The organism is Bacillus sp. SH5-2 (assembly GCF_008368905.1).
Classification (GTDB): Bacteria; Bacillota; Bacilli; order Bacillales; family Bacillaceae_G; genus Bacillus_A; species Bacillus_A luti.
In genome coordinates this window covers 1-41,856 of sequence record NZ_QOSD01000041.1, presented here as the reverse complement: position 1 = coordinate 41,856, position 41,856 = coordinate 1, and the positions used below count along the sequence as shown (strand labels likewise).

The following is a 41,856-nucleotide window of genomic DNA, read 5'->3' as shown; positions in this document are numbered from 1 at the left end:
TTTACAAAGGGTACAGATTAATTTGAGAGTGATCTCTTTTTTGTTAAATAAATTACTTTAAAGAGGGAACTAAATATTAGTGATTAGAAAAACAGAATATACAGCACTGGCAGTAATTCCAGGGGTAATATAAAGGGATATAGCGTCTCCCCTCGAAACGGGGTTTCCAGCTGTAATGCTAGTCCAGGTTACAGTAGCTGGACCTACTGCTGGAGTAGGATTAAATACTTGAATTTGTCCCGATCCAGTATCCGTCGGTTTAATTGAAAATACCATAGTTCCAGTAATTTTGTCAGTAGTAGTTAAGGTAATAGTAGATAGAATGTAACTAGAGATAGGGGCAGTGAGGTTTGTGGGGACATCCCTGCAAATATCAATCGTATAAACAGCAGCAGGTAAGTTATTTACATTTATTGACGCAGTAAAGCCAACTATACTACCGGATCCAGCAGTGACATATGGAATAACATTAGAGTCAATTCCAGGAGAGCCCGCTATACGTTGAAAACCAGTATTTGTTCCTTGAAAAACAATACTTTTGGCGGAAGCACTACCCGCAGAGCCAGTGGGTCCAGTGCTCCCAGTGGGTCCATTGCTCCCAGAAGGTCCGGTGATGCCAGTGGGTCCATTGCTCCCAGTGGTCCAGTGCTCCCAGAAGGCCCAGTGCTCCCAGTGGGTCCATTGCTCCCAGAAGGTCCGGTGATGCCAGTGGGTCCAGTGCTCCCAGTGGGTCCATTGCTCCCAGAAGGCCCAGTGCTCCCAGTGGGTCCAGTGCTCCCAGAAGGTCCACTTTCCACTAATACGATATAATCTGGAGATATATTTGGAAAACCTTGAGGTGCATCTTTTTTTACAACATAGCCGCTGCCCGTATAAGTGACAACTTGTCCTTTTTTATAGTTGGGAGCGGCTGCTAGACTAAAGGTGGTAGTACTTTGTAAACCGGCACCGGAAGGTCCTGTAGCCCCTGTAGGCCCAGTTCTATTGGTAGCACCAGTACTACCAATAGAACTGCCGTTTCGTCTGCCGTCGCAACTAAAGCAATTACGTTGATACATGTACGTTCTCCTTTCTACATTTTGAAAATCTAGTTTTAAAAATGGAACTACTATATATATTAGGAATTCTATGTTTTTGTGTGGTTGATCGTATTGTGTATATAGATTTCAAAAATAGGGAGGAGAATTGAATCTTTTTAGAGGAACCATTTTTCTTGCGGAAGCAAAGTAATATTGATATCAAAATTCGCATTAAATCAATCATATATCAATTTTTCTTTCACTAAATATTTAGAGACAGAGTGTGATACAGCCCCCTTTATCACATGTGTTAGTCTTAATTTTTGTATACAATGATTTAGAAAAATAGTGGTACAATATATGAAGGATACGAGAAGAGAGGATGAAGATTAGAGTATGTACGTTACTGTAACAGAAGCAGCATATAAAAAAATTATGGATACGATTCCAAATGAAGCAAAATATATAAAGTTATTTTACGATAATGAAGGTTGCGGTTGTGTAATGAGCGGAATTATCGATTTAGTAGCTGTAGCAGAAAAAGATGAGCGCGATGTGGATATCGAATCTAGCGCAATGAATTTTATCGCAGATCGCACAAAACTTGTATTTATGGATGATAAGTTAACAGTCGATTGGCATGAAGGTGGAGGAACTTTTCAGCTGAAAAGCCCGAGCCAGTTTTATAATCCAAATATGAAGTTACATGTTCGAGTGTAGTAAAGGAAAGGTGGTTCCAAAATGTATTTTGGAACCACCTTTTTTTATTGGATAAGTCGCTGTTATTGTCATTTTTTGTTGATAAGTCGATATATTTAAAAAATCGCCGATATAATTTGAGTTGCGCTGATATATTTGGAAAATCGCTGATATAATTTGAGTTGCGCTGATATATCCGAAAAATCGCTAATATAATTTCATGTACCAAAGAAAGGGTCTCCATACAATACAAAGGTTTTTTCACATAATGAAATGTACACGTGATTGAATTTTCTGTATAATCGTATTTGCGGAGGGGATACGCATGAGAAAATGGGGAATGGAGTTATTAATTTTAAGTGTCGTTATTATTTGGGGGATTAACTTTACGATTGCGAAATATGGACTTTTAGAATTTACAGCAATTGAGTTTACTGCACTTCGGATGATATCGGCGGCACCGCTTATGTTACTTCTTGCACTTTTTATTGAAAAGTCGGTTTATATGGAGCGAAAGGATATACCTAGATTAATTATCGTTAGCGTTGTAGGTATTGTACTGTATCAAACGTTATTTATGGAAACTGTCAAATATACATCCGCTACAAATGCCTCTTTACTCATTTCTATTTCACCTATTTTTACAACTGTATTTGCGATTTTCTTAAAACAAGAAAAGTTTTCTTCTCGAAAGCTTATCGGTTCTATCATTGCCTTTTGTGGTGCAGCCTTAGTTTTAGTAGCAGGGAATTCACTTGCTAGTTCTTTTTACGGGAATGGGATTGGACTCATTACATCAATATGCTGGGGGCTTTATCCTGTTTTAGCAAGTCCATTAATTAAAAAATATTCAGCACTACGTGTTACCGCATGGTCAGCACTAGTTGGCGCGATTCCACTCTTACTTTTAAGTGGACCATACGTATTTATAATGCCATTTCACATTACACATGGAATGACACTATTTGCTTTACTATATTCTATTTTCTTTGTAACAGTGTTCGGTTTAGTTATGTGGTATGTTGGAGTTCAAAAAATTGGGGCGTCACATACGATGGTATATATGTATATAACGCCGTTTGTAGCTGTTTTATTTGCAGCAGTATGGGCAAATGAATATGTATCGTTTCAACAAATAATCGGTGGAATTATTATTTTCTTCGGTTTATGGTTTGTGAAATCCGAGAAAGTAAAAGTTCACTCTACTGTGGGAGAACCTATATCAAAATAGGAAAACAGATCACCTATGATCTGCTTTCCTATTTTTTTATTTTTGGTAAGAAGACGAGAAATAAGATAGCAGTAATAAGTGGAATTAAGTTTAAAAATGGAATACGGAAGAGTGTGATAAGAATAATACCCGGAAGAAGGACACCGAGGACAGCGTAGAAAATACTATGGTTTTTCGTGTACCAATACAATGAAAGTCCAATAAGTGCAGGGACAATGAGGTGGATGAGAGCCATTAAAAAATAAATCATTAGACGCCCCCTTTATTTGTGTACTTATTACATCATATCCGTATGTTCATAGATTGATATCACTTTTTTCATAAATGGACGAAAAATGTTTGGAAAAACGTCACAAATTATGAGAATATGATGTTTGAAATCTTGTATAATATTATTTCCTAAAAACATTCAAACAACATAAACATTGTGTTTATGTTGTTTTTTAATTTGAGTGAAATGGGTTTAAGTAGTATGGACTTGAAAGAAGTTTTTTGTTGGATAGATGAAAATTACTGAACAAGAGGAGAACAGCATGATTAGTATGTCATTAAGGTCGTTTAAAATTCAATCGTATTATCTATTAGGTATTCTTTTGCTAGGCTGGATGGTAACACCGTTTTCAGCACATTTTTTAGGTGCAGGAATTGGACTTATCGTAAGTATGTATTGTGTTTGGCTTTTAGGGAGACGAATTGAGAAGCTTGGAGATAGTATCGTAAAGAAAACGAAAGCACCGACGCTCGGTATGTTTAATCGTTTTGCCGCTGCTATTTTGGGCGCTATTATTATGTACGAAATTGAGCACCATATGGTGATGTGGGCATTTGCAGTAGGGATTATGGGCGGTTATTTCTTAATCGTTGTTAATTTAGGATACTATAGTATGAAAGATGAGAAAGAATTAACGAAGAACTAAAAAGGTAAAAAGATAAAAAGATAAAAAGATAAAAAGCCTCTGTTTAGATGGAATAGAGGATCCAGCGATGGGGAGTATAACAGGAAGCGTAACGTTGCATAAAATACAGGTTTCAGCTTCCAATAAGTTAACATGAAATCACGGATTAGTAGGACTCTTAGGTTCTTTAAAAAGGTTGGATATAATACAACAAACTATTCCGGTAATTAGAATAATATATTTTATTGTTTCACTTGTATGCTCAAATAAATTAATGTTAAGCATTACAAGTCCCCAAAACATTTGGATCGCTCCATAACTGAATAAAATTTTTCCTGTATGAGAAAAATTTTTCATATGCCTCACCCTTTCCTATATATGTAAATCATATCATAGGAAACTAAAAATAAATAACTATAAAGTGAAATTTCTGTAAATTAATAAACTAAGTCACAGATGAAGAGATCAACGTTTCATTTTATATAAGATATAGAAAGAAGCTTACGCAAAAAACGTAAGCTTCTTTTTTATGTAAGTGTGTGTAACCGCTAAGCCGCATTGGGTTTTGTCGGTGAGTACGCGAAACTTTACGGTTACACGACACTTATTCATATGAGTAAAAGGGTGATTCCAACAGAAAGTTTTAATTTAAGCGATTGGACCGCCTAAGTTAATAATGTCTTCAGAAACGCTTTCGAACTTTTTGAAGTTCTCTTTGAATTCATTTGCAAGCTCGATTGCTTTTGCTTTGTAAGCAGCTTTATCAGCCCAAGTTTGTTCAGGCATTAACACTTCGTCAGGTACACCTGGTACGTGAAGTGGAACTTCAAGACCGAAGATGTCATGTTTAGCTGTTTCAGTTTTCGCAAGTTCGCCGCTTAATGCTGCTTGAATCATTGCACGAGTGTAACCTAAGTTCATACGCTTACCAACGCCGTATTCGCCACCAGTCCAGCCAGTGTTTACTAAGAATACTTTTGCGTCATGTTTCTCGATTTTTTCACCAAGCATTTCAGCATAGCGAGATGCATCAAGTGGTAAGAATGGTGAACCGAAGCAAGTTGAGAATGTAGCTTGCGGAGATGTAACGCCGCGCTCTGTTCCTGCTAGTTTACTAGTGTAACCACTTAAGAAATGGTACATAGCTTGTTCTTTTGATAACTTACTGATTGGAGGCAATACGCCAGATGCATCAGCAGTTAAGAAGATGATTGTATTTGGATGTCCTGCAACACTTGGCAGTACGATATTGTCAATCGCATGCATAGGGTATGCAGCACGTGTATTTTCTGTTAAAGTAGTATCGTTGTAGTCTGCGATACGAGTTTGGTTATTAATGATAACGTTTTCTAAAACAGATCCAAATTTGATTGCATCGAAAATTTGTGGCTCTTTCTCGTGAGAAAGGTTTACACATTTCGCATAGCAACCGCCTTCAATATTGAATACACCGTTATCAGACCATCCATGCTCGTCGTCACCGATTAATTTACGGTTTGGATCAGCAGACAATGTTGTTTTACCTGTTCCAGATAATCCGAAGAATAGTGCCACGTCGCCTTCTTCACCTACGTTTGCAGAGCAATGCATAGAAAGGATATCTTGTTCAGGTAGTAAGAAGTTCATAATAGAGAAAATTGATTTTTTCATTTCTCCAGCGTATTCTGTACCACCGATCAGTACGATACGTTTTTCGAATGAAACCATAATGAATGCTTCAGAATTTGTGCCGTCAATTGCTGGGTCTGCTTTGAAGTTCGGTGCAGAAACAATTGTGAACTCTGATTCATGAGTCGTTAATTCCTCTTCAGTTGGACGAATAAATAATTGGTGTACGAATAAATTATGCCATGCGTATTCGTTAACAACTTGAATTGGTAGGCGATAGTTGCGATCAGCGCCTGCAAATCCTTTGAAGATGAATAACTCTTCTTTTTCTTTTAAGTACTCTAAAACTTTCGTATATAATTTATTAAAATGTTCTTCAGAAATCGGTTGGTTCACAGCTCCCCAAGCAATTTTGTCAGCAACCGATGCTTCTTTCACAATAAATTTATCTTTAGGAGAACGTCCTGTATATTTTCCTGTTGAAGCAGAAACGGCACCAGTCGAAGTTAATTTCCCTTCATTTCGCATTAATACTTTTTCCACTAATTGCGGAACACTTAGTTGAATCTGTGCATTGCTTCCGTTCAATAATTCGTGTAAACCAATTTGGACATTCACAGTACTCATATTTATATACCATCCTTTTCATTTAATGAAATATTTCTCGTAATCCCCATCAAGAGTATAACACAATTATATAAATAATGTATACTATTTCTTTATTTTTGTTTGTGTGAATGTATTAATTCCTTATTAATATTCCATTCTTTCTGTATTGAGAAAAACTTTCAGGAAAATGTGAATATTAATTGACAAATGAATATCATTTCTTTAGTATAGGTTGGGACGGATACTCTCTTATCCCGAGCTGGCGGAGGGACAGGCCCGATGAAGCCCAGCAACCTCATCTGTATTGGTAAATACAGGTGAATAGGTGCTAAAACCTGTGCGAGGCTACAGGTCTCGAACGATAAGAGCGAAGGGCAAAAAGCAGTATGCAAGTAGCAAATTAAACCTTTCCTCTATGTAAAGTGGGAAAGGTTTTTCTGTATGCTTGTGTGGGAGAATAAATGTATGTCGCAGTTTGTGGCAAATTAAGGATGAGTTCCGTACAATATATACAATTACTGTAGGGAGGTTTACCACATGACAAAAAAACGTCATCTGTTCACATCTGAGTCTGTAACTGAAGGACATCCAGATAAAATTTGTGACCAAATTTCTGATTCAATTTTAGATGCGATCTTATCAAAAGACGCAAATGCACGTGTAGCTTGTGAAACAACTGTAACAACTGGTTTAGTATTGGTAGCGGGGGAAATTACGACTTCTACTTACGTAGACATTCCGAAAATCGTTCGTGAAACAATTCAAGGCATTGGTTACACTCGTGCAAAATACGGATTCGATGCAGAAACTTGTGCAGTTTTAACATCTATCGATGAGCAATCTGCTGACATCGCTATGGGTGTTGACCAAGCGCTAGAAGCACGCGAAGGTCAAATGACTGACGCTGAGATTGAGGCAATTGGTGCAGGAGACCAAGGTTTAATGTTTGGTTTCGCATGTAATGAAACACAAGAATTAATGCCACTTCCAATCTCGCTTGCTCACAAATTAGCTCGCCGTTTAACTGAAGTACGTAAAGATGATACATTATCATACTTACGTCCGGATGGAAAAACGCAAGTTACAGTTGAGTATGATGAAAATGGTAAACCAGTACGTGTTGATACTATCGTAATTTCTACACAACATCACCCAGATGTTACATGGGAAGAAATCGATCGCGACTTAAAAGAGCACGTAATTAAAGCTGTAGTACCAGCAGAATTAATGGATGGAGAAACGAAATTCTTCATTAACCCAACTGGCCGCTTCGTAATTGGTGGACCACAAGGTGATGCTGGTTTAACAGGACGTAAAATCATCGTTGATACTTACGGTGGATACGCTCGCCACGGTGGCGGTGCATTCTCTGGTAAAGATGCAACAAAAGTTGACCGTTCTGCAGCATATGCAGCTCGTTATGTTGCGAAAAACATCGTAGCAGCTGGTCTTGCTGAAAAAGCAGAAGTACAACTTGCATACGCAATCGGTGTAGCACAACCAGTATCAATTTCAGTTGATACATTCGGCACTGGTAAAGTATCTGAAGACGTATTAGTAGAACTAGTTCGTAACAACTTCGATCTTCGCCCAGCTGGTATTATTAAAATGCTAGACTTACGTCGCCCAATTTACAAACAAACAGCAGCTTACGGCCACTTCGGACGTACTGATGTAGATCTATCATGGGAACGTACAGACAAAGCTGTAGCTTTAAAAGAGCAAGCTGGTCTATAATATATGAAAAAAAGCTTTGCGCGGTGAGCGCAAAGCTTTTTTTATTTTAATTTACTCATTATTTGAATACATGAATAAAAAATGTACTTCTTCTAGCTCAATATACTTTTTCATACGTTTATATTTCTTTTTTGCATGATTTGCAAAGGATTGAATTCTTACGGAACATGTGAAATCAACCTTTCATTTGACGTGCTTTACCTGCGCAAAAGGCACTGCTTAGTAAAAATAGCGTTGCAAAAATAATACTTACTAATGTAGCGTATGGAATTGCTCCTTTTAGAGAAAAACCGACAGTAATGGAAGCGACGAATAAGAGGATGAATGTTGTTGTTAATTTTTTATATAGTTCCATAATAGGTAGACCTCCGATTTATTTGGTAGTGCAATTTTAAAAACTGAATTCTACTATGTAGAAAATATAAGAAAAGTTAAAGGGTAGCTAACGATGTGAAGTCTAGTGGGATAAGAAAGGATGCTTTCTATTTTCCTTTTTGTGGATTAGTATACTTATATTGTATCATGATACATCATCGGCTTCATACATAATTGTATAAAGGTATGTATGATAAAATGAAGAAAAGTCTTTAAGAAAGGAAAGATGAAAAATGAGTGTAACTGAACATAAAAAACAAGCTCCGAAAGAAGTGCGCTGCAAGATCGTTACGATTTCTGATACGCGTACGGAAGAGACAGATAAGAGCGGACAATTATTACATGAATTGTTAAAAGAAGCAGGCCATACAGTGACTTCTTATGAAATTGTAAAAGATGATAAAGAAAGTATTCAGCAAGCAGTGTTAGCTGGTTATCATAAGGAAGACGTAGATGTTGTATTAACGAATGGTGGTACTGGTATTACGAAGCGTGATGTAACGATTGAAGCAGTGTCAGTGTTATTAGATAAAGAAATTGTCGGGTTTGGTGAGCTGTTCCGTATGATTAGTTATTTAGAAGATATCGGAAGCAGCGCAATGTTAAGTAGAGCAATCGGCGGTACAATTGGGCGTAAAGTAGTCTTTTCGATGCCTGGGTCTAGCGGAGCCGTTCGTCTTGCGATGAATAAATTAATTTTACCGGAATTAGGTCATATTACATTTGAGCTGCATCGCCAATGAGTAAGTGGGCTGGAATTGTATTAGCGGGCGGTATGTCGAGTAGATTCGGTGAGCCGAAAGCATTAGCGAGCTGGCAAGGTAGTACGTTTGTTGAGCATATTTTGAAAGTGATGACAGGTGCGCTCCAAGAAGTTGTAGTCATTAGTCACTCCGATATAAAAGAGCGAGTAGAGCAACTCATACAAATTCCTGTTATAGAAGATATTCCGCATTATAAAGGAAACGGCCCACTTGCTGGAATTGTATCAGGAATGGAATATATAGAAGCAGATTGGTACACTATTATGCCTTGTGATGCGCCAAATATTTCAAATGAATGGTTTCCTATTTTATTAAAGCAAACGAGTGATGAGTATGATGCGGTTGTACCTATTATTAATGGAAGAAAACAGCCGCTACTTGCAGCATATCATAACCGTGTGAAAGAGAAGATTTACACTTTACTTCAGGAAGAGAAAAGAAGTATGGGGCAGCTTTTATCACAATGTAATGTGAAATATGTTGCCGGAGAAGATGTACAAGCAAAAGCAGAATGGTTTATAAATGTGAATACGAAAGAAGAATATACGCAGGTTCAAAAAAAACTTTCAAATGAATGAAAGGTTTTTTGATATACAGAAATTGGGGAACAATTACTGTATAAAGGTATGTGAGTAAGTTGATTTTAAGGGGAATCTCTTAAAATCATCATACAGTAAAAACACTGTATAACCATATTTTAATTTTTATGGGTTTTTATTACAAGTCTGTTTAGTTATGTGTATTTTTGTTATAATGAATATAGGAATAAGGTGATATTTCACCTTGTGTATCATTTATTTAAGTAAAGTTTACAACTGTGTAATAAACTCCCTTCGTCTAGTTGAAGGGAGTTTTTCTATTTAAGCAAGCAACTCTGATGCGGTATGCTGAAGGACTTCTTCATATTTGTTAAGTAAGCCAAGAAAAATCTCATCCCAGTTCTTTGATTTTGCAAAAGATGAAGCTGCTATTCCCATCTGCTCAAGTTTTTCTTCATTTTGCAATAAAAAATAAATGGATGATAGAAATGCGTCTTCATTTTTGGGCGGACAAAGAACTCCCGTTTTTCCATCTGTAATAATATTTTTAACCCCACCACTATTCGCACCAATGACAGGTGTACCACATGCAAGTGATTCAAGTACAACGTTCCCAAATGTTTCAGTAGCAGATGGAAATACCATTAAATCGGAAGAAGCATAGGCTGCAGCTAAATCCTCACCTTGTAAATATCCAGTAAAGGTTACATTTGTTTTCGGAACAGCTTCACGCAAATTTGTTGCTAGAGGACCATCTCCTGCGATGAGCCAATGAATGTCGTTTCGAGTATGCGCTGTTTTAACGATAAGGTTTTGCAGCGTATCAATATCTTTTTCAGGAGCAATCCGTCCAACATAGGAAAGAATATACTTCGCTGTAATATTATATTTTTTTCGGAATAGGTCTGTATTATAAGATGGATGAAAGAGTGTGCAATCTACACCACGTCCCCATATATAGAGAGTGTGAAAGCCTTTATTTTTTAATTGATGTAATGTTTCAGAGGATGGTACAAAATTTTTTTGCATATGACTATGAAACCACTTTAAATAGTTCCAAAGCATATTAGAGAGAAATTCGATTTTGTAATAACGTAAATAAGCATCGAAATCAGTATGATAAGAACCGACAACTGGGATGTTTAACTTTTTTGCATAATACAATCCACAAAGTCCCATGTTGAAAGGTGTAGCAATGTGAATCATATCAGGTTTAAAAGCAAGAAGTTCCCGCTTAATGCGCGGAGTAGGAAAAGAAAAGCGACATTCTGGATATAATATTGTTAACGGGATGCTTCTCATCTTGTTCACATTCGCTACGAAATTATCTTCAGCTGTATGCTGAGGTGCGAAAACAGAATAGGCGATTTGTTCTTTCTGAAAGTAACGTGTTAATCGTTCTAATGTTTTCGCAACCCCGTTGACTTGTGGCGTAAAAGTATCGGTAAAAATGGCGACTCTCATCATATCACTCCTTTATGTGAAAAGTGGGATGAATTGATAAAAAGAGATGATGCCAGAGCAAGTGCCGAGGCACATACCGACGAATACATCAGACGGATAGTGAAGCCCTAAATAAATGCGAGAAATACCAACGCATAATGCTAATGGTAATAGAAAAACAAATAAGGTTGGATTATAGCAAATAAATGGAATGAAGACAGAGAAAACGGCTGTTGTATGACCAGACGGGAAAGAGTGGTCTTTTAATGGATGGACTGGATATTTTGCATCCTGAATTGTTAAATAAGGACGTTTTCGCGGATACCATCTTTTTAATATTTGCACAGGGATATGGCTAATTGCTAACGAAATAGCAGTTGCGATTGCGGATTGGTGCAAAGTGTCCTTTGCGAAAATTAAAAAGAACAGTGTGAGTGTAATGGAGAAAGTAGCACCACCGATATGAGTAATATTGCTGAAAAAGATATTTAATGTCTTTTGATCAAAGTATCGGTTAATACCTTTGAAAATGTAACATTCTATTTTATATAATCCACTGACCTTCATGAAAATTCTCCTCCCTCATCTACATATATATGGAGATATTAGCTTTTATTTTAATAAGATTTTGTTGAGGGAGTAATAATGTTTTGTAAAGAAAAAGTTAGATTTTATAAAAAAAGCTGCCAGTATTATGGCAGCGGTAAAATCATTTTTGTAATGATTTATAATATTGACCTTTTTCAACATATTGTGTGCGAATTCGCTCCATGTCTTTACGGTCTTCTTCTGTTAATTCACGAACGACTTTCGCTGGGCGACCGAAAGCTAATGTGTTTGGCGGGATTTTCTTTCCTTGTGAAACGAGGCTTCCAGCACCGATAAAGGCTCCTTCGCCAATTTCAGCACCATCCAATATAATAGAGCCCATTCCAATTAAAGCATCCTTTTTTATATGGCAGCTATGTAAAATAACTTGATGACCAACTGTAACGTCATCTTCTAAAATAAGAGGATACTGTGGGCTTTGGTGGAGTGTACATTGATCTTGTACATTTACCCGGTCACCAATGATTGTTGGTGATACGTCACCTCGGATGACTGTATTAAACCAAATACTTGCTTCCTCGCCAATTGTCACATCACCTGTAATGGTTACGTAGTCAGCGATAAAAGCACTACTCGAAATTTTCGGATTTTTTTCTTTGTAAGGATATATCATGTAAAGCCTTCCTTTCCTAGAGACTAGTTTAAGTGTATCAAATTATGAAAAAGAGTGAAATGGAGGAGGTCCGTATGTGGAATTATGAGGCAGAGGAAGCGAAAGCTGTAGTCGTTATTGTGCACGGCGCTATGGAGTATCACGGACGTTACGAAGCAGTCGCGGAAATGTGGAATCATATCGGCTATCATGTCGTGATGGGGGACCTTCCGTCACATGGAACGACTTCAAGAAATAGAGGACATATTGATTCGTTTGATGAATACATAGAGGAAGTTAAATTATGGGTGAAAGAAGCAAGAAAGTACCGGTTACCCATTTTTCTATTCGGTCATAGTATGGGCGGTCTTATCGTCATTCGTATGATGCAAGAAACAAAGAGAGAGGATATAGACGGTATTGTTTTAAGTTCACCATGTTTAGGCGTATTAGCTGCACCTGCTGCGCCGCTTCGAGCGGCGTCAAAAATATTAAACGTCGTTGCTCCAAAATTGCAATTTGCAACAAATCTTACAGTGGAAATGTCAACACGTAATCATGAAGTGAGAGATGCGATGGAGAATGATTCATTGTTCTTGCGCAAAGTATCAGTACGTTGGTATAGTGAATTAATTAAGTCTATCGAGATTGCTCATAAAAAAATAGGCGATTTTCCAGACGTTCCACTCTTGCTAATGCAAGCATGTGAGGATAAACTTGTAGATAAAACACGTGTCCGTACTTGGTTTGATAATGTTAAAATAAGTGATAAGGCTTTTAAAGAATGGCCGAATTGTTATCATGAGTTATTAAATGAGTATGAGCGTGATGAAATTTTGAATTATATTCAGTCATTTACTGAAATACGCATCAATAACATAATAGAAACAAATAAGTAAATTATTTGTACATTGAATAGAGGAGATGAAGGAAGAAGTGAACGTACCGAGTAATCCCATAACGCTCATGGCGAAAGTATACCGTGATGTGTTTCCGGTTGTACACCATGAGCTAGCGATGTGGAAAGAGCGTGCCTACCATATTCCGAATGATGAGCTTCATAGTCAGGCAATCGCAAGTATTGAGCATAAAACGTTTCATTGCGAAGGCGGTGGCATTTTAGCGCTATTAGCGAATGAACACCGAGAGGAATGTATTCGTTTTATCGTCGCATATCAAACGATTAGTGACTACTTAGATAATTTATGTGATCGCAGTACATCACTTGATCCAAATGATTTTGCCGCGTTGCATGAATCGATGTTAATGGCATTATCACCTGAAGTAGAAGGTGGCGGTAATTATTATCGTTATCGTGATGATCAAGATGATGGTGGTTATTTAGATGAACTTGTTGAAACGTGCCAAGATGTTTTAAAGAAAACAAAGCACTATGACAAAATTGCTCCTGTTCTTCATGAACTTGCTTGTTATTATTGTGATTTGCAAATTCATAAACACGTGAAGTTAGAAGAAAGAGAACCACGCTTACAAACATGGTTTGAAGCACATAAAGAAAACTTACCCGAGATGAGTTGGTTTGAATTTTCAGCATGTGCCGGTTCTACGCTTGGAATCTTCTGTCTTGTAGCATATGCATTTCATGATGAATTACATGATGAAGATATTGCGAAAATTAGACAAGGGTACTTCCCTTACGTACAAGGACTTCACATTTTACTTGATTATTTCATTGATCAAGAAGAAGACCGCGCCGGCGGGGATTTGAATTTCTGTAGTTATTATGAAAACGAGCAAGCTATATTAGATCGTATGAAACATTTTGTAGAAGAAGCAGAGAAGAGCATTGGTGATTTGCCTCATGCGAAGTTTCATCGTCTTATAAGCCGAGGGTTACTTGGTATTTATTTATCAGACCAAAAAGTATCAGCACAAAAGAATATGCACAAAATGGCACGGCGCATTGTAAAATATGGAGGCCTCACTTCACGATTCTTCTATTGGAACGGGAAGATGTACCGAAAGAAAATGGCGCAGTGATAAAGAAAACCACTCTTATAGAGTGGTTTTTGTTGTAATATGGTAAAGGGGTATTGGAAATGAAGCGTGTGTTTCAAAAGCTATATGACCATATTGAAGTAACATTACTCGTGCTACTTTCCATTTCATTTGTAACTGGAATGTATATGATAGTGAATAAAGCCGGCGGTCCTACAACGATGGATTATGTAGCGCAAGTTATCATTGCATTGATTATTATAGTAGATATTGTCTTTTTAATAAGTGGTAGAAAAAAAGAAAATAGTAAATAAAAAGCATTTGTACATGGGAGTACAAATGCTTTTTCATTATGATCGTATTTTTGAAAAAATATATATAGGAAGTTCAATCGCAAAAATAACTAAAACAGACAGTCCAAATAAAGGCATGACAGCGCCTAGTATAACCATCATGATAAAGAAAACGAGTACACTTTTCTTATCTCTTTGCTTTGGCGGTGCTGCTACTTTTCCTTTCGGTTTTCTTGCTAACCACATTTTTATTCCGTAATAAATGAGAAGTAATAAAGATAATGTCGTTAGTAAGCATAATATTTTATTTGGCCATCCGAATAAATGACCTTCGTGAAGCGGGATACCGTAAGTGAACCATTGCGCAAATAAGCCATAATCACGATAGTCCGTTTTCGAAATGAGTTCTCCGCTATATTGATTAAAGTAAGCTGTTATTTCTTCATTTGGTGCGACGTGCATACCTGTAATACCAGAACCGCTCGATTTCGAAACAGTAAATACACCTTTCGGATCAGCTGGTAGTGAAATAACATATGGTTTCTTTATTTTAATTCCTTTTTGTAATTCATCGACAGAAATTGCTTTTGGTTCATTAGAATTCGATTCAGGAGGAGCTTCTTTTCTAGTTGCCCACGGCAATTCTTTTACCTTTGATTCAGGCGGTGCCATATACAACTTTGGATATCCGATTGATTCATTCGACGCTGCAATTTTATAAATTTGGTTGCCCATAAATCCTGACCACGGCAATCCGGATGCGACTAGCAGAACGAGAGGAATTGTAAATATAATACCGATAATAGAATGACGTCGTTTTGCTTTTTCTCGCTTATTGGATGCCGGTGTGTTTTTGAATTGGCGTATACTCATGTACAACCCAGTTACAATTAAGAAGATTGTCCAACATGCCGCAAGTTCTACAATATAGTTAACGACAGTGCCACCAACTAAAAGAGAACTATGTAATTCCCTCATTATATTGGCAAATGTTTCACTTGCGTTTTGATCCCCAACAATTTGATTATTGCTATCTAAATATACATACTTTTGTTGTCCAGTATACTCATTTGCAATGGTAAGTCTCGTATTATAATCCCCATTAAACTCACTAATTTTTGCCACGCTATAATGTGGATATTTTTTCTCTGTTAAGGAAATAGAATCAGCCATCGAAATAGATTCTGTCTGGGCGCTCTTCCCAAAATATAAATCTTTATAGATGAAATCTTCAACCTCTTCCCGAAATAAATACCCAATTCCGCTCAGTGACAACGTAATAAGAAGCGGCGTAATAAAAAGCCCAGCATAAAAATGCCAACGCCAAAAAATGTAATGAAGCGAACGATTTCCTTTCATACTCTCAGTTCCCCTAACCTTCCCTATATGAATAACTACTTATTTAATATAGCGAGATTAAGTGTGATTACTTTGAAAGAATTGTGAAGAAAGTTAAAAGTTTTGGTGATTTTTATTAAACAAAAAATACATTTCAAAAGGATGTTTTCTATGTTTATGAAGATTTCTTTGTATTTGATACATACATCCTAACAACCGCTTTCGCAAGACATTGAGAGGAATCAACAAAATCCTCACTCGCCACCACATTCAAATCAGTACATGCGATAATTGCCGTATCAACTTCCTCTCTCAATTGTAAAACGAGCGCATTCCACAATTCGTGAGCTTTTTCAACCTCTCCAGATTTAATACAAGTAATAATTTGATTAATCATTTCCTGCCATGTTTCATGATGAATGTATTCTATATTCCGCTTTGTAATCCCATCTTGATAAATACTAGCTTGAACAGTTGCTTCTGTTGCGAGAAGAGCGACTCTTTTTGTATTTTCAGGAATTGCTTGTAACGTTTCATCGACTATATTTAAAATTGGAATAGAAAGAGATTGCTGTAATTCTTCAAAATAAAGATGCGCTGTATTGCACGGCATAGCAATAAAGTCTACACCAGTACTTTCAAGTTTTTGTGCTCCTTCAATAATCGCTTTTTTCATCGATTCGTGATCAATAGGGCGATCCATGTAAAACGGTGTTGGACACGAATAGATCATCATATGAGGAAAGTCCATATCATGCTTTGCTCCGTATATTGTTTGGCACCCTGCTACAACTGTATCGACGAATGGTCCAGTTGATTTTGGCCCCATTCCCGCTAGTATTCCGATCATTGTTTCGTCTCCTTTAATATGTAATTAAAAACGTTTTTTGCGAACGATAAAAAGAAATAAGGTAAATAATAAAAATGAATATACGATAGTCCAAGCTGTGAGCCATAGCGTGTGAGCCAGTATATTATATTTGTATTGCCCAAGCATTAGAAAGCTTTCGACAGGTGGTAAAAACCATAGTAACTCTTTTTTAAACCGGATAGATGCAATCGTTATAAGCAATATAAATGTAAGGCTAAGCCAAGCAGTGCCTGCTTTTTGAATCATATTTCTAGTAAATAATGTTGCGATTGAAATTCCTAGTATAGAGAAAGACATGTGAGCGAGAAATCCGACTAGAAATAAAGAAACTGTCATTTTTTCATTAAACATTTGCAAAATAATGGGGTAAATTACGGATATAAAAGATAACACAGTACAAATGAGAAGAGCCGTAATATATTTACCAACATATAGTGCGGAAATATTATTTGTATGTGAAATAGTAATTTGTTCTTGTACAGGGTCTTCTGTATGGAAAAGTGTGACCGTAATCCAGGCGGATAATAAATAAAGTGCGAGTGCTGTTTCTAAGTATGTCGGTACAATAGGAGTTGGTTTATATGTATATACAAAAAGTAAGCTCACAAAGTACATCGCAATAGGAGGGATATACTTATACGATTTTGTATAGTCGAGAAAATGGTAACGAATAAGCGCGAACATAATAAACCTTCTTTCGATTTAAAAGTTAGGTTGTAGCAGTGTGATAGATGCTTTTTTATGTAATAAAAACTGAAGTATGTCGTTTGTATATTCTTTTTCGATTTGTAATTGAATAAGGTTTTGATTTGAATGGTGTGCAACGTGTATAAAACCGGATTGCTTTTGTAGTTCTATCGCTGAAAATGTTTCGTGAACGATTGCTTCAATATAGACTTGTTCTGCCCCTTTTTGTACAAAAGTATCTGCTGTGATTGTATGATTTGCTAACGTCACAATTCTATCGGCGAAGTTTTCTAATAGTTGTTTTTCATGACATGTGAAGAGTATAGATATACCTTGTTGTTTTAATGAGAGTAAAATATGTTCTAATTCTTGCTGAGAGTTAGGATCGAGCCCAGAAAGCGGTTCGTCTAAAATTAATAAATGTACGTCCGTAAGTAATGCTTGCATAATGCCTGTTTTTTGTTTCATACCTTTTGAAAAGTTTCGTACAACGGAATGCCTTGCATGATGTAAGTGAAAAGACTCAAGGAGCATCGGAATTTTATTTTTTAAATATTTTGTTGATAAACCGTGAATGTGGCCGAGATGATATAGATAATCCTCTAATGTAAAACGGATCCCTTCAGGAAAATGTTCAGGTACATAGCCAATTTGTATATGTTCTTTTCTTTGAAGTGCCCCTGCCGTAGGTGAAATAAAACCTGCAATTATTTTGAGTAGAGTACTTTTTCCAGTCCCGTTCCCGCCAACAATGGCGAGCGCTTCTCCTTCTGGAATGGATAAATCAATGTTGTCTAGTATAAGTGATTTGCCATACTTCTTTTGAATTCTCCTTAGTTCTACTAGCAAAGTTCTATCCTTCTTTCTTTAAATAGTGTATATATCCATTATATAGGAGAATAACGAAAAGACGTGCAGTGAGTGCACGTCTTTTTTTGTTATCTTTTGTCGATAAGTCGATATGTTGTGTCGAATCGTCGATATATCGAAAAAATCGTTGATATATTTTAAGTTACGATAGATATAATTGAAAAATCGTCGATATATTATCGCTTCTCAATCGCCACAATAAATGGCGGGTTATTTTGCTGGTTAATGAAGCCGTATCGCAGTACGTGAGCTTGTTTTTGGTCTAGTTCTTCAGCAAATGTAAGCACAGCGTCGCGTTCTACTTGTCCTTCTGGGTGTCCGTGGTAAATAACAAGGACGATGATACCTTCAGGTGCCATTACATCTAATAATTGTTCGATCGCTGAAATTGTTGAGTTCGATTTTGTAACGATATGCTTGTCTCCGCCTGGAAGGTAACCTAAGTTGAAAATTGCGCCTGTTACTTTTCCTTTTGCATCTTCTGGTAATACGGATAGAAGTGTATCGTGACTATCGTGAACTAAAACAGTACGTTCGAAAAGCTCTTTTTCTTTTAGACGAGTTGTTGAGCTTTCAATTGCCTCTTTTTGAATATCAAATCCAAATACTTTTCCGTTATCTCCAACGATTTCAGCTAGGAAGCAAGTGTCATGCCCATTGCCTAAAGTTGCGTCTATAGCATAATCGCCTTCTTTTACTGCCGTTTGCAAGAGAGCGCGAGCAAACGGTAATACACGTTCTAATTTCATTTTTGTTTCTCCTCATTTGCATATTTTCCTTGCCAGCTTCCGCGGCGCACAAATTCTGCATCGATGGAATTTAATACTTCCCATTTATTTAAGCTCCACATTGGACCAATCATTAAATCAGGTGGACCGTCACCTGTGATGCGGTGCACAATTACGTCTTCTGGAATAATTTCAAGTTGGTCAACAACGAGACTTACGTAATCCTCAAGAGAAAGGAACTCGAGTTGTCCTTTTTCATATTGTTTCACCATTGGCGTTCCTTTTAATAAATGAAGTAAGTGGATTTTAATTCCTTGTACATCAAGCTTCGCTACTTCACGAGCTGTCTCCATCATCATGTCGTAATCTTCAAGTGGAAGACCGTTAATAATATGAGAGCAAACTCGAATACCATGCTTGCGTAATTTATTTACACCTTCCACATAAGACGGATAATCGTGAGCGCGATTAATAAGGTTTGCAGTACGTTCATGAACAGTTTGTAATCCGAGTTCAACCCAAAGATACGTACGTTTATTTAAGTCCGCTAAATATTCAACGACATCGTCCGGTAAACAATCTGGACGAGTTGCGATAGAAAGACCGACAACGTCTTTTTCTGCTAGAAGCGGTTCGAATTTTTCTTTTAACACTTCAAGTGGTGCGTGTGTATTTGTGTACGCCTGAAAATAAGCGATACATTTTCCATCTTTCCACTTTGAACGCATTTTTTCTTTCATTTCATGATATTGCGTTATAACATCATCGCGGCGATCGCCAGCGAAGTCACCAGATCCAGCAGCACTGCAAAATGTACAACCGCCATAAGCAACTGTACCGTCACGGTTCGGGCAATCGAAGCCAGCGTCTAATGAAACTTTAAAGATTTTTTCACCAAATTCATTTCGTAAATGGTAATTCCATGTATGATAACGTTTATTGTCGTTTGTATATGGAAAAGGGTTTTGAACCTTCATTACTTTCCCTCCTAAGCCGAGTCAAAATGAAACAAAATCCATTATAACATACTCATAAGGTTCATATGGAAGGGACACACTAAAGGGGAATTGAAGCAAGGAGGGACAATTATGGCAGAGCGTCAATCACTTGAATCGTATATTACACAAGCGGAACAAGCGGTGGAATATGCGAAAGAACAATTAGACCTTGGTATGAGACAAGAGCATTACAATACGATGGAGTATTCAGATGCGCAGTTACAATTAGAACAAGCGTATAACGATTTACAAACGATGCAACAACATGCGAATGATGAGCAACGTGAGCAGTTAAATAGAGCACGTATGGCAATTCGCCAATTGCAACATCAAATGATTATTACACCGCACTAATAAGGAGTGAATGTAATGGCGAAACGTTCAGATCAAAATAACCCAGAACAAAAAACGCAAAATGGACATAACGCTGAGTTTTCGAATGAGCTTGATCCAGTGGTTCAAGTGAAACAGCGTAACAGTAAAAAGGGACAACCTCAAAAATCGAAACAATCAGAGTAGACCAGGTCGCAATATGACCTGGTTTTATGCAATTCAAATTGTGTTTAGCGTCATTTGGATGAAAATCTTTAAAATGGGTCCATTAGAATGGATTTGGCGTGTTATTACGTATTGGACGGTAACACCTTTAAAGAAATAAAGAGAGAAGTGGGCTGTTCCTTTTGTGGAGCAGCCCATTTTTTATTGTCATCTTTTTCGGTAAGTCGATATTACTTGTCGAATCGCTAATAAAATTTCATTTACCAATGAACCTTACACACTCACCTTTTTATCTTACAAAAGTGTAAGGTAATTGTAATGTTAACAAATAGCAGTTCCCTTCCAAAAGGCGCAAAATAGGTAATGGAAAAACAAGCGTAGGAGGATATATATGACGAAACCAGTTGTAGACGTGAAAAACGTTCAAAAAGTGTACGGTAAAAAAGGTGAGAATCAATCACACGCATTAAAAGGTGTTTCATTCTCAATTCAAGAGGGTGAGTTTGTCGGAATTATGGGACCATCTGGTTCTGGTAAAACGACATTATTAAATGTAATTTCAACGTTAGATAAAGCAACAGGCGGCGTTGTTGAAATTGCGGGTACGGATATTACGAAAATGAAGCAAGGTGAGCTTTCAGATTTCCGCTCACAAAAGTTAGGATTCATCTTCCAAGATTTTAACTTATTAGAGAACTTATCTATTTACGAAAACATTGCACTTCCACTATCTCTTCAAGGTGTCTCGTCACGGAATATTGGACCGAAAGTAGAAAAGGTAGCAGATATGTTAGGCATTTCAGCAATTCTTCAAAAGTATCCATCTGAAGTATCTGGTGGACAAAAGCAACGTTCAGCAGCAGCACGTGCGTTAGTGCATGAACCTGCAATTATTTTAGGGGACGAGCCAACAGGAGCGCTTGATTCTAAAAATGCAACGAGTTTACTTGATGCGATGACAAATTTAAATAAAGATCAAGGCGTATCTATTATGATGGTTACACATGATCCTTACAGTGCAAGTTATTGTCAGCGTATTTTATTCATTCAAGATGGTGAGCTATATAAAGAGATTCACCGCGGTGGTACGCGTGAAGAGTTCTATAAAGAAATTTTAGATGTACTTGCAGATTTAGGTACACAAAAAGCGTAAGAAAGGAGATATAGAGCATGTTATTCAAACTTTCCATGTCAGGGCTAAAGAGTAAGCTAAAAGATTACATCGTCTTACTTGTTGGTCTTGTCATGTCGATTTCAATTTTTTATATGTTTCAAACGTTAGCACTGAATAAAGCGTTTATCGAATCTAACTCAGTTATTCAATCAATTGGATTTGTATTCCAAGCAGGTTCATTTTTACTAGCCATTATAACGTTCTTCTATATTTTATATGCGAACTCTTTCTTATTATCTCTTCGTCAAAAAGAGTTTGGTATGTATATGATGTTAGGAGCAAAAAAGCATAAAGTTACATTACTTATGTTTATCGAAACAATCGTATTAGGCGCTGCATCTCTTGCGATTGGTATTACAGTTGGTGTAGGACTTGCAGAAGGTATTGGTCAGTTATTAATGAAACAATTAGAATTTGCTGGTGAAGGTTATAAAGCATTTTATCTGCCATCTATGACTGTTACTTGTATCTTCTTCTTTGCACTATTTGTATTATCAGCAATTATGAACAGTATTAAGTTATCACGTATTTCTGTACTGCAACTTGTACATGCAGATGCACAAACAGAACGTGTTGCGGTAAAAGGAAAAATGACAGGTTTAGTCGCATTCCTTGCGGTAATTTTATTAGGAATGGGCTATGCATCAATGATTTACATGGAAAAACTAAGAGAAATGGGAATCCTTATTGCATTAATTACAACAACAGCTGGTACTTACATGCTATTTGGATCACTTCTTCCGGTCTTTATTAAAAAGTTAAAAAGTAATAAAAAGCGTAGTGAAAAAGGACTTAACGCTTTTACATTTGCACAATTAAACTTCCGTATTAATAGCTTAACAAAGGTGCTTGCGACAGTAGCGATGTTAGTTGCTCTTGGAGCTGGTGCAATTTCAGGTGGTATGGCGTTTAAAAATAACGTTATAAAAATGGTTGATGGTTTCGTAATATATGATTCAGTAGTTCATAATCCAACAGCTGAAGAAAAGAAAATTTTAGACGGTATTACATTTAAAGAGAAAAGCGAATACCGTTACAAAGTTGATGATAAATACGTTTATTATGTAAAAGAGGATTTAGAGAAAAATCGTCCTTTAGTAAAAGATATGACAAATATGAAGTCGATGAAGGATTTAGTGAATACGAAGAAAGTTTCAGCGGATCTGCCAGTAGGTGCAGTTTCTAGAGAAATGAATGAAAAAGATGCGAATGCTAAAGCACTTCCAGAAGAATGGGACGAGGCTTTCAGAACAATCCAGCCATTCTACGTACATGAAGATCATGCAATTAAAATTGTTGATCAAAAAATGTACGATACTGTAAATGGTAAAGAAGGAATCGTATTTACTGGAAAAACAGATGATTTTGAAGCACACACAAAAGAATGGAAAAAGCTTGACGAGTTGCAACTAGATAAATATAAAAATATACAAGCTGAAAGATTAGATAGTAAATATCAAGCTTACGACATGTTCTACGGCGTTGCGAGCGGAACGGTGTTTATGGGATTCTTCCTTGGAATTGCATTTTTAGCAATGATGGCAAGTTGTTTAATGTTTAAAATTCTTTCTGGTGCATCAAAAGATATTACGCGTTATCAAATGCTTCGTAAAATCGGTGTGCGCCGTGAATTATTAACGAAATCAATTTATAAAGAGTTATTCTTAGTATTCCTATTCCCTGCAATTGTAGGTATCGCTCACGTATTAGTAGGTATGAATATTTTCGGATTTATTTTAATCGATCCGTACTTCCGTATTTGGGTGCCAATCGTAATTTTCGTAGTTATTTACACGGTTTATTACTTCATTACCGTTCAATTGTATAAAGGAATTGTTCTTCCGAAAGAAGATTAATATAAAAAATACCGGGCACAGGATGCTCGGTATTTTTTATGATTCCATATATTCATCACATAACACACGTTGTAAATCTTTCTTATCAACATGCGTTAAACCCCAGTCACAAATCATGTCCAGTAATGGAATAAGAGATAACCCCTTATTGGTTAACGAATATTCAACGCGGGGAGGGACCTCTGGATATACAGTACGTTGAATTAATTCGTCATTTTCTAAATCTCTTAATTGGTTTGTTAACGTTTTATGAGATATGTCTTTTATATATCTTTGCAACTCTCCAAATCTTTTTTGCGGTTTTTCGTATAGCTCATATAAAATCATTACTTTCCATTTCCCCTGGATAATTTGTAATGTCGCATCAAATTCATTTAAATATTTTTTTGGAGTCAATCCAATCACCTCCTTAAAAGGTACCTTGAGGTTACTAAAGGAAAACAAGGTGCGTACTTTTTTATATTCATGTTCAATTGTAAACTGACGTTACAAGAAATACAAAAGGAGTGACGTTTTAATGAAACGGGGATTTATTGTGATTACAGGTGCTTCTTCAGGAATTGGGGCAGCGACTGCAAAATTATTTATAGAAAAAAGATATAATGTCTTAGTAATTGCAAGGAGAGCAAATCTTTTAGATCAATTTACTGGTGATAATGTTATGAAGGCTGTTGTAGATGTAACAAATAAGGTAGCATTGGAACAAGCTATTTCAGAGGCGAAATTTAAATTTGGCCCAGTAGAGGCAATTATTAATAATGCTGGTCGGATGTTATTAGGTGATATTGCTGTGCAAGATTATAAGGAATGGAAAGAGATGTATGATGTAAATGTACTAGGGGTTTTAAATGGTATGCAAGCAGTCCTTCCGTCTATGATAGAACGAGAAACTGGTACGATTATTAATATAAGTTCAATTGCTGGAAAGAAAACGTTCGGAGACCATGCGGCGTATGTCGGTACAAAATTCGCTGTTCATGCAATGAGTGAAAATGTTCGTAAAGAAGTTTCTAAACATAACGTTCGTGTTATTACAATTGCACCAGGTGTTGTAGAGACAGAATTACTAAGTCATACTTCAAATGAGCAGATAAAAGAAAACTATGTATCGTGGAAAGATTCGATTCAGGGTGGATTAAATCCGAATACAGTTGCTGAAACAATTTATTTTGTATTTAACCAACCTCAAAATGTAAATATAAGAGAAGTAGTATTAGCACCAACAAAACAAGAAGCATAAAAAAACCGAGCGAAACTGCTCGGTTTTTATTATTTTCAGAAAAAACACTTTAATGTTACTGAAATATATAATATAATGTAAATAAGTAACATAATATAGAAGTAGAAGTAGAAGTAGAAGTAGAAGCAGAAGCAGCTGGAAAATGAAAGGAGAAATCCGATCTGTAGAAAGAGGCTGAACTTGTATCCCCCTATTATTCCTATCCCCACTGGATTTGCACAATTATAAATTTCCAAATGAAGAATTTTCGGACCTAAAAGTATATTGTAGAAATAATGGATAATACATGGAAATCTCATAGCGTGATAAGGTAAAATGGACAACATGATGAGAAAATTACCGTTCATAAGATGAGGAGAATACATGTATGGAAGTTGTAGAGGCATTAAAAGATATAAGCCAAATTGAGGCTATGAAAAAGTATTTAAAAGAGCACTCGCAGCGAGATTATCTTTTATTTGTTATTGGAATTAACACAGGATTAAAGATTACTGAGCTACTTAGTATGAAATTTGAAGATGTATTACATGAAGATGGAACTGTTAAAGAGTTTTATTCTCTTCCTGTGAAAGATGAAAAATTTAAACAAGATATTTATTTAAATACAAAAGTAAAAGAAGCGCTGTTAGATTACGCACAATCTATTGATGTGAAAAGAGAAAACTACGTATTTCAATCTAATAAAACGACAAATTCAATTACGCGCCAACAAGCGTATCGTGTAATTCATAGTGCTGCGGAAGCAGTTGGAATTGTTGGGAAGATTGGAACGAACTCAATGAGAAAAACCTTTGGGTTTCATGCGTACAAAAGAGGAATAGCGATTGCACTATTGCAAAAACATTTTCACCATGCAACACCTTCAGAGACATTGAAGTATTTGGGAATCTCAAAAGATGAAGAATTTAAAACGGAGATTGATGTAGATTTATAAAAGCCGTAACTAAAAACTTTAGGAGGCGGAAAATATGAATATTAGAGAAAGTGAGCTTCCGGGCATTGGTTGTAAGTTTGAAGTAATTACAAAAGGTAATGAAAAAATGGTTATCGTTATTCATGATGATGGAAGAAGAGAAATGTATCATTTTGATGCGGATCATGATGAGAGTATTTCAAGCATTTCTCTTCGCGATTCTGAAGCGAGACAAATTGCGGCTATATTAGGCGGAATGGTGTATAGGCCACAAGCTTTAGATACAATTGAAATGGCTTTTGAAGGATTATCCATTGAATGGTTTAAAGTAGAAAATAACGCACCAGTTGTACAAAAAACAATTGGTAGTTTAAGTGTTCGAAAAACATATAACGTAACAATTATTGCTATTTTGAAAAAGAATATGAAGAAATTTTTCAATCCCGGACCAGATTCAATCATTGATGCTGGTGACATGCTCGTATTATCGGGTGAAAGGCATGAGGTAAAAAGAATTATTAAGGAGTTACTTTCAGCTGGAGGTGACTCATAATCGATGAATACTTTAGTCTTTGAAGTTGGAACTGCGTTAGTATTAGTCGCTTTTGCAGCTATTCTCGCTGCAAAGTTAAAGTTCTCGATTATTCCGTTCCTCATTATACTCGGTATGCTAGTAGGGCCTCATGCCCCAGATTTAGGGCTTATCGATTTAAGATTTATTGAAAGTGGAGAAGTTATTTCCTTCCTCGGCCGTATTGGCGTCATCTTCCTCTTATTTTACCTAGGATTAGAATTCTCAATAAAAAAATTAATTAAATCAGGAAAGTCGATTGCTTTTGGGGGAACCGTTCATATATCACTTAATTTTATATTAGGTTTACTTTACGGATATATAATGGGTTTCCCCTTATTAGAAACATTAATCATTGCTGGAATCATAACAATTTCATCAAGTGCAATTGTCGCAAAAGTAATTGTTGATTTAAGAAGATCTGGTAATAAAGAGACTGAATTAATATTAGGAATCATTATGTTTGATGATATTTTTTTAGCTGTATATTTATCAGTCGTTTCAGGGTTAGTACTCGGTGGTGCCACATCATTTGTAGGTGCTCTTACATCGGTTTTAATCGCAGTAGGGTATATGCTACTATTCTTTGTAATCGCTAGAAAAGCTACGCCGTTCTTAAATAAAATATTAGATATTTCGTCCAATGAAATTTTTATTATCGTAATATTCGCTATTCTATTCTTTGTAGCAGGATTTTCAGAGACGATTCATGTTGCTGAGGCCATTGGAGCTTTATTGTTAGGACTTGTCTTTTCAGAAACGGAGCATAGCGATCGAATTGAGAAGCTCGTCATCCCATTCCGTGATTTCTTTGGAGCCATATTCTTTTTCAGTTTCGGTTTAAGTATAGATCCGTTTTCGCTTGGTGGAGCAGTGTGGTTGGCATTAGGAGCAGTTTTTATTACGCTCATCGGTAATTTTACAGCGGGAATGCTCGCGGGCCGTAAAGCTAGTTTATCCCATAAAGCTTCCACAAATATTGGATTAACTCTCGTATCACGCGGAGAATTTTCTATTATTGTAGCCAATATCGGCATTGCTGGTGGCTTAATGGCAACGATTAAGCCGTTCTCTGCACTGTACGTTTTAATATTGGCATCGTTAGGACCGTTGTTAACGAAGGAGTCTGGAAGGATATATTCCTTGCTAGATAAAATGTTTAAATGGAGCGCGAAAGAACATGCAAAGCGAGAAAAAGAAGTTGGATAATAGAGAAATAAGAGGCTGCATATCAGTTCATGCAGCCTCTTATTTTTCTATATTGTTACTGTTGTCGTTTTTTGTCGGTAAGTCGATATATTTTAATAATCGCTGATATATTTCGAGTTGCGCCGATATATTTTGATAATCGCTGATATATTTCGAGTTGCGCCGATATATTCTAATAATCGCTGATATAATCCAAGCGGCAATCAATATAATTTCATTTACCGAGAAACCATTATCTGAATTTCATCAACTATTAATCAGTTGCCTTCCTATTTAAAAACGACTACAATTTTACTGTTATAGATGAACGAAAAAAATAGAATAGGAGGGGAGACTATGCCAAGGAAAGTATGGCTATTAGTAGCTGGGATGATTATTAATGTCACGGGTGCTTCTTTTTTATGGCCTTTTAATACAATTTATTTGCATGATCACCTAGGAAAATCTTTATCTGTGGCCGGAATGGTATTAATGATCAACTCGCTTACTGGTGTAATCGGAAACTTGCTCGGCGGTGTTTTATTTGATAAATGGGGCGGTTATAAATCAACTTTAGTAGGGATTGTTATTACACTCGTATCGATTTTAGGTCTTGTGTTCTTCCACGGTTGGCCGTTATATGTTGTGTGGCTAGCATTAATCGGCTTTGGTTCTGGAATGGTCTTCCCATCGATGTATGCGATGGTTGGTACGGTTTGGCCAGAGGGCGGAAGACGAGCATTTAATGCGATGTATGTTGGACAAAATGTTGGTATTGCGATCGGAACAGCGTGTGGTGGTTTAGTTGCGTCGTATCGTTTTGATTATATTTTCTTAGCGAACTTTATTTTATACTTTGTTTTCTTCTTAATCGCTTTTATTGGATTCCGTGGTATGGAAGACAAAAAAGAGCCAGGAGTACAAAAAGAAGTCGAAACAGAAAAAGGGTGGACGCTTACACCGGGATTCAAAGCACTTCTTATTGTGTGTGTAGCATATGCTTTATGCTGGGTTACATACGTACAGTGGCAAGGGGCAATTGCAACACATATGCAAGAATTAAACATTAGTCTTCGTCACTATAGTTTATTATGGACGATAAACGGAGCGATGATTGTTTGTGCGCAGCCATTAGTTAGTATGCTAATTCGCTGGATGAAGCGTTCTTTAAAACAACAAATTATGATTGGAATCGTCATTTTTGCGGCGTCATTCATTGTGTTAAGTCAAGCGCAGCAATTTACGATGTTCCTCGTTGCGATGGTGACATTAACGATTGGTGAATTATTCGTATGGCCAGCAGTTCCGACGATTGCAAATATACTTGCGCCAAAAGATAAGTTAGGGTTTTATCAAGGTGTTGTAAATAGTGCGGCGACTGTAGGGAAAATGTTCGGACCGGTCGTTGGCGGAGCGATTGTTGATTTATACAATATGGAAGTATTGTTTATAGCAATCATGGTAATGCTTGTAGTAGCGCTTATAGCAACGAGCATGTATGATAAACGAGTAAAAGTAGAAGAAACAGTTGAAGAAAAAATTGCAGTTTAGTTTGACGGAACATGTAACATGTTTTAGAATATATTTAAATAAAACAACCTTTGGAACAAGGGAGATAGCTCGGCTGTCTAAAGACGAATTCGTTAGTTATTAAGAGTAACGATTAACCGAGAAGCCCCGCTTTAAGTAAGCTCTTAAGAGATACGAGGCGGAGGGTAGTTCGCATTAACTCATATTTGTAATAACAGTGAGAAGGAGTAGTAGTAATAGAAGCTGGTTTAGAGAGTTGACGGTCGGTGCAAGTCAATCCACGTTTCGTTATGAACTCGCCTTTGAGTTGCAGTTGTGAAACTAATAGTAGCAATTGCCGTTAATCCACGTTACGGATCTAAGCGAATGTATATTTGTACATTAATTTAGGGTGGTACCGCGGGAATCTATAACCTCTCGTCCCTTTCTAGGGATGAGAGGTTTTTTGTATTTTGGGCGGTGAAAATAAATAGAATTTCAAGGAGGGTATCTCATGAGCTTTAATCATCAAGATATTGAGAAAAAGTGGCAAGGGTACTGGGAAGAGAATAAAACATTCCGTACGCCAGATGAGACAGAAAAACCAAAATTTTATGCACTAGATATGTTCCCATATCCATCAGGTGCAGGCCTACACGTAGGACATCCAGAAGGTTATACAGCGACAGATATTTTATCTCGTATGAAGCGTATGCAAGGATATAACGTTCTTCATCCAATGGGATGGGATGCATTCGGTCTTCCAGCAGAGCAATATGCACTTGATACTGGAAACAGCCCAGCAGAATTTACAGAGCATAATATTAATACGTTCCGTAACCAAATTAAATCATTAGGTTTCTCTTACGATTGGGACCGTGAAGTAAATACAACAGATCCAAACTACTACAAGTGGACACAATGGATCTTCCTAAAACTATTTGAAAAAGGCTTAGCTTACGTGGATGAAGTACCTGTAAACTGGTGCCCAGCACTTGGTACAGTACTTGCAAACGAAGAAATCATTGACGGTAAGAGTGAGCGTGGTGGACATCCAGTTGAACGTCGTCCGATGAGACAGTGGATGTTAAAAATTACAGCTTACGGAGATCGTCTATTAGAAGATCTAGATGAGCTTGATTGGCCAGAAAGCTTAAAAGATATGCAACGTAACTGGATCGGTCGTTCTGAAGGTGCAGAAGTACACTTCAACATCGATGGTACAGACGAGAAATTCACAGTTTTCACAACGCGTCCTGATACATTATTCGGTGCAAGCTACTGTGTACTTGCTCCAGAGCATGCACTTGTTGCTGACATTACAACTGCTGAGCAAAAAGAAGCTGTAGAAGCTTACATTAATTCTGTAAAAATGAAGAGTGATTTAGAGCGTACAGAACTTGCGAAAGAGAAAACTGGTGTATTCACTGGTGCTTACGCAGTTAACCCAGTAAATGGTGAGAAATTACCAATCTGGATCGCTGATTACGTTCTTGCAACTTACGGAACAGGTGCTGTAATGGCAGTTCCAGCTCATGATGAGCGTGACTATGAATTCGCATCAACGTTCAATCTTCCAATGAAGGAAGTTGTAAAAGGCGGAGACATTACGAAAGAAGCATACACAGGTGATGGTGCACACGTAAACTCAGCATTCCTTGATGGCTTAAATAAAGAAGAAGCAATCGCAAAAATGATTGAATGGCTTGAAGTAACGAGCGCAGGAAATCAAAAAGTAACATACCGTCTACGTGACTGGTTATTCAGCCGTCAACGTTACTGGGGTGAGCCAATTCCAGTTATTCATTGGGAAGATGGCACAATGACAGCTGTGAAAGAAGAAGAATTACCATTAGTTCTTCCGAAAACAGAAAACATTCGTCCTTCAGGTACAGGTGAATCACCACTTGCTAACATTGACGAGTGGGTAAATGTTGTTGATCCTGAGACTGGTAAAAAAGGTCGTCGTGAAACGAACACAATGCCACAATGGGCTGGTAGCTGCTGGTACTACCTACGTTACATCGATCCAAACAATAGCGAAGCACTTGTAGATCCTGAAAAAGTAAAACAATGGCTTCCAGTTGATATTTATATCGGCGGAGCAGAGCACGCTGTACTTCACTTACTATATGCTCGTTTCTGGCATAAAGTATTATACGATATTGGTGTAGTTCCAACGAAAGAGCCGTTCCAACAATTATTCAACCAAGGTATGATTCTAGGTGAAAACAACGAGAAAATGAGTAAATCAAAAGGTAACGTTGTAAACCCTGATGATATCGTAGCAAGCCACGGTGCAGATACACTTCGTCTATACGAAATGTTCATGGGACCATTAGATGCTTCAATCGCTTGGTCTGAAAATGGTCTTGACGGAGCTCGTCGTTTCCTAGACCGCGTATGGCGTCTATTCGTTCAAGATAACGGTGAATTAAGTGAGAAAATTACTGATGCACCAAATAAAGAGCTTGAAAAGGCTTACCACCAAACAGTGAAGAAAGTAACAGAAGACTATGCAGAGCTTCGCTTCAACACAGCGATTTCTCAAATGATGGTATTCATCAACGATGCATACAAAGCTGAAACACTTCCGAAAGAATATGTAGAAGGTTTCGTAAAAATGATTGCACCAGTTGCGCCTCACATCGGGGAAGAACTATGGAGCAAACTTGGATACAATGAAACAATCACATATGCAAGCTGGCCAACATTTGATGAGTCTAAACTTGTAGAAGATGAAGTTGAAATCGTTGTTCAAGTTATGGGTAAAGTTCGCGCAAAACTAACAATGAGTAAAGACGCATCAAAAGAAGAAATGGAACAACTTGCACTTGAAGCAATTCAAGACCAAATTGAAGGGAAAACAGTTCGTAAAGTAATTGTGGTTCCTGGAAAACTTGTTAACGTTGTTGCAAACTAAATTATGATTATAAAAAGCTCAGAGCGTTTATGCTCTGAGCTTTTTATGTAGAAAATAATCTTCGGATCATCTTCATCTAGTTTTTCAAGTGATGCCACTTCGTATAAATCCGTTCACATTAAAAGCGTTTTTCATACTTTCATTCGATACGGTAGTTAAAGAAAAAGATGCGGAATTCCCACATAGACAAACACCTATTCTTCTGTAAGAAATATGATAAAAAAGGTAGGCTAAATTGAGAAGAAGAGGTGAAAGGAATGAAAGGGATGGACAATAATGCACCACATGGCTTCTTCGGAGGTGGATCGGATAGTTATGAACAAATGATGTTAATGGGAGGAGCGGGTCAACAAGGATATGGTGGAATTCCGAGCTGGATGGGTGGAACACCTGGAGGGTTTTCGACATCAGTAGCTGGTGTGCAAACGGGAATTCCAACATTGACAGGAGGATTCCCATCATCAGTAGCTGGAGCACAAACGGCAATTCCGACATTAGTAGGAGGCGCACAGGGAGGCGTGCCTATAGGTATGCCAACTACGTTTCCATCTTTCGTCGGAGGCGTACAAACAGGATTTCCTGTACCTGGAATAGGTGTTGTAGCAGGAGGAGTAGGTGGGTTTCCGCAAGTTGTTCATGGTCATCATGGACATCACCACCATCAAGGCCACCACGGTCATCATGGACACCATCATCACCAAGGTCAACATGGCCATCATGGTCATCATCATCACCAAGGTCAACATGGCCATCATGGTCATCATCACCACCAAGGTCAACATGGCCATCAAGGTCACCACGGTCATCAACAACAAGTACATCACCACGGACACCATCATTTACATCCACAGGCTGTTCTTTATCAAACTCACCAAGGCCATCAAGACCATCACGGTCATCAACAACAAGTACATCACCATGGACACCATCATTTACATCCACAGGCTGTTCTTTATCAAACTCACCAAGGCCATCAAGACCATCACGGTCATCAAGCTCACCACAGTCATCACGGTCAACATGGCCATCAAGGTCATCAAGGTCAACATGGTCATCACGGCCATCAAGGTCATCAAGGTCAACATGGTCATCAAGGGCAACAGCACCAACACCAACAATATCAACAGTATCAACAACAGCAACAATCTTCGCCTTGGACAGGTGGAATTGGAGCGGGAAGAGCAGGGGCAGCGGCAGGAGCGGCTAGTATTGGTGGAGCAGCAGGGCACGCGGGGCACGTGGGTCATTAATGAGCCACAGAAAAAAAGACATAATAAAAAACTGCTAGGTAATCCTAGCAGTTTTTTTCAGCTTCTTGACGTTGACGTTCGATTTCAGCACGAAGTTGTGGTTCTGGTGCTTGCCAGCCTTCTGGCTTTAGAATTTTGCCGTCGCCTTCACGGAAGCGAGGTTTCCCATCAGGGAATAGTTTTGCCATGTTAGCGTTGTTTACAATTTCAAATCCTTTATCTGGACGTACACCCATTTCTGCAAACGTTCCGAATGCAAAGTAAATAAGGTCAATAAGTGCATCGTATTGATCTTCAACAGTCGTTGCTTCTAGAAATTCTTCTAGCTCTTCTTGCATAAAGCTAGCGCGAATTTTTGCACGCTCTTCTGCTAGTTTTGTTGGGGTATTTGTCACAGGATGCCCGAATAATTCATGCATTTTCGCAACAAGTTCGTATCCTTTATCTAAACCTTTTTCGTTTGTCATGTTGTTTCATCCTTTCTCGCTTTGTGCCGAATTTCATTGTAACATAAGGTGATTATGAAATGAAAAGAACATCTTATAGAAATAAGATGTTCGCTTGTTATTCTTCTTTTTTTATTAAAATGGATAAAATAAGGTCGATGCCAAACATACCAACAAGTAGCATTGGTATAACAACAAGTAAATAACGTGTGAAGGAAACATTTTTTAAGTATGTATGAGCAAATAAAAAGACGCCGAGAAATAAAATACCATTTAAAATAGGCTTTATTAATTTTTTAGACATAAGCTCCCCCATAAATATCTTCTCTCTCTATCTAAAATAAAAACTCCTCTTTCCGTTGTATCATGCTGGAGAGAGGAGTTCAATCATTTCTCATTCAATTACACCAGAATTTGTAATATTTACTGTGTATTTGATATTAATGGGAACATCTTTGTACATTCGTCTCCATTCTTCTAATTTGAATGGGCGATAATGGTGTTTATACTTTGCCCCTAGCCCGAGAGGATCGACATTTAAAGATTTAAACTGCTTAATTAATTTGGCGGCCTGTACATCCAATTGTTTTTGTACATTTTTTTCAATGTTTTTTGTGTTTTTATTATTTTCTAAGTTAATTTGTTTCGATAGTTCTTGGATACGTGCATCGAGATGAACGTGAATAAAAAAAGAAGGCTTTCCGTTTTTAATTTTTATATCGTAAGTTGGAACAGAACGAATATTATTAATCATTACGTATGCAGAATCTGTTTTAAATTCATGTGAATCTAATTTATGTTTCTCTAATAATCCTTTAAATATGAACATATCTTTTGCCGCGATTTTACCGATATATTTATCTTTTTTAAAAAGACCAATTCCGTTGATTTTTATTTTATCACCATGTTTCTTTAGAATGGGAATATAGTAGTCTTGCCCTTCTTGATAATAACGGAATGCTCCTATATGTAGATTATCCATTGGTAAAGGACCGGTCTCCATATTATGTTCTAGCAACTTTTTTATATAAATTGCAACGTTGTATGAAGTCGAATATTTGCCTTTTAAAAGTTCAGTACCATTCCCCTCTAATAAAGCAACATATAAAGCGTTCCCTATATTCACATCTCGAAGTAATGTATCGAATGAAGTAGACATTCCTTTTTTGGCAAGTCTTATCGTATATAGGGCGACACGCATTTGTCCGCTAGCAAATGGTTGAGAAGACTCTAAAGATGTGTCTGCTTTTACTTGTTTTACCGCATTTGCAGTTCCTTCAAAAACTTGAACTTTATTTCCCTTTTTTTGAATGGGACAAACGAATGTCACTTTTACTTTTTTATCTTTTGCAACGTCAAATACGGTTCCTTGAATCAGTTGTACATCATCGATAATATTTTTTTGTAAACATCCAGTTAGACTGAATAATGTTATACAAGAAATAAGTATTAATTTGCTTGTGCTTTTGATTTTTTCCATTTTCTTTTCACCCACACAATGATAAATAGGATTGGGATGTATACATAAATGAGCCAAAAACTAACTTTTGATGCATTACTAATAAAATTGTTAATATCGTGTCTGTTTGTTAAAAGTTGTGAAACAATAAGAGTGATAAAGATAAAAGCAATTAAAATACCTCTTTGTTTTACACGAAATATTTCATGAGTTCCTCTCATTGCCGCCCATAAAGGAAGGATAAAGCTTGAAATAATAACGAGTGCATAAGCGGAAATTGCAATATATTCGAGCCTTTCTATAAATGGTAACTGAATAACTTGGGTCATAGAAAGTTGTGACCATATCGTTTTTAATAACTGTTTTTCACTAAAAAAGGAAAAGGCTAAAATGGTACTAAATAAATATAAAAGGTTTGAAAATAGTGCCCCGTATTGAGCGAATTTATGAGATTGCATAGGTTTTTTCACAAATGGATAAACCATGAGGTAAATCTCAAAACCGCTCATACTGTAGATTGACAGTTGAGCAGATTTTAAAATATCTGAAAAAGAATGTGTGAATATAGGGAGTACATTATCCCAATGTGAGTATTTCAAAACAAATAGGCTCAGAAATAAATATCCCAATGTACCACCAATAGAGATGACGCAAATACCAGTAATGACACGAAAGCCAGAAGAAATAATGTAATAGCTAACTAAGCATAAAAAGAGTGTTAACATCCAAGTTGAAGCGGTAGGAAACATCCACACTTGAATAATTTCAACATATGTTCGAATGACGGAAATACTGACGATTAAAAAATAAGCAGCAAAGATGATGTTAATGCCGTTTCCTAGCCATTTTCCAAATGTTTGCCGATGTAAATCAATTAAATTCCCATTTGTTTCTTTTAATAAAAAATACATCATCCATATAAGAATATGGATACAGATTCCTGTAATTATTACTCCCATCCAGCCGTCGTATCCAGCAGCTTTTGCGATAATTCGAGCGAATCCGAGAACGCCAGCACCAAACTGTGCACCGTGAATTAAGAAGAAAACAAAGACAGGAGATATTTGATATCTTTCTTGAACCTTACTCATCAATGCACCTCATTTCTTAATCATCAAAGTCTGATCTATGTTTTGTTGAAATTCCTTTCGCTGCTTTTTTTACATGTTGTGGCCTTGCTTGTACATCCCTTGTATCAATCATTGTTAAAGGAAAACGAATCCAAGAATCTTTAACAGATTGTTGTCTTGTTGGATAGAACAAAGCGTACGGCTTACGTAAGGAAGTAAGTCTAAATAGATGAGTAAATAAAAAGATAAATCCAAGAGAAATCCCGAAGAGGCCTCCTATTTCCGCAAAGATAAGAAATGGGAAACGTAGTAATCGAACGGCATTACCCATTTTATAAATCGGTGTAATAAAGGAAGCGAGTGCTGATAAGGCAACGATAATTAATAAAATATTACTCGTTAAACCAGCTTGTACAGATGCTTGCCCAATTACGATACCGCCTACAATACCGAGTGTCTGCCCGACTTTCATCGGTAACCTTGCACCAGCTTCTCTTAATAAATCGATTGCAAGTTCTAAGAAGAGCGCTTCAATTAAAGGTGGAAACGGTACTTGTGCTCTTGATAAAATCAATGTTTCAAGTAGGTCACTAGGAATTAATTCGTAGTGATAGTTTAAAGTGGCAACATATAATGGTGTTGCGCAAATTGAGAATAAAACAGCGATTAGCCGTAAAATTCTTGAAAATGTAGCGTATAACCAAGAGACGTTATAGTCTTCTGGTGAAATAAAGAAATCGAAATATGATACAGGTGTTAGTAAAACACTTGGAGAACCATCAACAAAAATAGCGATTTTTCCATCGATCAGTGCTTTTGTAACTCTATCAGTGCGTTCTGTATTGATATAGAGAGGGAAAATCGACTTTTCTCCCATCAATTCTTGTATATAAGCACTATCATTAATTTGATCATATTCAAGAGCACGTAAAGACTCCTCTAGAAAATCTACATTATCTTTTTCAGCAAGGTTGTCTAAATACATCATGACAACTTTTGTTTTTGAAAACTCTCCGATGATCATTTCTTTTGTTTGTAAATCTAAAACTGGAAGGCGTTTTCGAACTAAATTAATATTTGTATCAATATCCTCTACGAATCCCTCTTGAGGACCAATAACGGTCGATTCATTTAATGGAGGAGTTGGTGCACGATAATTATCAATTGCAATATTTGCGAGCATACATTTTTGATCTTGTTGATTTACTTGAACAATCGCATGCCCCTTTAAAACCATGTCCTCAATTTTTTGTAAATCATTCGTAATTGTAATGCCACTCATTGGAATATGTTCTTTCAGTTCTTCTAGTGAAGCATTAGGTCGTTCCAAAAGAGTAGGCATTAAGTATTTTTGCAATTTCTCACCATCAAGTGAAGGACGATAGTAAGAAATCCAATAAGGCATCGTTTCATCGTCAGATGTATGGTAATTAACAAAATCACTAGACTTTTTCAGCTTCTCTATTAAATTTTGTAGAGAATGAATACGGTCTTTTTTTGGTTTTGTAAAATCATAAATACTATTACTTCCAGAGCCTTGTGAATCGTTCTGCTTAGAGTTTTGCTGTTTCTCTTGAGAAGAATCATTCTGTTTAGAATTTTGCTGTTTCTCTTGAGAAGAATCATTCTGTTTAGAATTTTGCTGTTTCTCTTGAGAAGAATTGTCTTGTTTAGAATTTTGCTGTTTCTCTTGAGAAGTATCATCTTGTTTAGAGTTTTGCTGATCTTGTTGAGAATTATCCTGTTGTGAGTTTTCTCTTGAGAAGAATCGTCTTGTTTAGAATTTTGCTGCTTCTCTTGAGAAGAATCGTCTTGCTTAGAGTTTTGCTGTTTCTCTTGAGAAGAATCATCCTGTTTAGAATTTTGCTGCTTCTCTTGAGAAGAATCATTTTGCTTTTTATCCTGGGAAGAATCCTTTTGTTCCTCTTTTTTTTGCTCGCCATTGTTACCTTTATTATGTTTCATACTTCTAGTCTGCTCTTTGTTAGTATCCTCTTGTTTGTTAGGTTGCTGCTCCTGGTTATCTGTTTCGTTTGTTTTTGATTTTTTTTTCTTACGTAACCAATTCCAAATCATATGTATGCCCTCTTTAATTTTGTAATATAGTGCTATTTTGTGGCTAATTTTGTATATTATTCATTTATTTATGAAAAGAAGAAGGAGATTGGTTTGCATAGAAACAATCCTTTAGTAGGCAGTTCATACTATAGCGGGAAGAGGGCGAATCTGTGCAAATTGTAAAAAAGGAGAAGTTTATTTTAAAAGAGTTTACGTTTGAAAATGGTAGGGTAATGCCTGTCCAAATGGGATATGAGACGTATGGTACTTTAAATAGAGAAAGATCAAATGCAATTTTGGTTTGTCATTATTTTAGTGCAACAAGTCACGCGGCGGGAAAATATACAGAGAATGATGGGGAGACTGGTTGGTGGGATGGGCTCATTGGACCTGGAAAAGCAATCGATACAAATAAGTATTTTGTTATATGTACTGATAATCTTTGTAATGTACAGGTGAAGAACCCATACGTGATTACAACGGGACCGAAGTCGATTAATCCAGAAACAGGGGATGAATATGCCATGGATTTCCCTGTATTTACATTTCTTGATGTAGCTCGTATGCAATGTGGATTAATAAAAGATATGGGAATCTCAAGATTACACGCTGTAATGGGACCTTCGGCGGGGGGAATGATTGCGCAGCAATGGGCTGTTCACTATCCTCATATGGTAGAACGAATGATTGGCGTTATTACAAACCCGCAAAATCCAATTATAACGTCCGTAAATGTAGCGCAAAATGCGATTGAAGCAATACAACTAGATCCGAATTGGAAAGGCGGGAAATATGGAGAAGTACAGCCGATGAAGGGGCTTCATTTAGCAAATAGAATGATGTTTATGAATGCGTTTGATGAACATTTTTATGAAACGGCATTCTCGCGTAATAGTATAGAAATGGCGCCTTATCAAGAGTTTTCTGCATTAACATCATTTGAGAAAGAGATAGATCAAGTGACATATAGAAGTATAGAGTTAGTAGATGCAAACTCATGGATGTACACTGCGAAGGCAGTTTTATTACATGATATTGCACACGGATTTTCTTCCTTAGCGGAGGCTCTTTCTCAGATAGAGGCGAATGTACTCATGATTCCGTGTAAACAAGATTTGCTTCAGCCATCTCGTTACAATTATAAAATGGTAGACATTTTGCAAAAACAAGGGAAGTATGCGGAAGTGTATGAGATAGAAAGTATAAATGGGCATATGGCGGGGGCATTTGATATTCATTTATTTGAAAAGAAAGTTTATGAATTTTTAAATCGGAAAGTATCTAGTTTTGTGTAAGAAATAAATGATGAGGAAAAGGTGCAATGTTTGTAGTAGGCACCTTTTTTTACATGATTTGCAGACGGAAAATATAGGTAGCGATTGCTATACCGAAGAACGCTATACTAAGCAATAGAAATAAGAATGACATTTCTTGTGGCGATTTTATCTTTTTATTATTTTTCATACTGAGTGTAATAATCGCAGTGATTAAGAAAATGATGCCCATAATGAAAAGAAAAAGTGTCATTTTAACTGGCTCCTTTCATAAAACAAGTATATTGAGGATACAATGTGCGAGTTATGTTTGTAAAGAATAAGTTTTGCTAGAAAATTGAGAAATAAAATTTCGATTCTTTGCGTTCTTTCTTTCACATGCTAAAATTAATTAGGAATGGTTGTTTAAAGAAGAAGCTAAAGGTTTTATTTTATATAAGGAGGAAATACAAATGACAGAAGTTAACACAATTACTACAGAAGAAGTGCAAGAGCGTTTAGAAAATGGAGAAACGTTATTTTTAATAGATGTAAGAGAAGATGAAGAAGTAGCGGCAGGAAAGATTCCAGAAGCTGTACATATTAAAATGGGTGATATCCCACATAAAGTAGATTTCTTTGATAAAGAGAATGAATATATCTTTATTTGCCGCTCAGGAATGCGCAGTGAAAATGTATGCCATTATTTAAATGAGCAAGGATTTAAAACAGTGAACATGGTTGGCGGTATGCTTCAATATGAAGGTGAAACGAAATAGTTAATTGTTAAAAACTTGAAACGAGTCTGTTTCAAGTTTTTTTCTTTTGCATACAGTATAAAAAAGGAGGAGGGGAAATGGGGATTAACTTGCGTAAAGTAAAAATTATTAATAATACAGGAGCTGTTAATGTCGGCGACTGTTATGATATCTCACCTTTAGCGGTGGCGAAAATATATGCGGGTGCTGGAGGATCGAGTGCTGCTGTTTTTTTAAATGGGAAAAGACAGCCAGAAGCAGTGATTAGAACATCAGTATTTCTTCCGCCATTAGCGACGAGTACACGTACATTAGGTTGATAGAGGAAAGGTAGAGTGTGATTATGCCTGCTCATATAAAAGAGTTTGTTATTGTGAATAACACTGGGAATATATTTACCGGTGATAATTTAAGTGATACTTCATTTACTGCGACGAAATCGTATAGTGGTTCAATGGGATGCACTTGGATTGATGTTGTTACAGTAATAGGAACGGAGACAAAGCTTTGTTTGCAGCCGGGAGATTCTGTGACGACAACATATACACGAGGTACTCCTGCTGGTACTGTAACAGGAACAAATGCAGGGCAAGGTACAAATGTATCGGGTATAGCGCAAGCTGTCCCTAATACAGATAATATGGATTCAATTGCGGGACTCCCTTAAGGAATTAAGGGGGTTTTTATTTGGAAGAAGAGCTTATGCTACATAAAAAAGGAGTAATTGTTTTAAAAGTAGTATTGGTGACGTTGTTAGAAAATACAATTTAAGTAGAAGGCGAATTTTTATTTTAAATATATTTTATAGTTGTACTTTGCTTTTGAAGGTGGTGAAAGTAGTGGAAGGAAATGTTGGTAAATCCAAAATGCAAGGTTCGTTAAATTCCAATTTTAAGCTATCGTCAGATCTAGTTGGCCCTACTTTTCCTCCAGTGCCAACTGGAATGACAGGGATAACTGGAAGTACGGGAAACACAGGAGCAACGGGAAGTACGGGAGTAACAGGAAGCACCGGTCCGACCGGGAGCACCGGAGCAACGGGAAATACTGGTCCGACAGGAGAAACGGGAGCAACAGGAAGTACCGGTCCAACAGGAAGCACCGGAGCAACGGGAAGTACGGGAGCAACAGGAAACACCGGAGCAACAGGAGACAACGGAGTAACAGGAAATACGGGTCCAACGGGAAGTACGGGAGTGACAGGAGAAACAGGTCCAACGGGAAGTACGGGAGTGACAGGAAATACCGGACCAACCGGAAACACGGGTCCGACCGGAAGTACGGGAGTGACAGGAAATACCGGACCAACCGGAAGCACGGGTCCGACCGGAAGTACGGGAGTAACAGGAAATACGGGAGCAACAGGAAGCGCCGGAGTACCGGGAAGCACCGGAGCAACAGGAAACACGGGAGCAACGGGAAACACGGGAGCAACAGGAAGTACCGGTCCGACGGGAAGCACCGGACCAACCGGAAACACCGGACCAACCGGAAACACGGGTCCGACCGGAAGTACGGGAGTAACAGGAAATACGGGAGCAACAGGAAGCGCCGGAGCACCGGGAAGCACCGGAGCAACAGGAAACACGGGAGCAACGGGAAACACGGGAGCAACAGGAAGTACCGGTCCGACGGGAAGCACCGGACCAACAGGAAACACCGGACCAACCGGAAACACGGGTCCGACCGGAAGTACGGGAGTAACAGGAAATACGGGAGCAACAGGAAGCACCGGAGCAACGGGAAGCACCGGAGCAACGGGAAGTACGGGAGCAACGGGAAGTACCGGAGTAACAGGAAATACGGGAGCAACAGGAAGTACGGG

Annotated in this window: 44 protein-coding genes, 4 pseudogenes, 1 riboswitch and 1 other annotated feature; of the genes and pseudogenes, 27 read left to right on the top strand and 21 right to left on the bottom strand. The window is 37.3% G+C overall.

From position 1 onward, the window contains the following. Nucleotides 1-69 precede the first annotated feature (69 nt). Nucleotides 70-797 (bottom strand): annotated as a pseudogene (locus DN410_RS28660) (collagen-like protein). 127 nt (nt 798-924) lie between these two features. Between DN410_RS28660 and DN410_RS28885 the strand changes: the two are divergent. The 3 genes from DN410_RS28885 (at nt 925) to DN410_RS27370 (ending at nt 2,949) form a co-directional block, all read left to right on the top strand. After that, nucleotides 925-1,053, top strand: a complete 129-nt coding sequence (locus DN410_RS28885; RefSeq protein WP_255446900.1) for a hypothetical protein — start codon at nt 925-927, stop codon at nt 1,051-1,053. A gap of 362 nt (nt 1,054-1,415) precedes the next feature. Beyond that, nucleotides 1,416-1,739 carry an iron-sulfur cluster biosynthesis family protein gene (locus DN410_RS27375; RefSeq protein WP_000289561.1) on the top strand — a complete coding sequence of 108 codons (324 nt, stop codon included), beginning with the start codon at nt 1,416-1,418 and terminating at the stop codon, nt 1,737-1,739. 304 nt (nt 1,740-2,043) lie between these two features. Continuing rightward, the gene (locus DN410_RS27370) at nt 2,044-2,949 is read left to right on the top strand and encodes a DMT family transporter (RefSeq protein WP_149178807.1); all 906 of its coding nucleotides are present in this window, start codon (nt 2,044-2,046) and stop codon (nt 2,947-2,949) included. A gap of 28 nt (nt 2,950-2,977) precedes the next feature. Here the strand turns inward: DN410_RS27370 and DN410_RS27365 are convergent, their stop codons facing one another. Further along, entirely contained in the window at nt 2,978-3,199 is a 222-nt protein-coding gene (locus tag DN410_RS27365; protein WP_000639048.1) for a hypothetical protein, read from the bottom strand. A gap of 283 nt (nt 3,200-3,482) precedes the next feature. Here DN410_RS27365 and DN410_RS27360 point away from each other — a divergent pair, with 283 nt between their 5' ends. After that, nucleotides 3,483-3,866 (top strand): ATP synthase subunit I, encoded by a 384-nt coding sequence (locus DN410_RS27360; protein ID WP_149178806.1) that lies wholly within the window; start codon nt 3,483-3,485, stop codon nt 3,864-3,866. Nucleotides 3,867-4,004: 138 nt separating this feature from the next. Here the strand turns inward: DN410_RS27360 and DN410_RS27355 are convergent, their stop codons facing one another. Continuing rightward, nucleotides 4,005-4,202 (bottom strand): hypothetical protein, encoded by a 198-nt coding sequence (locus DN410_RS27355; protein WP_149178805.1) that lies wholly within the window; start codon nt 4,200-4,202, stop codon nt 4,005-4,007. 291 nt (nt 4,203-4,493) lie between these two features. Continuing rightward, nucleotides 4,494-6,080 carry a phosphoenolpyruvate carboxykinase (ATP) gene (gene pckA / locus DN410_RS27350; RefSeq protein WP_149178804.1) on the bottom strand — a complete coding sequence of 529 codons (1,587 nt, stop codon included), beginning with the start codon at nt 6,078-6,080 and terminating at the stop codon, nt 4,494-4,496. Between the two features lie 228 nt (nt 6,081-6,308). After that, nucleotides 6,309-6,430, top strand: a riboswitch (SAM riboswitch). 169 nt (nt 6,431-6,599) lie between these two features. On the opposite strand from pckA, the gene metK reads away from it, so the two are divergent. Then, nucleotides 6,600-7,799: a methionine adenosyltransferase gene (gene metK / locus DN410_RS27345; RefSeq protein ID WP_149178803.1), complete on the top strand. Its 1,200-nt coding sequence runs from the start codon at nt 6,600-6,602 to the stop codon at nt 7,797-7,799. A 175-nt stretch (nt 7,800-7,974) separates the two neighbouring features. On the opposite strand, the gene DN410_RS27340 is transcribed toward metK, so the two are convergent. After that, nucleotides 7,975-8,154 carry a hypothetical protein gene (locus DN410_RS27340; RefSeq protein WP_000424805.1) on the bottom strand — a complete coding sequence of 60 codons (180 nt, stop codon included), beginning with the start codon at nt 8,152-8,154 and terminating at the stop codon, nt 7,975-7,977. A gap of 253 nt (nt 8,155-8,407) precedes the next feature. On the opposite strand from DN410_RS27340, the gene DN410_RS27335 reads away from it, so the two are divergent. Both DN410_RS27335 and DN410_RS27330 read left to right on the top strand, forming a co-directional pair. Next, entirely contained in the window at nt 8,408-8,917 is a 510-nt protein-coding gene (locus DN410_RS27335; RefSeq protein ID WP_098269404.1) for a MogA/MoaB family molybdenum cofactor biosynthesis protein, read from the top strand. Continuing rightward, nucleotides 8,914-9,516 (top strand): molybdenum cofactor guanylyltransferase, encoded by a 603-nt coding sequence (locus DN410_RS27330; protein ID WP_149178802.1) that lies wholly within the window; start codon nt 8,914-8,916, stop codon nt 9,514-9,516. The genes DN410_RS27335 and DN410_RS27330 overlap by 4 nt, the downstream gene beginning before the upstream one ends. Before the next feature lie 282 nt (nt 9,517-9,798). On the opposite strand, the gene DN410_RS27325 is transcribed toward DN410_RS27330, so the two are convergent. The 3 genes from DN410_RS27325 to DN410_RS27315 all read right to left on the bottom strand — a co-directional run bounded on the left by DN410_RS27325 (nt 9,799) and on the right by DN410_RS27315 (nt 12,142). After that, a complete protein-coding gene (locus DN410_RS27325; RefSeq protein ID WP_149178801.1) occupies nt 9,799-10,941 on the bottom strand; it encodes a glycosyltransferase family 4 protein in 1,143 nt (380 codons plus the stop codon). Nucleotides 10,942-10,953: 12 nt separating this feature from the next. Next, nucleotides 10,954-11,487: a phosphatase PAP2 family protein gene (locus tag DN410_RS27320; protein ID WP_149178800.1), complete on the bottom strand. Its 534-nt coding sequence runs from the start codon at nt 11,485-11,487 to the stop codon at nt 10,954-10,956. Between the two features lie 142 nt (nt 11,488-11,629). Then, the gene (locus DN410_RS27315; RefSeq protein ID WP_088232299.1) at nt 11,630-12,142 is read right to left on the bottom strand and encodes a gamma carbonic anhydrase; all 513 of its coding nucleotides are present in this window, start codon (nt 12,140-12,142) and stop codon (nt 11,630-11,632) included. 74 nt (nt 12,143-12,216) lie between these two features. On the opposite strand from DN410_RS27315, the gene DN410_RS27310 reads away from it, so the two are divergent. From DN410_RS27310 to DN410_RS27300, 3 genes are read left to right on the top strand one after another with little or no spacing between them, the layout of a single operon-like run. Next, nucleotides 12,217-13,020 (top strand): alpha/beta hydrolase, encoded by an 804-nt coding sequence (locus DN410_RS27310; protein WP_149178799.1) that lies wholly within the window; start codon nt 12,217-12,219, stop codon nt 13,018-13,020. 37 nt (nt 13,021-13,057) lie between these two features. Continuing rightward, nucleotides 13,058-14,122, top strand: coding sequence for a tetraprenyl-beta-curcumene synthase family protein (locus tag DN410_RS27305; protein WP_140417465.1), 1,065 nt, complete (start codon nt 13,058-13,060; stop codon nt 14,120-14,122). Nucleotides 14,123-14,181: 59 nt separating this feature from the next. Beyond that, on the top strand, nt 14,182-14,394 hold the full coding sequence (locus tag DN410_RS27300) for a hypothetical protein (RefSeq protein WP_149178798.1): 213 nt from the start codon (nt 14,182-14,184) through the stop codon (nt 14,392-14,394). Between the two features lie 36 nt (nt 14,395-14,430). Here the strand turns inward: DN410_RS27300 and DN410_RS27295 are convergent, their stop codons facing one another. The 6 genes from DN410_RS27295 to mnmL all read right to left on the bottom strand — a co-directional run bounded on the left by DN410_RS27295 (nt 14,431) and on the right by mnmL (nt 19,844). Next, nucleotides 14,431-15,732, bottom strand: coding sequence for a PepSY-associated TM helix domain-containing protein (locus DN410_RS27295; RefSeq protein ID WP_149178797.1), 1,302 nt, complete (start codon nt 15,730-15,732; stop codon nt 14,431-14,433). Between the two features lie 154 nt (nt 15,733-15,886). Then, nucleotides 15,887-16,561: an aspartate/glutamate racemase family protein gene (locus DN410_RS27290; RefSeq protein ID WP_149178796.1), complete on the bottom strand. Its 675-nt coding sequence runs from the start codon at nt 16,559-16,561 to the stop codon at nt 15,887-15,889. Nucleotides 16,562-16,585: 24 nt separating this feature from the next. Then, nucleotides 16,586-17,266, bottom strand: coding sequence for an ABC transporter permease (locus DN410_RS27285; protein WP_149178795.1), 681 nt, complete (start codon nt 17,264-17,266; stop codon nt 16,586-16,588). Nucleotides 17,267-17,284: 18 nt separating this feature from the next. Continuing rightward, entirely contained in the window at nt 17,285-18,118 is an 834-nt protein-coding gene (locus DN410_RS27280; RefSeq protein WP_149178794.1) for an ABC transporter ATP-binding protein, read from the bottom strand. Nucleotides 18,119-18,315: 197 nt separating this feature from the next. Next, entirely contained in the window at nt 18,316-18,888 is a 573-nt protein-coding gene (gene mnmM, locus DN410_RS27270; protein ID WP_149178793.1) for a tRNA 5-(aminomethyl)-2-thiouridylate-methyltransferase MnmM, read from the bottom strand. After that, a complete protein-coding gene (gene mnmL / locus DN410_RS27265) occupies nt 18,885-19,844 on the bottom strand; it encodes a tRNA modification radical SAM protein MnmL/YtqA (RefSeq protein WP_000868033.1) in 960 nt (319 codons plus the stop codon). The genes mnmM and mnmL overlap by 4 nt, the downstream gene beginning before the upstream one ends. Nucleotides 19,845-19,955: 111 nt before the next feature. Here mnmL and DN410_RS27260 point away from each other — a divergent pair, with 111 nt between their 5' ends. From DN410_RS27260 to DN410_RS27240, 5 genes and pseudogenes are all read left to right on the top strand, one after another. Further along, nucleotides 19,956-20,219 carry a YtzC family protein gene (locus DN410_RS27260; protein ID WP_000840865.1) on the top strand — a complete coding sequence of 88 codons (264 nt, stop codon included), beginning with the start codon at nt 19,956-19,958 and terminating at the stop codon, nt 20,217-20,219. 15 nt (nt 20,220-20,234) lie between these two features. Continuing rightward, the gene (locus DN410_RS27255; RefSeq protein ID WP_001129344.1) at nt 20,235-20,384 is read left to right on the top strand and encodes a hypothetical protein; all 150 of its coding nucleotides are present in this window, start codon (nt 20,235-20,237) and stop codon (nt 20,382-20,384) included. 25 nt (nt 20,385-20,409) lie between these two features. Continuing rightward, a pseudogene (locus DN410_RS27250) lies at nt 20,410-20,523 on the top strand (DUF418 domain-containing protein); the annotation flags it as partial. A gap of 231 nt (nt 20,524-20,754) precedes the next feature. Beyond that, nucleotides 20,755-21,516 carry an ABC transporter ATP-binding protein gene (locus DN410_RS27245; RefSeq protein WP_000165846.1) on the top strand — a complete coding sequence of 254 codons (762 nt, stop codon included), beginning with the start codon at nt 20,755-20,757 and terminating at the stop codon, nt 21,514-21,516. A gap of 17 nt (nt 21,517-21,533) precedes the next feature. Next, on the top strand, nt 21,534-23,393 hold the full coding sequence (locus DN410_RS27240; protein WP_149178792.1) for an FtsX-like permease family protein: 1,860 nt from the start codon (nt 21,534-21,536) through the stop codon (nt 23,391-23,393). 36 nt (nt 23,394-23,429) lie between these two features. Here the strand turns inward: DN410_RS27240 and DN410_RS27235 are convergent, their stop codons facing one another. After that, nucleotides 23,430-23,789 (bottom strand): winged helix-turn-helix transcriptional regulator, encoded by a 360-nt coding sequence (locus tag DN410_RS27235; protein ID WP_149178791.1) that lies wholly within the window; start codon nt 23,787-23,789, stop codon nt 23,430-23,432. 121 nt (nt 23,790-23,910) lie between these two features. Between DN410_RS27235 and DN410_RS27230 the strand changes: the two genes are divergently transcribed. From DN410_RS27230 to DN410_RS27195, 7 genes are all read left to right on the top strand, one after another. Next, nucleotides 23,911-24,633 carry an SDR family oxidoreductase gene (locus DN410_RS27230; RefSeq protein WP_149178790.1) on the top strand — a complete coding sequence of 241 codons (723 nt, stop codon included), beginning with the start codon at nt 23,911-23,913 and terminating at the stop codon, nt 24,631-24,633. 367 nt (nt 24,634-25,000) lie between these two features. Further along, nucleotides 25,001-25,567: a tyrosine-type recombinase/integrase gene (locus tag DN410_RS27220; protein ID WP_149178789.1), complete on the top strand. Its 567-nt coding sequence runs from the start codon at nt 25,001-25,003 to the stop codon at nt 25,565-25,567. A 34-nt stretch (nt 25,568-25,601) separates the two neighbouring features. Further along, a complete protein-coding gene (locus tag DN410_RS27215) occupies nt 25,602-26,099 on the top strand; it encodes a cation:proton antiporter regulatory subunit (protein WP_149178788.1) in 498 nt (165 codons plus the stop codon). A 3-nt stretch (nt 26,100-26,102) separates the two neighbouring features. Further along, nucleotides 26,103-27,326 (top strand): cation:proton antiporter, encoded by a 1,224-nt coding sequence (locus DN410_RS27210; protein WP_149178787.1) that lies wholly within the window; start codon nt 26,103-26,105, stop codon nt 27,324-27,326. A gap of 336 nt (nt 27,327-27,662) precedes the next feature. After that, nucleotides 27,663-28,856: an MDR family MFS transporter gene (locus DN410_RS27205; protein ID WP_149178786.1), complete on the top strand. Its 1,194-nt coding sequence runs from the start codon at nt 27,663-27,665 to the stop codon at nt 28,854-28,856. A gap of 187 nt (nt 28,857-29,043) precedes the next feature. Further along, nucleotides 29,044-29,263, top strand: a binding site (T-box leader). Nucleotides 29,264-29,328: 65 nt separating this feature from the next. Beyond that, entirely contained in the window at nt 29,329-31,737 is a 2,409-nt protein-coding gene (leuS, locus tag DN410_RS27200) for a leucine--tRNA ligase (protein WP_149178785.1), read from the top strand. A gap of 257 nt (nt 31,738-31,994) precedes the next feature. After that, nucleotides 31,995-32,987 carry a hypothetical protein gene (locus tag DN410_RS27195; RefSeq protein WP_149178784.1) on the top strand — a complete coding sequence of 331 codons (993 nt, stop codon included), beginning with the start codon at nt 31,995-31,997 and terminating at the stop codon, nt 32,985-32,987. A 44-nt stretch (nt 32,988-33,031) separates the two neighbouring features. Here DN410_RS27195 and DN410_RS27190 read toward each other — a convergent pair whose 3' ends face one another. The 5 genes and pseudogenes from DN410_RS27190 to DN410_RS27170 form a co-directional block, all read right to left on the bottom strand. After that, the gene (locus DN410_RS27190; protein ID WP_149178783.1) at nt 33,032-33,454 is read right to left on the bottom strand and encodes a pyrophosphohydrolase domain-containing protein; all 423 of its coding nucleotides are present in this window, start codon (nt 33,452-33,454) and stop codon (nt 33,032-33,034) included. Between the two features lie 97 nt (nt 33,455-33,551). Next, entirely contained in the window at nt 33,552-33,737 is a 186-nt protein-coding gene (locus DN410_RS27185) for a hypothetical protein (protein WP_000038464.1), read from the bottom strand. A 90-nt stretch (nt 33,738-33,827) separates the two neighbouring features. Beyond that, nucleotides 33,828-34,913 (bottom strand): spore germination protein GerHC, encoded by a 1,086-nt coding sequence (gerHC, locus tag DN410_RS27180; protein ID WP_149178782.1) that lies wholly within the window; start codon nt 34,911-34,913, stop codon nt 33,828-33,830. Beyond that, a complete protein-coding gene (locus DN410_RS27175; protein WP_149178781.1) occupies nt 34,883-35,983 on the bottom strand; it encodes a spore germination protein in 1,101 nt (366 codons plus the stop codon). The genes gerHC and DN410_RS27175 overlap by 31 nt, the downstream gene beginning before the upstream one ends. 16 nt (nt 35,984-35,999) lie before the next feature. Continuing rightward, a pseudogene (locus DN410_RS27170) lies at nt 36,000-38,038 on the bottom strand (spore germination protein). A gap of 152 nt (nt 38,039-38,190) precedes the next feature. On the opposite strand from DN410_RS27170, the gene DN410_RS27165 reads away from it, so the two are divergent. After that, the gene (locus DN410_RS27165; RefSeq protein ID WP_149178780.1) at nt 38,191-39,315 is read left to right on the top strand and encodes a homoserine O-acetyltransferase family protein; all 1,125 of its coding nucleotides are present in this window, start codon (nt 38,191-38,193) and stop codon (nt 39,313-39,315) included. Between the two features lie 49 nt (nt 39,316-39,364). Here the strand turns inward: DN410_RS27165 and DN410_RS27160 are convergent, their stop codons facing one another. After that, the gene (locus DN410_RS27160) at nt 39,365-39,547 is read right to left on the bottom strand and encodes a hypothetical protein (RefSeq protein ID WP_149178779.1); all 183 of its coding nucleotides are present in this window, start codon (nt 39,545-39,547) and stop codon (nt 39,365-39,367) included. A 199-nt stretch (nt 39,548-39,746) separates the two neighbouring features. Here DN410_RS27160 and DN410_RS27155 point away from each other — a divergent pair, with 199 nt between their 5' ends. The 4 genes and pseudogenes from DN410_RS27155 to DN410_RS27140 all read left to right on the top strand — a co-directional run. Further along, complete coding sequence (locus tag DN410_RS27155; protein ID WP_149178778.1) at nt 39,747-40,052, top strand: rhodanese-like domain-containing protein; 306 nt, start codon at nt 39,747-39,749, stop codon at nt 40,050-40,052. Between the two features lie 77 nt (nt 40,053-40,129). Continuing rightward, nucleotides 40,130-40,351 (top strand): spore germination protein, encoded by a 222-nt coding sequence (locus DN410_RS27150; RefSeq protein ID WP_149178777.1) that lies wholly within the window; start codon nt 40,130-40,132, stop codon nt 40,349-40,351. Between the two features lie 23 nt (nt 40,352-40,374). After that, nucleotides 40,375-40,698 (top strand): hypothetical protein, encoded by a 324-nt coding sequence (locus DN410_RS27145; RefSeq protein WP_149178776.1) that lies wholly within the window; start codon nt 40,375-40,377, stop codon nt 40,696-40,698. Between the two features lie 172 nt (nt 40,699-40,870). Further along, nucleotides 40,871-41,856 (top strand): annotated as a pseudogene (locus DN410_RS27140) (collagen-like protein); the annotation flags it as partial.

Excerpts from the sequence above, each read along its gene's own strand:
- DN410_RS27375 (WP_000289561.1), top strand. The coding sequence starts at position 1,416 with ATGTACGTTACTGTAACAGAAGCAGCATATAAAAAAATTATGGATACG.
- DN410_RS27370 (WP_149178807.1), top strand. The coding sequence starts at position 2,044 with ATGAGAAAATGGGGAATGGAGTTATTAATTTTAAGTGTCGTTATTATT.
- DN410_RS27365 (WP_000639048.1), bottom strand. The coding sequence starts at position 3,199 with ATGATTTATTTTTTAATGGCTCTCATCCACCTCATTGTCCCTGCACTT.
- DN410_RS27360 (WP_149178806.1), top strand. The coding sequence starts at position 3,483 with ATGATTAGTATGTCATTAAGGTCGTTTAAAATTCAATCGTATTATCTA.
- DN410_RS27355 (WP_149178805.1), bottom strand. The coding sequence starts at position 4,202 with ATGAAAAATTTTTCTCATACAGGAAAAATTTTATTCAGTTATGGAGCG.
- pckA (WP_149178804.1), bottom strand. The coding sequence starts at position 6,080 with ATGAGTACTGTGAATGTCCAAATTGGTTTACACGAATTATTGAACGGA.
- metK (WP_149178803.1), top strand. The coding sequence starts at position 6,600 with ATGACAAAAAAACGTCATCTGTTCACATCTGAGTCTGTAACTGAAGGA.
- DN410_RS27340 (WP_000424805.1), bottom strand. The coding sequence starts at position 8,154 with ATGGAACTATATAAAAAATTAACAACAACATTCATCCTCTTATTCGTC.
- DN410_RS27335 (WP_098269404.1), top strand. The coding sequence starts at position 8,408 with ATGAGTGTAACTGAACATAAAAAACAAGCTCCGAAAGAAGTGCGCTGC.
- DN410_RS27330 (WP_149178802.1), top strand. The coding sequence starts at position 8,914 with ATGAGTAAGTGGGCTGGAATTGTATTAGCGGGCGGTATGTCGAGTAGA.
- DN410_RS27325 (WP_149178801.1), bottom strand. The coding sequence starts at position 10,941 with ATGAGAGTCGCCATTTTTACCGATACTTTTACGCCACAAGTCAACGGG.
- DN410_RS27320 (WP_149178800.1), bottom strand. The coding sequence starts at position 11,487 with ATGAAGGTCAGTGGATTATATAAAATAGAATGTTACATTTTCAAAGGT.
- DN410_RS27315 (WP_088232299.1), bottom strand. The coding sequence starts at position 12,142 with ATGATATATCCTTACAAAGAAAAAAATCCGAAAATTTCGAGTAGTGCT.
- DN410_RS27310 (WP_149178799.1), top strand. The coding sequence starts at position 12,217 with ATGTGGAATTATGAGGCAGAGGAAGCGAAAGCTGTAGTCGTTATTGTG.
- DN410_RS27300 (WP_149178798.1), top strand. The coding sequence starts at position 14,182 with ATGAAGCGTGTGTTTCAAAAGCTATATGACCATATTGAAGTAACATTA.
- DN410_RS27295 (WP_149178797.1), bottom strand. The coding sequence starts at position 15,732 with ATGAAAGGAAATCGTTCGCTTCATTACATTTTTTGGCGTTGGCATTTT.
- DN410_RS27290 (WP_149178796.1), bottom strand. The coding sequence starts at position 16,561 with ATGATCGGAATACTAGCGGGAATGGGGCCAAAATCAACTGGACCATTC.
- DN410_RS27285 (WP_149178795.1), bottom strand. The coding sequence starts at position 17,266 with ATGTTCGCGCTTATTCGTTACCATTTTCTCGACTATACAAAATCGTAT.
- mnmM (WP_149178793.1), bottom strand. The coding sequence starts at position 18,888 with ATGAAATTAGAACGTGTATTACCGTTTGCTCGCGCTCTCTTGCAAACG.
- mnmL (WP_000868033.1), bottom strand. The coding sequence starts at position 19,844 with ATGAAGGTTCAAAACCCTTTTCCATATACAAACGACAATAAACGTTAT.
- DN410_RS27260 (WP_000840865.1), top strand. The coding sequence starts at position 19,956 with ATGGCAGAGCGTCAATCACTTGAATCGTATATTACACAAGCGGAACAA.
- DN410_RS27255 (WP_001129344.1), top strand. The coding sequence starts at position 20,235 with ATGGCGAAACGTTCAGATCAAAATAACCCAGAACAAAAAACGCAAAAT.
- DN410_RS27245 (WP_000165846.1), top strand. The coding sequence starts at position 20,755 with ATGACGAAACCAGTTGTAGACGTGAAAAACGTTCAAAAAGTGTACGGT.
- DN410_RS27240 (WP_149178792.1), top strand. The coding sequence starts at position 21,534 with ATGTTATTCAAACTTTCCATGTCAGGGCTAAAGAGTAAGCTAAAAGAT.
- DN410_RS27230 (WP_149178790.1), top strand. The coding sequence starts at position 23,911 with ATGAAACGGGGATTTATTGTGATTACAGGTGCTTCTTCAGGAATTGGG.
- DN410_RS27220 (WP_149178789.1), top strand. The coding sequence starts at position 25,001 with ATGGAAGTTGTAGAGGCATTAAAAGATATAAGCCAAATTGAGGCTATG.
- DN410_RS27215 (WP_149178788.1), top strand. The coding sequence starts at position 25,602 with ATGAATATTAGAGAAAGTGAGCTTCCGGGCATTGGTTGTAAGTTTGAA.
- DN410_RS27210 (WP_149178787.1), top strand. The coding sequence starts at position 26,103 with ATGAATACTTTAGTCTTTGAAGTTGGAACTGCGTTAGTATTAGTCGCT.
- DN410_RS27205 (WP_149178786.1), top strand. The coding sequence starts at position 27,663 with ATGCCAAGGAAAGTATGGCTATTAGTAGCTGGGATGATTATTAATGTC.
- leuS (WP_149178785.1), top strand. The coding sequence starts at position 29,329 with ATGAGCTTTAATCATCAAGATATTGAGAAAAAGTGGCAAGGGTACTGG.
- DN410_RS27195 (WP_149178784.1), top strand. The coding sequence starts at position 31,995 with ATGAAAGGGATGGACAATAATGCACCACATGGCTTCTTCGGAGGTGGA.
- DN410_RS27190 (WP_149178783.1), bottom strand. The coding sequence starts at position 33,454 with ATGACAAACGAAAAAGGTTTAGATAAAGGATACGAACTTGTTGCGAAA.
- DN410_RS27185 (WP_000038464.1), bottom strand. The coding sequence starts at position 33,737 with ATGTCTAAAAAATTAATAAAGCCTATTTTAAATGGTATTTTATTTCTC.
- gerHC (WP_149178782.1), bottom strand. The coding sequence starts at position 34,913 with ATGGAAAAAATCAAAAGCACAAGCAAATTAATACTTATTTCTTGTATA.
- DN410_RS27175 (WP_149178781.1), bottom strand. The coding sequence starts at position 35,983 with ATGAGTAAGGTTCAAGAAAGATATCAAATATCTCCTGTCTTTGTTTTC.
- DN410_RS27160 (WP_149178779.1), bottom strand. The coding sequence starts at position 39,547 with ATGACACTTTTTCTTTTCATTATGGGCATCATTTTCTTAATCACTGCG.
- DN410_RS27155 (WP_149178778.1), top strand. The coding sequence starts at position 39,747 with ATGACAGAAGTTAACACAATTACTACAGAAGAAGTGCAAGAGCGTTTA.
- DN410_RS27150 (WP_149178777.1), top strand. The coding sequence starts at position 40,130 with ATGGGGATTAACTTGCGTAAAGTAAAAATTATTAATAATACAGGAGCT.
- DN410_RS27145 (WP_149178776.1), top strand. The coding sequence starts at position 40,375 with ATGCCTGCTCATATAAAAGAGTTTGTTATTGTGAATAACACTGGGAAT.